Genomic DNA, 42,093 nt, shown 5'->3' with positions numbered 1-42,093 from the left:
TGAATCGATTTTAAGCAACTAGTTTAAACGGCTCACTTTCATCCGGCGCACATGGCTCAATTTGACCGGCGCATCCACACATTAATTTCAATCTTATTTTTATTGGGAATAACCACGCTTTTTTCTCAAGAATTCAACTCAAAATTACATAATCCGCAACCCGGACTTCCGGAGATGGAATTGGTAATTCTTCCTTATGGAATGGATTATCCAGTAAAATTAGGCACTGTTAAGCCCGATGGAGGCCTGCACTTTCAAATGCCGGATAGTAAGGTCGATTTCTTACCTAAGGAACAATTAGAATGGACTTTTGGAGATTTAGATTTTGCGTTTGAGTTTAGTTGTAGCAATCAAGATCATTTTGGTAACAACCCTAATGTGAAAGCGGTGAAAGGAGGTTATATTGGCCTATGGCACAAAGGGCGGTGGGCCGGAACAATTTTTCCACTCTCTGATGAAAACTTGTTGCCATGGCGAGAAGATTCCTCCTATATGGAACCCATAAAAGCTTCATTTTACGAAATTGTTTATGTAACCGAAGACGTTACCATTTCAACTACGTGCAATACCGTTTGGAACCTTAGTAACGAAGATATAAATGCGACCTATAGTTTTGACTTAAGTCTAAAAACGGGTTATAATTTAGTTGCATATCACATTCAGGAAATACACAAAACGGACCCCAATGAAACGGCTTCCAAACCAAGTAAAGTTTTGATTACTAATGTCAATGCTGATTTTGACCGTATTAAATGGGTCGTAAAGTATTTTTAATCCATATCTCATATGTCTCAAGCACAGGCCAGTTCCATAACGGTTACAAAAATAACTAAACCCTTGGCCAAAGGTTGTGGTTGTTTTACCGTGGTTTTTCTAGTTCTTTTTGTGTGGGGCATATGGAGCACCATTACCAGCTATAACAGCCTTGTTGAACTTGAAGCCAAGGTCATTGATTTTGTACAACAGGAAACGGTCTTTTTAGATGCCAGATATACCGAAGTTCTGAGACCGGTAGTTTCCTATGAATATAAAGAAAGGGTGTATACAGACACCATTCACTATACCTTTGACAATGCCGAAACGCTGGAGATAGATACGTTGGTAACCATACTCATAAACCCCGATCAACCGGAATTTACTGTTGAAAATGGCAGCAGCACGCTCCGGTTTTATTTTGTGTTCTTAGGCTTAGCCGCACTCTCTTTTTTGGGGTATAAAGTAATCCGTCGAGCGTCGCTAAAATATGCAGGTGACACCGCTCCCCCTTTGGGTCGTAGCCAAAGGCAAGCCCCATTAAACATGATCCCAAATAAAGAAGAAACTACTACAAAGCATGCTACGCCACCAACAAAGGCATTCAGTACTTCATCGAAAGAAAAAATACAACATGCACCGCTATGGTTGTCTATGGCCATTGGCATAGGATTGGTTTTAGGTGGCTTGGGGATGGGCTATTACAAATATTCCGGAGCCCAAACCGCTAAAATTTTAAATAAAAAGGGCGTTCAAATTAAAGGAATTGTTGCCGAGGTAGATCGAAGTAGTTCTTCTGAAAAAACGAATAGACGAGATTTTTATACCATAAACTACCATTGGGAAACAGTACCCTACACGTATAAAACCTCAAGTAAATTTGCCCGTTATGGTATTAATGAAGAGCTCGTAATGCTTGTAAATCCAGATAATCCCTCAGAGGCCATGCTATTGAGTAGTGAAGATATACATAGAGGCAGTTATTTATTTGCGCTTTTTTTGATGGTAATGGGCGTGCTCATATGCTACTACCAATACAAACAATATTTAGTGCCAAAGAGCCTATGAAAATAAACATAAAAATAAGGCGGATGCCAAACCGAAACCCAAGGTGCACGCACGCGTATGTATTAAAATTTATACGATGTGCGCAAATGATTTTTGACGAGGTCCATCGGACCTTTTGAAAAACAATACATTTTAACTGATGACTATAGTGCATAAAGACAGATTGTCTTTTAAATGCCCTTTTAAAATACCCCTAACATGATGAAATAACGTAGGTCTCGTTCCTTTAAAAGGAAATAAAATTACCATAGACTTTTAGCAGTAACGTCATTATCAACATAAGGATCGTAGTACTTAATACAATGTTTAACTTTAATCTAATTCTCATGAAAAAACTGATTACCATTGCCGTAACCCTACTCTGTGTATTGTCCTGCAAAGACAATCCTGTAGTGAAAAAAGCCAAGGAGGTAAAACAAGCAGCCACCAATAGCAACAAGCTAATAAACGAAGCGGCCAAGATGCAAGACGACATCAAAGACCTAACGGAAACCACGCCGCTTACCAACGATGAACTAAAAGCATGGCTACCGAATGATGTACATGGAATGAAACGCACTGCTTTTAAGACCGGAGCCATGGGGATGATGAATATTGCCTCCGTGGAAGCCTCATACGCTACAGAGGACAAGGAAAAGACCGTAAAAATCGAAGTTATCGATGGCGCTGGAGAAATGGGTGCTTATGCCACTGCCAGCCTCAGACTCATTTTTTCCCAAGATTTTGAAGAAGAATCTGAAGATAAGCTGCGCAAGACCGTCACCAAAAATGGCACCAAAGCCATTGAGGAATACAACAAGCGTCGCAATAAGTCTGTGATACAGCTTTTTCAGGATAAGCGATTTTATATTAAAGCCACGGGAGAAGGCATGGAAATTGACGAGCTTTGGAAGCTGGTAGATGATATGAATATTAAAGACTTAGGTTAAGCGTACGAAATTCTTCTGTATTGCTTGTGGTCTATATGGAGCTCAATTTGTTCTTGTCGTATTATAATTTTGCAGTATAATAAAATAAGTGGTAATATTGCAACCGCAATTTGGCAATTCTTAGTTCGGGATACTCCAAAAAAAGAAAAGCCGAACGGTCCTATAGCTCAGTTGGTTAGAGCACCTGACTCATAATCAGGTGGTCCCTGGTTCGAGCCCAGGTGGGACCACAGAAAACCCTCGTTTTACGGGGGTTTTCGTATGTTTAGGGGTTACGTTTTGGGGTAACATTTTTCAAAACTTTGTGTAGCCTTCATTCCAAATTCCTGCAAAAAGAAGTTCACTGGCTCATCCTCTTTATAACGAATCTGGTGAAATTTACCGAATGGAATAGTTTTCAATTTTGAGTTTCCGAGGAAACGCTAATTATCCGTTTTTTAGGATTGGTTCAGCTCCAATTCTTCTGAGAATTTGGTTTTGAGTTCTTTACGTTGTAGGCTGTCTAATTCTTTAAAAAACACGCTATCTCTTTGCATTTCAAGATAATCTTCATAAGAAATCGCTTCTAAATCGGCCGATTTTCTTCCTAATGAAATATTGGGTTCTTCGCTGGTGCCGGTTACTTTTATGGGTATGCCAATAATCCCGAAAGGTGGTAAACCTACGCGCATTTTTAAATTCAAATCGCCGTCTAAATTTGTTTCGCCTTCAGTACGCAGTCTGAAGCCTTTCGATCTCATTCGAAATCTTTCAATGGTTAAAATGTTATCTTTTATGGTAGTAGGAATAATGACTTCTTTTAAATCAGGCGATTCAAATGCATCGGTTTGGGTTGATTTAGAAACAGTTCCCAGTAATTTATATCCTTTGATGGTAGCGTTTTTAATATTTAAAGTTCCTGAACCTTCCAACGATGGAAAAATAGGTTTCATTTCACCATCTAAAACACCTGATAGCTGGTATTCTAATTTAGCAACACCTTCGGTGTAGGCGGCTGCCGACACCACTTCTCTAAACAAAGGCAATTCGTTATAAGCTCGATTAATATCAAAATCGTCAACTGCCAGATTTAAGTCGAATATAGCTTTGTTTTTATCAATGGCTTTGTAATTACCCGATATCGTTGCTGTAGCATCAATAAGTTCTAAATTGGCTTGCTGAAGGATTAACGTTTCGTCTTTTAGTAATACTCTTGATGATACGTTGTAAACATTAATAGAATCGTAGCGTACATGAGCTGCATTTAGTTGGGTGTCTAAATTAACACGCTTTGGAAGTTTTAAAACACCATATTGTTCAACCGAATTGGTATCAACATAAATAGGATTATATTGATCACTTTCTTTAAATGAAAAACTGGGTACAAACTCGTTTAAATTAAAAAAATTAGAACTAATGCTAACCTTTCCTGCCAAATGTTCCTTGCTGTAAAACATATACGAAAGTAGGTTATTAAAATTTCCGTTTAGCAACAAATCTGAAGCCCCATAGCTGGTTTTAAAGTTGTTGAAAGATGTATTATTATTGTAAAATAAAAGTATGCCATCTTCAATTATAAAATCCTTTGGGTAATTATTTACTCTGGTATTGATGTTTTTAAACTTAAGGCTGCCACTGTGAGAAAGCAGGTTATAATTACCGGCTGAGAAATCGCTCTGCTTTCCTTTAAGACTTAAATCTGCAATGATTAATCCGTCGAGGTTGTTCACCGAAGCTCCCAAAAGTTTGTAAAATTTGTTCAAATTAAAAGTGCCGTTGGCAACTATATTATAATCAACATCTTCAAAGTTGCTAAAGCTGGCGTTAGCTGTAAAAGGCTCGTTTTCAAATAAAAAATTCAAATTTTCAACAATTAAACTCGCATCCCTAAAAGTACTGGCGGCACTATGAAGTTTTACATCGGCATTTAAATTAGTGATAGGATTGGGATAGTACGGCGATTGTATAAGACCATTTTCTATTTTAAAATAGGCTTCGGTTTTTGGAAATTCTAATTTATCCGGATTGTAATAACCGTTAGAGGTAATGGCTACATCAACATTGCCATCCATCACCAAATTCTCAATTCCCAAAGCGTTCGAAATACTTTTTAAATTTATTACACCCTTTATGTCAGCGTTTACCAATTTTTCTTTGCCGTTATTTTTTTCAAAATAGGTGCCTTGCAAATAATCTTCATCGACTTTAAAATAGAAGTTTTCTATATCGTAATCGGCCATCGATAAATTAAGTTGTGGCATAAAAAACGATCCTTCTATAAAGATGTCTTCAATATATTCACTAGTATACGTGCAGTCTATTGCTCCGTTTTCCAATTTTAATTTCATAGAGAAATCAGGATATAAATTGTTGAGTTTACTTTTTCTACCTTTTAATGCCATTTCGGCACTTGCGCTTCCTTTTACCTTGGTTTGCTGCATCCATAGATCATATTTCGGCGGAAAGGCACTCAGTACGTTTTCAATTTTCGTATTGTTAAAATCGGCAAAAAAATCAAAATCATAACCATCGGATAATAGCGTAAATTCACCTTCAAAGTTTAATGGCAATTTATTGATTTGTATCTTATTATTGTCAAATTTAAACGAAAGCTCATCTGTGTTATAGCGTGTTTTTACTTTTGCATTTAATTTCTTTTTAAAAAAATATCTCGTTCCATCGTATTGGAATTCAAAGTTTTGTGCTTTAATGGTGGTGTTGAGATTGACATTGGCAGTGAGTAAACTTCCATCTCCTTCAAAATTAAAATCACTAGCGCTAAAATTTACTTTTGATGATAAATCATTAAAAAATAGCTTGCTGTTTTTGATTTCAAATTGATCGATTTCTAGAAATAGTTGTTTATTGGCCTTGGCAATAGTTTCGGTTTCGGTTTCATAGATTTGGTAATTGCTATTTCCTATTTGATCAATCATTAAGTTGATATTAGCCTGATTGGCCACAATACCCTTTATTTTAACCTGATTTGAGAAAATGAGTTTTAAAACATTTATTTTAAAATAGATTTCTTTGGCGTAGAACAGGGTATCGTTTTCAAAGGATGCAGAGGCATCAAGCGTAGATTCGTAAAACGAAAATGTTAACAACGGAAAATGTTTAAAAAAAGACAGTTCTGAAGACGAAAAGTCGAAGTTAGTGGTGAGTGATTGATTGGCCTGATTCCTGATGATGGTGCTAATATCATCAGTAAAAATTTTAGGTACTAGCCACAAAAAAAGTAATCCAATGACAGCAACACCGGCAAAAAGTTTACCGGTTATTCTGAGCCATTTTCTAAAGTTCCAATTTTTTAAACCTTGCATTTTTTCTTGGTAACGAACTATAAAAATAAATAAGAAGAATGAGAACTATAAGACTTCAGGTTACTATTTTAAGAATTTTAGGTTATTTCTACGCTAAAAAAATACAAGCTTAATAGGTTTGGAAGCCCAAATTAAATCCATCAAAGTGTGTTTTGTCTAGTGGTTTTTCTACTTTTTTCCCTATCCGATTGTATGTCTTGTATTTTTAACTCTCCGAAACGTCTCATAATTCGTATTTCTTAAAGACCAATCTAAAATGCGCATTTCTAAGGTTTCTTTAAATGGAACTTTCAGATAGGTGAATTTTTTAAAAAATAAATTCAGCTTTGACAACTTTAAAGTGGCACCCCTAACTTTAATTCTTGAGTATGCTTGCCATCACCAAATCTTGTATTACAATATACGATCATTCTACCACCAAATTAGATGATTAAATACGGACTTAAAAAAGTGAAGTCGCATACGCATAAATTTATTATATTTGATCTGACCCCCATGGAATCAATACTTTAGCCTAAAAATTCATCTTCGTATCAAAACTGATATGTTCATGTAACTTAAAAAAACCAATAACCAAAAACAAAATAATCATGGCTTTTAATTACGGGAAACAAACCTTGGATATCAAAAATCCATTCAAAACAGAGGGACTCTTAGACGTCGTTTTCGGCACCTTGGTTGTACTCCTGGGTATCATTTTAGTCTTCCGCGTACGAATAAGTATTGCCTCCGGAGCTCAGCTATTGGCATGGCTAGAATTAATCGTTTCTGTCGTGTTTTTAGCCGTGGGCATCAGAGCCATCATTGTTGGAAGCGTACGACTTTTTAGGTTTCTTGTAGGCAGAGATGTACCCGCAAACATTTCGCCCTTCCCCTACAATCAGGAAACTATAGAAAAAGTCCTTATGCGCAGAACAAATCCAACATTTATTGAAAAAAATGATTTTGTTTCTCGGCTTTTAATAAGTGTTTTTCATAAATCCTTATTTCTGCCCATCGGCTTCAGAAATTTAATGGAAAGCGTAGCCTCCCTCCTTCTGAGTTTTCTTTTGTTTTTTGCGGTGTATTCGCTTACCATTTTCTCTACATCTATAGGACTTATACACCTAACCGATAAAACAGCCATTATAAGCTTGTTTGGCCTTTTCTTTGTACTAAAACAATTCGTTGTCTGGTTTACCTATAGACCCAATACAAAACGAATATCCCTAATAGCTCCTTCCGTGTACAGCTATAAAAATATCATTATAAACATTCTTTTGGCCATCTTAGCCCCGGTATTTTTAGAAGTTTTGGCGCGAAATGGCGCTGCTATTCCGTCCCTTGAAATAAATTTTGCAGCACCAATTGCCCTCTTGTTCGTGTGCTCACTAAGCTTAGTACTTATATCCTATTTTTTATCCTTAAAGCGTTTGGAAGTGTTACATCCGGAAACTGCGGTTAGCGAATATAAAGAGCATATTCAAGTATCGGTGCATCCCAAAGATATTTTTAGGTGTTTTGAGATTGAGATGGCCAATAAAAGGTATATGGAACTGCCCAATAGAGTGTATAAGGAAATAAAACCCATATTAGAGCTCGAAGGAAGCCAGAACAAAGGTAGTTTCCATGGGAGCACCATACAGGAGACCCAACCCATTCCGCGGGAAACCAATTTGCCGGATAGTGCTAAAAAAGAACGCTTTTATGTAGCCCTTACAGGCAGGGTATTTCTGCTTTTTGGTTTTATCCTCTTATTTCTATCCCTTGGCAGCTTACCGAATGAAATTACCGTAAGCGCCTTATTTACCACCTTCTATTACCCTGCGCTCATTGTATTTTTTGCATATTACCTCATTAGAATTGCGCATTTGTTTTATTCCGAAATTCTGTTCTCATCATTTTTGGTTCATTTTTTTTCTGACGGTACGTACACGGATTCAAAAGTTTCCTCGGGGATGTCGGTATACGACAGTAATAGAAGCGAAAATACCGTAGTGAATACCAGTGCTACTCCTTGGATTCTGGTCAGCGAAATTGTAACCTCTACTTTTGCCGATTCATCGACCAAAAATCTTGAAGGAAATAGGTTTATTATTGAAATGTACAAAGCGGATGATTTCTTGGGCGATCTAGTGAACGGATTTACCTCGTACCTCGGTGATCGACAATTAATTGTTGGGTTCAACACTAAAACCGATATTGAAAATTCATTGAATTTTCACAAGCTCAATGAAATGACCCGATCTAAAAATCCCCTAAAAGATCGTATTGAGGAACATACCCGACGAGAAGATCTGGAGGAGTAAGACGCCTATCCGACTTTTTTTTACCCTTTAGTATTCATGCTTTTCAGAGGTCATTTTGTTGTGGTTTTCACCTTAGCCCTTAGTTAGCGTTTACCAACCCTGATTTGGTTGGTACTACATCCTTGAGAAGACAAAGATTTAGGTATTTTAATCTAAAGATTTCCCGACCCTTGGGTCGGGGTTACCTATTTATCGCTCCTTTGGAGCGATCGGAACTGTCTTTTTGCAGTTCCGGGTGAGGTAAAATACAAAATTTCGATTTTTGACTCAAAGGCCAAAATGAAACTTGCGAAACCCGTGCTGAGCGCAGTAGAAGTATACCCCTAAGGCTTGCCTCGGGGATAGTCAGTTTCAAGAAATTTTTTATTCGCAAATGTGGTGAACCCTAGTTATACGTAGTCAGTATTTCCCAAACTAATATCCATAATATGGCTGTGAAATACACCCAATTTGTTTGTATATTAGAGTAATTATTAGGTTATGGCATTAGTTTCTGTTTCAGAGTTTACAGATAGGGCAAAGCACGCCTTTACCCGGTTTCCGGTTACCATAGTTTGGGCAACACTGGGTAGTTTGTACTGCATTTACAAAATTGAAGGCGATTCAGTACATTTTTTTGAAAAAGAAGCCGCGGTGCTGCTTACCTTGGTTTTAGGCATCAGTTGGCTTATGGCAAGTCAGTTTTTTATAGAACAACGGGCTTCCCAAAAATATTGGAAATGGGCTAAGGGTATTGTTTTGGTTCTTTTAGTAGCCTTTTACCTGCACTTACCCGATTTTGAGAAATATCCCGTTAATCCAGAATTTATCTTTCGCTTTTTTATATTGCTGATCGCCGGGCACCTTTTTGTGTTCTTTGCCCCTTTTGTAGTTACTTGGAACAAAAACGCATACTGGAACTATCTTAAAAACCTAGGATATGCCCTACTGCGCAGCGCTTTCTTCTCTGGCGTACTTTTTCTTGGATTAGTTTTGGCCTTACAAGCTATAAAAGCCCTGTTTACGATAAGGATACCCGACCACTCGTTTGGACAGCTCTTTGTATTTTGCTTGGGCATTGTACATACGTGGATATATCTTTCAGATTTTCCAAAAAATAGAGGTTCACAGAACGTCATTCATTATAACAAAGCTTTGGAGATCTTTGTTACGTATATATTGATTCCCTTGATTCTTCTTTACCTTATCATTCTTTATGCCTACAGTATCAAGATTGTTTTTTACTGGGAATTGCCCCAAGGGTGGGTCTCCTATTTGGTTACCGTGTTGGCCTTACTGGGATTTAGTGTACAGGTTATGATTCATCCTGTGGAAAAGGATTTAAAATCATGGCTTATAAACCGATTTCACCCTTGGTTTTATATCTTTCTACTGCCTCTCATTGTGTTGCTTTTCGTGGCTATTTTTAGGCGTATTTTAGACTACGGTATCACCGAAAACAGATATATAGTGCTCCTAATGGCTATATGGATATTAGGGATAACCCTGTATCTGCTTTTAAACAAGACCAAAAAACTTAAAATTCTGCCCTATACTCTTTTCGTCCTAATCCTAGTAGCCTCCTTTGGATTTTGGGGCGTTTTTGAGGTGTCTAAGAAAAGTCAGTTACGGCAATTCAAAAAAGTGTTTGAACATGTTACCGCTAACGGAAACCTGGCTTCTGAAGCGCAGTACGCACAACTAGAGTCTATTTTGTCGTACTTACATGAAAGAGAATCCTTGGCTGCGCTTGATGAAATGATGGGTATTCCCTTGTCTAAAAAAAACAACGATACGCTCATGACTGATACCACTAAACGGAATTATGTAGATACTAGGCGTATTCTGGATGCTTTAAAAATCACTTTAGATCCTAATGAGGCTACAACAATACAGAACACCGTGAAATATTTCAGCTATTATAATGATCATCAAACTAAAGACTATAACATAGAAGGATATACCCATCTAGTGCCTATCAACCTTACCAACAATACAGACCTCAAACAAAAGATTGGTCGCTTTATAAGTGCTTTGGATTTGCAAAAACAAAGCGTGATACTTTCTACGAATCGTACTGAAAAGGTTCTGGAAATTGATTTTCAAGATAAGTTGCGTACACTGCTTTCTTACGGCAATTATCCGGAAAAAGTACCTCCCAGCGAAATGATACTTTATGCACATAATGACTCGCTTGCTCTGAAATTAATTTTAACCCAGCTTTCTTTTTATTCAACGCAGGACAGCATCAATTTGACAAATATTGAAGGCCTTTTGCTCCTAAAACAATAACGCTATGCTTCGAAAAATTAGCTTGGAACATATTTTGTTTTTAGATATCGAAACCGTTCCGGAACATGAAACTTTCAACGAGCTTGATGCTTCAAAAAAAGAACTTTGGGAACATAAATCGCGCTACCAGCGCAAGGAGGAGTTTACCGCCGAAGAATTCTATGACAGGGCAGGTATTTGGGCAGAATTTGGGAAGATTGTGTGTATTTCCGTAGGTTATTTTCATTTTAAAGGAAACGATCGCACGTTTAGAGTAACCTCCTTCCATGGCGATGAAACCGCGCTTTTAAAAGCATTTAAAACCCTTCTAGAAACGCACTTTCAGGAACCAAAATATGTCTTGTGTGCCCATAACGGAAAAGAATTCGACTTTCCTTATATTGCCCGAAGAATGATTATAAATTGTATTGGACTTCCCAGCAAACTCGATCTTTTTGGAAAAAAACCTTGGGAAATTCCACATCTGGACACCATGGAACTTTGGAAATTTGGTGATTATAAACACTACACCTCGCTTAAATTACTTGCGCACATTCTTGGCATTCCATCCCCCAAAGAGGATATAGACGGCAGTATGGTACGAACGGTTTATTACGATGAAAAAGATCTGGATCGCATCATTCTCTACTGTGAGCGCGATGTGGTTACCATTGCCCAGGTCTTCTTGCGCTTGCGGAACGACGAATTATTGGAAGCGCACGAGATTCTCAGTGTTTAGCTCTTGTAAAATTTAGTCGTCCTCAGGCCTTCTACATCCTGAATAACTAACATATAAAGTCCTGATGATAAATGATTTACGTTTATTCCGGAATCGTGTACATCGCCTTGCTGTAGCAGTACTCCGGACATAGATAAAATGCGGTAGGAAGCCATCTCAGAACGTTTTCCTTGTACTACAATATACGCCATTGCCGGATTGGGAAATATCGAAATTCCGATTTTTTCAGGAGCTGTCAACGTTTCATAGGATTCTTGTAATTCTAAAACGGTAGTGGCTCCTGTAAAACTAAACTCAAAAACGGCACTAAATTCTGAAACTTTATTTTCTGTGCAGATCGTGCGCACCCTAATTTTGTACTCATTTTGGTGACTAAGACCGTCTAGGATACTTTTATTTTCCGACGTAAGTTTGCTTTTCCAGGTATCCGAAGAAGCCTCGGAATAGTGTACTTCATAAACTGCATCTGTAATAGCATCCCATGTAAATTGCACCGAATGCTCATCCGCTTCAACAAGCTGAATGCCTGTGGGAGCCACAAGTGCACAATCCGTCACCGCAATTCCAGAAACGATAAGAGAAAAATTCTGGCTGCCATTTTTAAGTTTTCCTTTGTGACTTATTCGAATGTGATATTCGCCATGAGCGCTTTCAATCTGTATTTTTTCATAAGGATCTACCTTGTTATCTCCCTTTGTAGCAGGTTGATCCGCATTCATCGCACTTAATTTCCATGGATAAAAAGTGGTCCCATCTTTCGATATTCTAATGTCTAAGTCGTTGACCAAAGCTGGTGTACTCTCGTTGAGTATTCCTGTGTTTACATTATCCGAAGCAGGATCGGTCCACGATATAGATGCTAGCAACGACACATTCTCTAGCGCTTTTACTGTAAAATCAAAAGTATCACCCTCTAAAAGTGTTACCTCTTGGATAAACGTACTATAATCCTTATCTGTAATCAGTTGCGCAGCAGTCATGGCATTCATAACCCCCCATCCCAATTGGTAATCGGGCCCGGGCAAGCCCACATCGTCGGCTGTGTGCAGTGCCAATCCCTTAACGGTAGCTGCCCGCATGTACGTGCCATACAATTGCTCATAATACTGCTGTAAAAGCAAAAGAGTTCCAGTGATGCCCGGCGTAGCCATTGAAGTGCCAAATGAAGTGTCATAGGCCGAATTATCTTTGGCAGTTGTTGTATATATACTACCACCGGCACCGGCAAGATCCGGTTTTATGCGTCCATCATCTGCCGGGCCAAAACTACTATATCCGGCAACATTAGCCTGCGTTAAACGCCCATTGTTATCTATTTTGGTGTCTGCTGCGGCTACAGTAATGCCGTTCTTGGTTAATGCAAAACCCAACATCAGATCAAATCCATTTGCAGGCGCACCAAACATAGGTGTACTGTTATGACCCATTTTTTGTGCATTACCGGAAGCAGTAACCATGAGATAATACGGCGCATGGTACATAATTTGATCCCATTCTTGGGTTACTTTAATGTAGGATCCAAAATACCAATCGGGTACCCTATCGGTTTGTATGCCATACGAGTGATTCGAGACTAAAAGTCCGTTCGCTGCTGCCTCCGCTACTTCTATTTTGTCTCGAGTCCAGTCATGGCTTACCGCTTTCGCATTAAAGGCAACCCCTTTGGCCTTGGCCTTAATCCCTTTAGAAATTAGGGTGCCCATCACCATGGTAGCATGCGCATTGGTGGTGCCAGTAGCATCACCCAAAACAACTCTAGAATCAAATTCTTGATGGGTAGTTAGGGCGGTGCCTCCATCCCAAATACCCACGTTCATGCCTGTACCATCAATATCCAAATTCAATAATCCGTTACTGTACAGGGTATTGGCTCGCGATACTCTGGTAGCATAATCGCTGAATGTAGTGTAGTACAAAGGTGTGCCGTCTGCACCAATATCTTGTAGCTCCACATAGCCGCCTTGCGGGAGTTCTTCGGAAATTTTCCATCCTTTAGCGGTTGCGGTTTGCAAAAGCTGTTGCCGCTGCACCAAAAAATCTTTCTTTAAATCCGCCGTAACCGCTGGTAATTTAGAAGCACGATAGTGTTCTTTTATTTTCTGTTGCTGCATCTCGTTTTGACCAAAAGAAAAGGCACATCCTAAGAGAAAAAGTAGGCTGAAAGCATTGGCACGAAACCCTTCTCGAGGAACATTTATGTAGTCCATGACAATCATCTAAGTAAGATTTGGACTACAAATATATAAACAAACAAATTAATATCGACAAAACCACCCATTTAATCGATGAAATACACAATTCTGAGCTATTCTAGATATATAAACCTCCATTTTGAGGACGCCGTTGCTACTTACGGATGATATTTCAATTGAATGTACACCGGAAAATGATCGCTATAGCCACCCAAATAGGTATTCCCGGCATAGGTTCGAAACGGATTGCCTTTTACTTTTCCCTCCCATTCGGTTAAAAAATGAGGATCAAAAATATTTGCATGGGCAAAGGAATGGGTTTGTTTTTCGAAATTAAAAAAACTGTGAGAAAGAATAATCTGATCGAACAAATTCCAATTCGCTTTATAGTTTAGCGTCCCCCGCATTGGAGAAACTAACTTATCCATCGGATTGTACAATGTCTGCAATTCTAATAGAGATTGCATGCTGGCCGAGTGTGGGTCGTCGTTAAAATCGCCCATAATGAGGTAATTGGGATTTTCGTACTGGGTCTCTATGCGCTGTGCAAAGGTTTTAATGGTTTCAGAAGCCTTTATTCGTTTAAATTCCGTGAATTCGGCACCTTCGCGTCGGGAAGGCCAATGGTTTACAAAAACATGTACCTCCTCTCCATTTAATTTTCCATGGACATATAGAATATCTCGGGTACGGTCTGGCTCTCCATTGGTATTATGAACCACAAGGGGAATAGGCTCGGCATGTAGTACGTCAAAATATTTCTTTTGATAGACCAAGGCAGTATCTATGCCTCGTTCATCGGGAGAGTCAAAATGAACCAAATCATAATCCCATCTTCGTAAATAAGAAGTAGCTAAAACATCCCTAACCACGCTATCGTTCTCTACCTCTACCATACCTAGTAGTGTGGGTGGTTGTTGCGCATTTTTAAGGCCAATTTCCGAGATGGTCTTGGAGACTTTATGTACCTTGTTTTTATAGCGTTTGCCGTTCCATTTTTTTTGTCCCAAAGGCGTAAAATCGTCGTCTAGGGTATTAGGATCATTTTCTAAATCGAACAAATTTTCTACATTGTAAAAAGCTACAGTATGGATTTCGCTGTTCGTAGTTGCCTCTGTCATAGAAATAGAATTAATACAGGGATATGACCTAAAATTACAAAAAAACCCTGAGTACTATTTAGTAGCTTTGCACTATAACTAAAAGTATGTTAGAAAAGAAAACGATTGACTATGAAAGGGCCGTGCTCATAGGTGTAATTCACCGTGAGCAAGACGAGGAAAAAGTAACCGAATATTTAGATGAGTTAGAATTCTTAACTTATACGGCAGGAGGAGAAGTTACCAAACGCTTTATACAGCGCATAGATCTTCCTAACCCTAAAACCTATATTGGCAGTGGTAAAATGGAAGAGGTAGCGGACTACGTATCCAAAAATGACATCGGTTCGGTCATTTTTGATGATGAACTAACTCCTGCCCAACAACGCAATATAGAAAAACAACTCCGTTGTAAGATTCTGGATAGAACCAGTCTTATTTTGGACATCTTTGCACAACGCGCCCAAACCAGCTATGCCCGTACGCAAGTAGAATTGGCACAGTACGAATATTTACTTCCCAGACTAACGGGTTTATGGACGCATTTGGAACGACAAAAAGGAGGTATTGGCATGCGTGGTCCGGGAGAAACTGAAATAGAAACTGATAGACGTATTGTCCGAGATCGCATTTCTCTTTTAAAGAAAAAGTTACTGAAAATAGACAAACAAATGGAAACCCAACGGGGCAATCGCGGGGCTCTAGTACGCGTAGCCTTGGTAGGGTATACCAATGTGGGAAAGTCTACATTGATGAATGTAATTAGTAAAAGTGCTGTTTTTGCCGAAGATAAGCTATTTGCTACCTTAGACACCACGGTGCGCAAAGTAGTCATTGGCAATCTTCCGTTTCTTTTAAGTGACACTGTAGGATTTATACGAAAATTACCCACGCAGCTGGTTGAGAGTTTTAAAAGCACTTTAGATGAGGTTCGCGAAGCCGACCTCCTGTTGCATATCGTAGACATTTCGCATCCGCAGTTTGAGGCGCACATACATTCTGTGAACCAAATTTTAAGCGAAATCGATAGTGCCGACAAAAAAACCATAATGGTTTTCAACAAAATAGACCGTTACCGACATAATCCTATTGCAGAAGATGATCTCGTCACCGAAAAAACATCATCTCATTTTACGCTTGCCGAATGGCAAAAAACCTGGATGCAACGTATGGGCGATAGGGCGTTATTTATTTCTGCCCTTAACAAAGAAAATTTAGATACCTTTAGAAAAAGGGTGTATACCGAAGTCCGCGATATTCATGTAACTCGATTTCCGTATAATAATTTCTTGTATCCTGAACATTTAGACGAATATTAATCCTTTTATTTAGATTTCATCGTGCCGTTCATCGGAGAAAAAATACCGTTAAATTTTTCACCACATTTTAGCGCCTGTTCACAACAAATATTTAGCATCTAATGAAAGACGCTGTATCTTTACATTGTAATTAAGTGATAGTGTTTATCCCCAAGTTGAACATTACATTACCAAAAAGTGCTCTGATTACCCAAATCGGAAAACTGTGATACCAAAACTTACTTAACTAAAAAAAAAGCCCTTCATAGCGAAGGGCTTTTTTTATGCGTTTACCATCCCAATAAAAAATTTCTTGAAACTGACTATCCCCGAGGCAAGCCACAGGGGTATTTCGCCAGTTTCATTTTGGCCTTTGGGCCAAAATCCGAAATTTTGTATTTTACCTCACCCGGAACTTCAAAAAGGCAGTTCCGACCTCTCCAAAGGAGAGGGAAATAGGAAACCCCCACCCAGGTGTCGGGGAATCTTTAGATTAAAAGGCATAGCTTAAACCAATCGTGTAATAGGATTGTAGGTCATTATCTACATTGTCAAAGGTAGCACCGGTATTCCCTAAGGTATTTATATTATAATTTAATGCTTCTTGTTTATTGCTACGTAGGCCAAAATCGAACCCCACCCCAATTTTTTTCCAAAGCGTATAGGCAAAAGAGTTGGTCCAAGTCCAGTTACTTAAGTCCGACGTTTCATAACTCTGAAATAATGATAAATTACTCTTAAAGTTAATAGCGCCTATTTTACGTGTGTAGTCTGCTACGATCTTGGCACCTAGTGAGGATTCAAAAATAGTATCTTCCTCGCTGAAAACGAAGTTATAGTTCAGGGGGTGTATTACTACGATAAGGTCTGTAATGGGTGTCCATGTCATTCCCACCCCAATGTCTAAATAGCCCGGATCATTAAAATTACTCAATACCGTAGTGCGGTACTCTGCTAGCGTAGAAACAGCCCAATTTTTAGATATATTGCGGCCGTAAAGCGACGAAATATTAAAAACATCTGTAGCTTCCCGAAATCCATCATCATCATTGGGGTCGTCCTTATCATCCAGCTTAACCCAAGAAAAATTGGTATTTAGGGCATTTCTCCAGAAAAATTTCTCCTCTTTAAGATTGGCATAGGCGTTTACCGTAAACCCAATATTGCCCGAGGAATTGTTTGGAAAACCTTGCGCAAACCAATTATTGAATCGGGAAAAATTACCCCCAATGGTTCCAAAAGCCCCAATTTTCCATCCCGGTAAGGCGTCAATCTGACTTTGTAAGGCATTAACCCTAGCCTGAATAGCAGCAATAGAATCTTTTTTTGGTGCTTGTGCAGCCTTTAGCTCTTCCAGGGTTTGGGAAAAAGCCATGCCATTACCGACCATAAAGGCCAGTATAATAATCATCTTTTTCATAGGGTATCGTGTTTATAGTAAGCAGCAAAAATAAGAATTACTGCCAAAAACACTAGAAGTTCACTTCCTTTTTTTGAACAAGGGTACGGAAGAGCAAGCCTCGCCGTACATTACACTTTTGGCTATGGGCTGTATTTTGGCAGTGAGCCATACATAGGCGTTCTCAGGGATCGGCCTTTTACTACACCCTTTAATAATGACCGGTTTATCCCTAAACATTTCTAGATCAATGGAATGAATCACTTCTTGAAAAATACAGGTCTCTAACAATTCCAAATCGCCAATGACCACATGGGAAGCAAACGGCTGAAGTTTGGTAGCTACTAACATATACGCCCATCCCGGTATAATGGCCTCTGTACTGCACGTTAATGCCACAAAAGTACGGTCATATTGCGCCCAAGAATGCCCGTGTAAGGCGGCTCTAAATTCTTTTTCTCTTAATATGATGCCCTCATGCAGCCACATACTAATATCGAGTAGAATACGCTGCCCTACGGGATAATAATCTTCCAAATCGATGGTTAGTAGCGCGCTTTGTGCTACTCGGTTTGTTATTTCTTCGGATTTCTCAGACATGCTATCTCCGTTTTTGGAATATTACAAAAGTCCCAATTCCAGTTTGGCCTCTTCACTCATTAGGTCTTGTGTCCAAGGCGGATCAAAAGTAATCTCTACTTCTACATCTTTTAACACATCGATAGATTTTATTTTTTCTTCAACCTCTACAGGAAGAGTCTCGGCTACCGGACAGTTTGGCGAAGTTAAGGTCATTAAAATTTTAACTTCGTTATCCTCATTAACCAATACATCATAAATAAGTCCTAACTCGTAGATGTCTACGGGAATTTCCGGGTCATAAATGGTCTTTAGCACCTGAACTATTTTTTCGCCCAATTCTTGGGTATCTATTGTTGTATCGCTCATTTTTTCTAATTTAATTTCGATTCGCAAATTACTCCAAAGGGCTGCGTTAGTTTAATTGAGTTTGATACGCTACTGCATACAGCTTTAACTGCTTTATCATGCTGACAAGCCCGTTAGCCCTTGTGGGCGACAAATGTTCTTTTAACCCAATGTCATCGATAAAATGAGTATCGGCTTCAATGATATCTTTGGGTTTTTGATTGCTAAATGCCCGTATTAAAATAGCGATGATTCCTTTGGTTATTATCGCGTCACTATCGGCCGTAAACATTAGCTTACCCTCCTTCATTTCGGCATGCACCCAAACCTTGCTTTGGCATCCTTTAATGATATTATCCTCGGTTTTGTACTTTTCATCTATCAGGGGTAAGGATTTCCCCAATTCTATCATATATTCATAGCGTTGCATCCAATCTTCAAATAAGGAAAACTCGTCTACTATTTCTTCTTGTATTGCTTTAATGTCCATACTTCATTTTAAACGATCTACTTCAAAAAAAATCTATATTTAGGATAAAAAACGTACGCTTTAGGTAAGCATGGCCTTTGCGCGCTTTACCCCTGCTACCAATGCATCTACCTCCTCTTTGGTATTATAAAAACTAAAACTGGCTCTTACCGTTCCGGGAATTTTGAAAAAATCCATCACGGGCTGTGCGCAATGATGCCCTGTTCGTACGGCAATTCCCAATTTGTCTAAAATAGAGCCTATGTCGTACGGATGTATCCCATCAATATTAAAAGAAATTACCGCTGTTTTTTCTTTGGCAGTACCGTAAATTTTTACACCCTCAATGGCCAAAAGTTGTGCTGTGGCATAGGTTAACAATTCATGCTCGTACTTCGCTATGGCTTTAAAACCAATGGCATTCATATAATCTAGCGCTGCACCAAAAGCAATACCACCGCAAATATTAGGTGTTCCTGCTTCAAATTTATGAGGTAAATCGGCGTAGGTTGTTTTTTCAAACGTCACCTCCGAAATCATTTCTCCTCCTCCTTGGTAGGGTGGCAACTTTTGCAATAGGCTTTTCTTACCATATAATATTCCTACACCGGTAGGGCCACACATTTTATGAGCCGATACCGTATAGAAGTCTACCTTCAATTTTTGAACATCGGCCACTAAATGTGGTGCGGCCTGTGCCCCATCAACCAATACAACAGCACCTACACTGTGGGCTTTTTCTATAATTTCTGCTATAGGATTTACCGTGCCCAAAGCATTAGACACATGATTGCAAAATACGAGTTTTGTGTGTTTAGTAAGTAGTTTTTGATACGCTTCCATTTGGAGTTCGCCGGCTAAACTCATAGGGATTACTTTTAAAACAGCGCCCGTACGTTCGCACAACATTTGCCATGGCACAATATTAGAATGATGTTCCATAGCCGACACTAAGACCTCATCACCGGGCTTAAGAAATGCGGCAAAACCATTTGCGACCAAATTGATACTATGGGTGGTTCCTGATGTGAAGATAATTTCTTCGGGGTAAGCGGCATTAAAATGCTGCTGAATCTTTAAGCGCGCTTGTTCGTATTTATCGGTCGCTTCTTGCGACAGCGTATGAACACCTCTATGAATGTTGGCGTTGTAATTGGAATAATAATCTACAATAGTACCTATAACCTGTTTCGGTGTTTGTGCGGTAGCTGCATTATCTAAATACACCAAAGGATAGCCGTTTACCTTTCTATGAAGAATAGGAAAATCCTCTCGTATAGTGTGTATATCCAATCCTGTTTGTATCATAGGACTTTGGTAATTCTTGTTCGCATTCAGTTACAGATCAAACCCTAAGCGTACTCCTAATTTTTGAGCAATCAATTTATTTATTCTGGATTTCAGTTCGGGAATACGAACGCTTTCTAATACATTATTAGCAAAGGCATACATAAGCAAGGCTCGTGCTTCCTTTTTGGGAATTCCTCTGGATTGAAGATAAAAAAGCGCTTCTTCATCCAATTGCCCAATGGTGCAGCCATGGGAGCATTTTACATCATCAGCAAAAATCTCTAGCTGTGGTTTGGTGTTAATAGTAGCCTTGTCGCTAACGAGAATATTGTTGTTTTGCTGAAACGCATTGGTTTTTTGTGCCAGACGATCTACAATGATTTTTCCGTTAAAAACTCCGGTAGCACTATCGCTGTAAATGCCTTTATAATCCTGATGGCTTTCGCAATTAGGCTCTATATGATGCACTAAAGTGTGATGGTCTACATGCTGCTTCCCTCCAAGAATGGTAACCCCTTTCATAATAGAATTGACATGTTCTCCATTTTGATAAAAATTAAGGTTATTCCGAACCAATTTCCCGCCAAAGGAAAACGTATGCACGTTTACCGTACTATCTTCTTTTTGATTAATGTAGGTGTTGTCTATTAAGGATGCGGCACTAGTGTCATTCTGGATCTTATAATAATCCACATGCGCATTTTTGGCAGCAAACAACTCGGTTACACAATTGGTAAACACCTCATTGGTTGTTAAGCTCTGATGCCGTTCTATAATTTGTAATTCGGCATTTTCCTCGGCCACAATCAGGTTTCTAGGTTGTAGGAGTAACGAAGCCTCATTACCCGTAGAAAAATGCATGATTTCTATGGGTTTTCTGGGAATTTTGCTCTTGGGTATGTAGATATACGCACCCTCTTTGCTAAAAGCGGTATTTAGATTGGTAAGCGACTCTGCCTTAGACGCTATGCTGTTAAAATATACATCGATCACCTGCTTGTACATCGGCTTTGTCAACGCAGCACTAAGCAGGCAAATATCTACCCCATCATGTGTAGTTTCGGAGAGGAACGAACTGTAAATTCCATCTACAAAAACGATTTTATAGGTATCTATATCATGAATAAAATACCGTTTTACGTCTTTGTATTCCAGCGTATTTTCCTGTTTCGGAAAAATACTAAAGTTCGATTTCGCCAAACTGTTCAAAGAAGTGTATTTCCAGTCTTCTTCTTTTTTGCTGGGAAATCCTTTGGTCTCAAAAACCCTTATAGCCTCGCTACGAATATCGTGTACCGGATGATCCACATCTACCTCATTTTCAAAGGCTAAGAAAGAGGATACTAATTTGTCTTTTAAATCCATTATTTGTTTCTTGTTTGGCAAACTGAAGTTTGCAGTTTCAAGTTTCTATTTTTACTGTTCCTTAAACTTTATTCTTTTGAATTCCTTCTTATTCAAATACAAAATAAAATTTGCTATTCGATTACTCAATTGTTCCTATTCCGAGATAAGCCGATCCGCTTCTTCTGAAATATAACCAATATCATACATCCTGTAAAGTTGTGTTCTAGTTTCACCTGCCGAGCCTTTTGCGACTGAAAGAAATTGTCTAAACTCCAAATTACCACCTCTTTCAAATCCCTATGCTATATGATCCGGTAATCTGATCCTTCAATTTATAACCTCCCTTTAATTAGGTTACTTTAACGATCTGAATAATTTCACAAGACAATCTTCTAGCCTCCTTCCAAATATCCAGATCCTCAAACTTTAAAATAGTAGCCATAACCAGAACCTAAATAAACCTGAAACTAGGCTACTGTCTCCTCCTTCAACCAATCATACCCCTTTTCTTCTAATTCTAATGCGAGCTCTTTTGTGCCAGATTTTACAATTTTTCCATTGTGAATAACATGTACAAAATCGGGTACAATATAATCGAGCAATCGCTGGTAATGGGTTATTACGATAACGGCATTGTCTTTGCTTTTTAGTTTGTTTACACCATTGGCCACTACCCGCAGGGCATCAATATCCAAGCCGGAATCGGTTTCATCCAATATCGCCAGTTTGGGTGCGAGCATCGCCATTTGAAAAATCTCATTCCGCTTTTTTTCTCCACCCGAAAATCCTTCGTTTAACGATCGCGACAAAAATTTTCGATCTATCTCCAGCAATTCTGCTTTTTCACGAATCATTTTTAACATTTCATTGGCCGGCATATCTTCTAAGCCATTGGCCTTTCGGGATTCATTTAAGGCTGTTTTCATAAAGTTGGTCACCGAAACTCCGGGGATTTCCACAGGATATTGAAAGGATAGAAAAATTCCTTTATGAGCCCGCTCTTCAGGAGAAGCCTCTTCTAAATCTTCGTCATTTAAGAAAATCTTCCCTTGGGTAACTTCAAATTCTTCTTTTCCGGCAATAATGGACGCTAGGGTGCTTTTGCCCGAACCGTTTGGCCCCATGATGGCATGTATTTCACCGGCCTTTACTTCCAGATTTATGCCTCGTAATATTTCCTTATCGTCTATACTTGCGTGTAAATTTTCAATTTTCAGCATCTTCTATAAAATTCTAGGTTATTGTAAAAAGTTTGTTGCGGTCGGCATGCTCTCAAAATCCTTCTTTTCATGTTGCAAAATTACCCACGCTCCCTTTTCTTCGGCAAAGGCTTCAAAGGCCTCCATGCTGCTTTGGGTCTGAGCTACATCAAAATTAAATATGGGGACACGTCTGTATATTCTGTTTTCATTAAAATGGTACATATCACCAGAAAGGAGTACCGAACCACTTTCATTCAATTCTAAGTATAAAGCTTGATGGCCGGGCGTATGGCCGGGCAAGGACTTTATGATTACAGTGCCATCCCCGAAAACATCAAAATCGCCATTCAATTTTTTTATGTTTTGTAATTCTTTGATGGCATTATAGCCATCTGCATTTGTTTTTTGAGATGCTTCGCTGGTGATAAAATCATATTCGGCCTCCTGCACCAACCAGGTTGCTTCTTTAAAAGCGTTCGCCGTGCCCGTATGATCAAAATGGGTGTGCGAAAGGGCTACATAAAGAAAATCGTTAACCGTCATACCCAAGGCACTGAGTTGATTTGCCAAGGAATCTTTTCGAGATACCGTAAAGGCACCATCGGGTGTTGTAAAAGGCTCCGGCAAACCTACTAATCCATCGGGCAAACCCGTATCCCAAACCAAATTTCCTTTGGGATGGCTAACTACGTAAAACGCATTGGCAAACTCTTTTGATTGCCCCTGATACGTGGTGTCCTGTGAAAATAACTGTAGGTTGTTTACCACTATGGTGCCTCCATCTAAGGTATACAGCTTTACTACGGGTTTCGATGGTTTTTCTGATTCAACTATACGATCTTCCTTTTTTACCTCTTTACAGGCAAACAGGAGCGGAATTATTAAAAATACGATTCGTTTCATGTAGTATTGTTTATTTGTTTTCGGCGGTTCTGTTTGTGCCTAGCGCAGCACCGGAATGAACCAACTCTAGGCTTTTAAGTATCCTAATGCACTTTGTCCACGGGCATTTCATGTACGTTGTATTTCTTGCTTTATGTCCTTGGTTATCCTACAGAGCCTTCAAGACTTATCTCTAATAATTTTTGAGCCTCTACGGCAAATTCCATGGGCAATTTGTTTAATACTTCCTTGCTAAAACCATTCACAATTAAGGCAATCGCCTTTTCTGTAGGTATCCCTCTTTGGTTGCAATAGAAAATTTGATCTTCACCTATCTTGCTGGTGGTGGCTTCGTGTTCTATTTGAGCCGATTTATTTTTTACTTCGATGTAGGGAAACGTATGCGCCCCACAGTCGTTGCCCATTAATAACGAATCGCATTGGGAGAAATTCCGGGCATTTTCGGCCCTGCTGCTTACCTGCACCAAACCCCGATAACTATTTTGCGATTTGCCTGCCGATATTCCTTTGGAAATAATGGTGCTCTTCGTGTTTTTACCCAAATGGATCATTTTGGTTCCTGTATCGGCCTGCTGAAAATTATTGGTCACCGCAATAGAATAAAACTCACCTATAGAATTATCGCCCTTTAAAATACAGGATGGATACTTCCAGGTAACCGCCGATCCGGTTTCTACCTGAGTCCAAGAAATTTTAGCGTTTTTCTCGCACAAACCTCTTTTTGTAACAAAGTTGTACACCCCGCCTTTTCCTTCTTTGTTTCCCGGAAACCAATTTTGTACGGTAGAGTATTTTATTTCTGCATGATCCAAAGCTATCAATTCTACCACAGCAGCATGCAACTGGTTTTCATCTCTGGAAGGTGCGGTACAGCCTTCCAGGTAACTTACGTAACTTCCTTCATCGGCAATCACCAAAGTGCGTTCAAATTGCCCGGTACCGGCTTGATTGATTCTAAAATACGTGGACAACTCCATGGGACAGCGCACTCCTTTAGGAATATAACAGAACGATCCGTCTGAAAATACAGCCGAATTTAACGCTGCATAAAAATTATCCTTCTGTGGCACGACCGAACCAATATACTTTTGCACCAATTCCGAATGTTCCTTAATCGCCTCAGAAATAGAACAAAATATAATACCCTTTTCGGCCAATGTCTTTTTAAAAGTCATAGCTACAGATACCGAGTCCATGACAATATCTACGGCAACACCGGCCAGTTTTTTTTGTTCGTCTAAGGAAATACCCAATTTTTTGAAGGTCTCCAACAATTCCGGATCTACCTCATCCAAACTATCGTACTTGGGTTTACTGTTGGGTGCAGAATAGTAGGATATGGCTTGGAAATCGGGTTTTTGATAGCGCACATTAGCCCATTCGGGCTCGGTCATTTCCTTCCAAATTTTAAAAGATTCTAAGCGCCAAAGTGTCATCCACTCCGGTTCTTCTTTCTTTTTAGAAATGGCGATAACAATTTCCTCATTTAGCCCATTGGGAAAAGTGTCAGACGCAATATCGGTGTAGAAACCGTATTCATATTCCTTGGTTTCCAGCTCTTTCTTAAGTTCTTCTTCTGTATATGCCATAAGCCCCTTACTCCCCAAAGGGGAAATTTTTATTCGTTAAACTTAAATGCTCCATCACAATAATCCGCTTCATCTATTATGATATTTGTTTTATGCAATCTTCTGATATTCTATTCCCCCTTTGGGGGTTAGGGGGCTTTTTAAAGCGAAAAACTCTCCCCACACCCGCAGGTTCGCTGCGCATTAGGATTATTGAACACAAATCCCTTCCCATTGAGTCCGCCGGAATATTCCAAGACGGTACCTACTAAATACAGGAAGCTTTTTTTGTCTACTATAATCCGTACCGCATTGTCCTCAAACACCTTATCTGTTTCGGCTATTTTATTATCAAATTTCAATTCATAAGATAAGCCGCTACATCCGCCACTCTTTACACCTACACGTACAAAATCCTTAGAGGCATCGTAACCCTCGTCCGTCATTAGGTCTATGACCCTTTTCTTCGCTGTTTCGGAAACTTGAATCATATTTAATTGGATTTATTCTAAATAAAGAACAAATATACTATATCTACGCTGGTTTACCATAATTCCTAACATTAATATAACAAATGCGGATATAAACTTTTTCTATACCTATTTATACCGCTATTTTTGTATCCTTTTTATGTCTTTCTCTTTACTTTTGCCCTATGTTAGAAGATAAAAATACAGAACGTACCGCTCTAGAACGCTTAGGTGAATTTGGATTGATAGCGCATCTTACCAAAGGGTTTGCCTTACAGCAAAAATCATCAGTAAAAGGCATTGGGGACGATGCGGCGGTTTTAGATTTTAAAGATAAAAAAACGCTGATTTCTACCGATTTACTAATTGAGGGCGTACATTTTGACCTCAGTTATATGCCCTTGAAACACTTGGGGTACAAAGCCGTTATGGTAAACTTATCCGATATTTATGCCATGAACGCCACTGCTACACAGATCACGGTCTCCATTGCCGTTTCCAACCGCTTTCCTTTGGAGGCGCTTGAAGAATTTTACAGTGGGGTGGCTTTGGCCACCAAAGCCTATAATGTGGATCTTGTTGGTGGCGATACCACTTCTTCAAAAACCGGAATGCTCATTAGTATCACTGCCCTAGGTGAAGCAAATGCAGAGGACATTAGCTACCGAAGCGGCGCAAAACCCAATGATCTTTTAGTGGTTACAGGCGATTTGGGAGGTGCCTATTTGGGGCTGCAAGTACTGGAGCGCGAAAAAGAAGTGTTTAAAGTTAACCCAAATAATCAACCGGATCTTACGCCCTATTCCTACATAGTAGAACGGCAATTGAAGCCGGAAGCTCGTAAAGATATTGTAGAACTGTTGGCTGCACTGGAGGTGCATCCCACGGCAATGATTGATATTAGTGACGGACTTTCTTCGGAAATATTGCATCTATGTAAAAGCAGCAACGTAGGCTGTAACTTGTTTGAAGATAAAATTCCGCTAGATCCTACGGTAATGAGTGCGTGTGAGGAATTTCAAATAGACAGTACTTTGATAGCGTTGAGCGGAGGCGAAGATTATGAACTTTTGTTCACTATTGACCAAAAAGAATTCCCGAAAATCAAGGGCAATCCTAACTTAACTGTCGTGGGGCACATGACAGCCGAGAACGAAGGTGCACATTTAATTTCCAGGAATAACTCTAAAATTCCACTTACCGCTCAGGGGTGGAATTCGTTTGCCAAGCATAATTAGGCCACCTGCTGGGTGGTTCTGTGTCTTTTTTGATATAAATCCTCCAGTGTATTATTGATATCGCGTCTTTCTGGAGTTAACAAGGATAAGTTACCGCTTACATCGGTAGTAACCTGCTTGTGGCAGTGAATACATTGATATTCTTTAATGTGAAAGGTCACTCTTTTAGAAACGGCATAATGATGCCCAAAAATACTACAGCAAAAGGAACTTAGTTTGCCGCCGCAGGTAGAAAATAAGTGTTTCATAAGGTAGGTTTTTTAAAAGCGCATGGTAGGGTTTGGGGAACCTTAGTAATGCATAAATTAATGTTGTTGTAAAATTGAAAATCAGTGTCGTAATCAACTTTAGATAAAGAACGTTGTTCACCCATTTTTTATTGAGCAAGTGCACATTATTTTTTATTTTTTTTGTTAAAATGCACTTTTTTCGATGAAAAGCACTTTTTAGTCTCTTTTTCGTCTATTTTAACCTTGTTTTTTTGACATACATTTCCTTAAAGTTTTGGTATATGCACAAAACCCGTGAAACCCTCATTGCCAGTTTCGCCTTATTTTCCCTGTTTTTTGGAGCCGGAAACCTAATCTTGCCGCCTCTACTGGGTTTTAAGTCGGGCGACCAATGGTGGCTTGTTACCCTGGGTTTTTGTATTTCTGCCGTATTTTTTGCCATACTGGGCGTTTTGGCACACGCAAAATTACAAGGCACTATGTTTGATTTTGCCAAAAAGGTATCGCCTACCTTCAGTTTGGTGTATTCGCTTTTGGTATATGCCATCTCTATAAGCCTGCCATCGCCAAGAACTGCCTCTGTAACCCATGAAATGGCGATTGCTCCATTTTTTGGAACGTCTTCGTTGCTAACAAGTATTGTCTATTTTGGATTGGTCTTTGTTTTTGTAATGAACCGATCTAAAATACTAGACATCCTTGGTAAATTTCTTACTCCGGCGATTGTACTCATTTTGGTCATGATCATTGGTATTACCCTTTTTTCTTCGGATTTTGTTTTTGGTGCTACGGAAATAGCACATCCGTTTAGCTATGCCATTTTAGAGGGTTACCAGACTTTTGATGCTATTGGTGCGGTTGTGGTAGGTGGCGTCATCATTATCTCTATCAATTTAAAAAATGAAAACGCCTCTTATACCGAAAAAAGAAACCTCATGAAACGCATGGCATGGTTCTCGGGATTGGGTCTATTTCTCATTTATACCGGATTAATTCTTACCGGTGCCTTACTGCATAACGATTTTGATTCGGATATCTCTAGAACGGCCTTATTAACCGGAATTAGCACGCAAACTTTGGGAAATACCGCCAATCTCCTGTTGAGTATTCTAGTGGCTTTGGCCTGCTTTACCACCGCTGTTGGCATTGTTACCGGTACGGCCGACTTTATACAATCTAGATTTGGCAATGCCCCTCTGGCCTATACCCTTACAGGTGCCCTAGGCTGCGCCTTAGGCGTCCTTATGGGTCAGTTTCAGGTAGCGTATATTATTGCAGTAGCGCTACCAGCCTTAATGTTTATTTACCCAATTACACTAGTACTTATCCTTTTAAATGTACTTCCCGATCGCTGGGCTTCTCCGTTTGTCTTTAAAATAGTAGTGGCCACGACTGCGCTCTTTAGTGTGCCCGACTTTTTAAAGAGCCTTAACCTAAACGCAAGTACTTCATTAGTAACGTGGCTGCCCTTGCAAGAATATCATATGGGGTGGGTGCTGCCGGCCATCGTCGCTTTTGTAGTGTGTAATGTAATGATCACGCTCCGTAAGCCCCAAAACCAAGATATTTAATTTTCTAAAGATTATGTTTTCTTATTTTTTTTGAATTTAAACTCCCCTCAACAATCCCCGGACAACGATCAACCAATAACCGACAACTAACGAAGTCGAAAGTTCTTGGTTTCCGGTTTCAGGCTTTTTGACTACTCCAAAGCAGAACAAGATCACTCCATGACATCATAACCTCATCTGCGATGTTTCTGTTTTCAGCAAATTTGGGCTTGCCCTTTTCCTCCCAACCTTCATAGCTTAGAAAGGGTAAAAGCACAAAAAAGTGGGTTCATTTTCATTGAAAATAAAATGTATACCTGATCGAAAATTAAATATATTTACAAGCATATTTTCGTCCTCTTAAAACCTAAAACCCATGACAAAATCTTTATTTATTTTCGCTCTAATAGCGGGATGCGTGTTCCAATCGGTTGCCCATGAACCTGTCATTGACAGCCTTGCTAACGGTAAAATTATTTTTATAAGATCTACCGGTTTTATGGGTTCGTCCGCGGCCTTTAAAACATTTATTGACGAAGTATTTGTCTGTAGACTCAATAATAAAAGGTATTCGGTCATTGAAGTAACATCTGGGGTGCATAGTGCTTCGGTTCAATTTGGTGGCACAAAATCAAAAGAAAGGGCAGAAAAATTTGAAGTAACGGTACAGCCCGGAGAAACAAAATACATTCAAATCGTATTTGAGAATGGCGTATTAATCAATAATGTGTATTGCGAGGAGGTGACTGAAAACACCGCATTGCAAAAAATGAAATCCTTAAAAGAAGATACCAAGTGCCAATAAATTGAGCGCATAGGCTATAGCGCCTTTTGAGCTTGAACTGGCACCTGCCCCTTAATCTACGGAACAAAGTGAAGTTTTCCATAACGTGGAGCGCATTATTCGCGAGCTACAATGATAAAGCACCTGGGCAGAGGGATAACAATTCCCCCTTTGGGGTCTAGTGGGCTTTCATCAACTCCTCAATCTCTTCCGCTTCAATCGGAATATTGCCCATCAAATTAAAGGGTTCGCCGGAAGGCTGAATTACCACATCATCCTCTAAGCGGATTCCCATTTTTTCTGCCGGAATGTAAATCCCCGGCTCTACCGTAAAAACCATATTGGCTTTCATGGGCGTTTTTAGTTCCCCGTAATCATGCGTATCTAAACCAATATGATGGCTGGTGCCGTGCATAAAGTATTTTTTATAAGCCGGTTGATTTTTATCTTCGTTTTGCACATCGGCTTTGTCTAATAAGCCCAGTTTAAGTAATTCTGAAGTCATAATTTTACCCACTTCCTTATGATACTCGGCCCAAAGTACACCCGGTACCAACATTTTGGTGGCCTCATTTTTTACCCGAAGCACTGCATTATACACCTCTTTTTGGCGTTTTGTAAATTTTCCGTTGACGGGAATGGTCCGGGTAAGATCGCTGGAATAATTGGCGTATTCTGCCGCCACATCTAGCAAAAGCAAATCCCCTTCTTTGCATTGTTGGTTGTTAACGACATAATGCAACACATTGGCATTGTTTCCCGAAGCTATAATAGGAGTGTAGGCAAAACCTTTAGAGCGATTTCTAATAAATTCATGCAGCAGTTCGGCTTCAATTTCATATTCCCAAACGCCGGGTTTTACAAAGCCCAACAACCGCCGAAATCCCTTTTCAGTGATATCGCAGGCCGTTTGCATTAAGGCGAGTTCTTCCGGCTCTTTTACACCTCTCAATTTTTGGAGAATAGGATTGCTTTTGGCTACTTTATGAGCCGGAAATTTTAGTTTGCAATTTAAAATAAACCGGTCTTCTCGGGTCTGTGTTTCCGACGCCTGCCTATAATGTTCGTTAGTATTAAAGTAAATAGTATCGACCTCGGTCATGAGATCAAAAAAAATCTTTTCATACTGAGATAACCAATAAACGGTTTCAATTCCCGAAACGGTCGTGGCCCATTCTTTCGTTAACTTTTCCCCTTCCCACACCGCAATATGATCATTCGTTTCTCTCACAAAAAGAATTTCGCGATGTTTTTTGTCAATCGCATCCGGAAAAAGTACCAATATCGTTTCTTCTTGATCGGCTCCACTTAAATAAAAAATATCCCGATGCTGATTAAAAGGCATGGTGCTGTCTGCACTAATAGGATAAATATCGTTAGAATTGAAAACGGCCAAGCTACCGGGCTTCATATGTGCCATAAACTTGGTTCGATTTTTTATAAAGAGATTCGAATTAATCGGAAGGTATTTCATAAGCATAAGAATTTGCTCAAAAATAGAAATTTAAGCTGGGCTACCATAAAAATGACCAGAAATAGCAGCCTATTGGCATCCATTCGGGAGATGCGCGTATTATCTTACTGTTAAATTGGGGTTAAACCTCGTTATTGAACTAAGTAACGCTGCTTTTCGTCGACAAAAAAACAACCTAAAGCATAGTATTCATCAAACAACCGCAACAAATGATACCTAATTTTTTATTTGTATCTGCCGAAAACGACGCCTTAGCCAATTGCAAGGCCGGTGGTATGGGCGACGTGGTACGGGATGTGCCTATACACATTGCACTAAACAGTCACTCTGTGTCTACTGTAGTGCCATCTTACGGAAGACTGCACAAAACGGCACAATTTCTAGAAAAATTTACGGTTAGCTTCAGAGGAACATCCTACCTTATGGAACTCTACAAGGGGACACCTAAAGAGCCAAACACAAGGGTGTCGCACTATGTACTGCACCATGCCGACCTCACCGAAGGTAACATTGCGCACATCTATCAGCACGATGAAAATGAACCCTTTTATACCGATGCCAACAAATTTTCCCTGTTTTGTGTAAGTGTTGCGCAGTTGATACAGCAAGGTTTTTTTGGAAAATTAGATGTCATACACCTTCACGATTGGCATACGGCACTACTGCTTTTTTTAAAGGAGTTTCATCCGGCATATGCAAAACTAAAAGAAAGTAGGTTTGCCTATACCATTCATAATTTGGCAATACAGGGCATACGTCCATTGGAGGGAAATTATTCCTCATTACAAGCGTGGTTTCCCGAAGTTTCATTTGATCCCGAATGGGTGCAAGACCCAAGATATCGCGATTGCGTAAACCTTATGGGTTTAGGCATACGTTATGCTGATGCAGTGCATACCGTATCGCCTTCGTACAAACAAGATATTCTTCTGCCCAGCGAACAACCTTATTTTATTGGTGGGGAAGGTCTGGAAGCCTTACTGCAAAAGGCCGACCGAGAAGATCGCCTTTTTGGTATTCTGAATGGTATAGATTATACCCACTTAAATTATGATGAAAAGCCCAATTTTTATGAACATAGCTTGAAGGCAATTTATGGATGGCTCAGTGAAGAAGGTAAAAAATATAAGGCTGATTTTTTGATTCATACCGGCAAAAAACTGTCCGGATACCTATTGGAAAAACCGAAATTCCTTATGGCCAGCGTGGCGCGCCTCACGGAACAAAAGTTTTATTTTTTTAAACAATATCCGGCAATTTTTGATCAATTACTTGCCGCATTAGCGAAGGCAAACGGCGTGTATGTGCTTTTAGGTACCGGAGATCCGGCTTATGAAACCTTTTTTAGGGAGGCGAGTTACGCCCACAACAATTTTGTGTTTATCAATGGCCAATCTGAAGCTGTAGTAAAAAGCATCTACGCCGCAGCCCATCTATACCTTATGCCGAGTCTTTTTGAGCCTTGTGGTATTTGTCAAATGTTGGCCATGCGTAACGGCAATCCCTGTCTGGTACATAATACGGGTGGCCTAAAAGACACCGTGGGCCATGGTATTAACGGTTTTACCTTTGATGGGAAGACCAGTTACCAAAAAGCCATCAATTTGGTTAAAACGCTTCAAGAGGCCATTGACATGTATTTTAATCAACCCGAAGAATGGCAAGAAATTAAAGAAAACGCCAAATCATCTCGGTTTGGCTGGGAAAGCTCGGTTAACGATTACTACCGCTTGCTGTATCACATTCCGGTGGCCTGCGCCATAGATCACACCAATAGCGGATCTCATCCAGTAAAGGCAACCCATTTTAACAAAAAAGAAGCATTAACGCACCTCGCTTTGAAATAAGCGGGCACTATTATAATAACACTAACTAATTTTTGAAATTTTGACGAATTACGATCTTATAATCATTGGCACCGGTGCCGGCGGCGGCACATTGGCCGCTAAATTAGCCCCCACCGGAAAAAAAATCCTAATCCTAGAACGCGGCGATTACATCCCAAAGGAAAAGGAAAATTGGGATACCGAAGAAGTCTTTATCAAAGCACGCTACAAAGCCAAAGAAACATGGCTCGATAAAAATGACAAGGGATTTCACCCCGGTATTCATTATTGCGTAGGCGGCAATACCAAAATGTATGGTGCTGCGTTACTACGACTTCGGGAAAGAGACTTTCAAGAAATACAACACCATGGAGGAGTTTCGCCCGCATGGCCCATTGCCTACGACGATTTAAAACCGTATTACCTGGAAGCCGAAAAAATGTATCATGTGCATGGCCTAAGAGGATCCGATCCTACTGAACCGGAAGATCCTATGCCGTACCCACTAGCTCCTCTTCCCCACGAACCACGGATTCAGGAGTTGTATGACGACATCCAAAAATTGGGACTTCACCCTTTCCCACTGCCCATTGGAGTAAAAAATCCGGAAAAAGGCGATGCTCCTTTGGTACTCGATCGTTTTGACGGATTTCCTGATCCCACCGAATCCAAAGGGGATTCTCATGTAATGGGCATCAAAGAAGCATTGAAATATTCCAATGTCACTTTGCACACTCATGCGCTTGTGGAAAAATTAAACACAGATGCTTCCGGAAAAAAAATCAGAGAGGTCGTTGTTGAGTTGAATGGTAAAAAAGAAGTTTTCAGTGCCGGCCTTGTCATCGTGGCCTGTGGTGCTATCAATTCGGCCGCGTTGCTGTTAAAATCAGCCAACGAGAAACATCCAAACGGTTTGGGAAACAGTTCGGATATGGTAGGGCGAAACTATATGGCGCATAACAATTCGGCCTTATTAGCCATCTCCAAAAAGCCGAATTTAACAAAGTTTGGAAAAACATTTGCTGTAAACGATTACTATTTTGGTTCGGATGATTTTGATTTTCCATTGGGACACATACAAATGCTCGGAAAATCGGATCCGGTAATGTACAAGGAAGACGCCCCTGCTATCGCACCCGGATTTTCATTGGAACTCATGGCCAACCATGCCCTCGATTTTTGGATGACCTCCGAAGATTTACCCGATCCTGAAAACCGGGTAATGCTAACCAAAGACGGACAGATTAAATTACAGTACACCGAAAACAATCTGGAAGGACATAAGCGGCTTCAGAAAAAATTGAAATGGATGGTGGAGCACGCAGGCTGCGAATCGCATCTTTTTCCCAGTCATCTCTATTTGGGCAAAAAAATCCCTTTGGCAGGCACAGCGCACCAATGCGGTACCGTCCGGTTTGGTACTGATCCTAAAACATCCGCTTTGGATATTTGGTGCCGATCGCACGAGGTAGACAACCTTTTTGTGGTCGATGGAAGTTTTTTTCCGTCGAGTTCTGCCGTAAATCCGGGTTTAACCATTATTGCGATGGCACTGCGGGTGGGAGATTATATCAATCAAACGTTTTTTGCTAAATCGATATCACAATAATGCATAAATCAACATCGTTTTTATCGCTTTTTGTTTCGATATATTTATTTTTTACCGCTTTAAACGCTTTCTCACAAACTGCCAAGCGTGTTAGTGAAATTACGGTTACCGTAAGCAATATCGATAAAATTCAGCATTTTTACACCCAAGTTTTGCCCTTTAAGGTAGTAGATACATTTTCTATGGATGCCAAAACCTCGGCCTTATTATACAGCCTTCCAAGAAAACAGGCTCGTGTAAAAATGCTTCGCTTGGGCTTAGGAGAACAAACATTTATCCTGCAAGAATTCCCCAATGTGGTGCAGCAAAACCCAATTCCGGCAGATTCTAAAAGCAATGATTTGTGGTTTCAACATATTGCTATTGTGGTTTCGGATATGGAAAAGGCATATAGCAGGCTACGAGAAAATCGGGTGCCTCACGTTTCTACAGCACCGCAAACATTACCGGATTATATACCGGCCGCAGCAGGTATCAAAGCATTTTATTTTAGAGATCCGGATGGCCACAATGTAGAACTCATCTACTTTCCGCCTGGTAAAGGAAATCCAAAATGGCAGGAGGTGCAAACAAATCTTTTTTTAGGTATAGACCATACCGCCATTGGAATATCGGATACCCCTAAACAACAAAGGTTTTATGAATCGCTAGGATTAAAACTGGCCGGAAAAAGTGAGAATTACGGTTCCGAACAAGAACATCTTAACCAAGTTTTTGGTGCGCGCTTAGAAATTTCAGGCTTGGTGGCACAGCAAGGTATGGGAATTGAATTTTTGGAGTATGTAGCACCTCCCGGCGGTAGAAAATATCCTAACAACAGTACGGCAACCGATCTTTGGCATTGGCACTCCTCAATTGAAGTTGCCGATTTAGATTCCCTTTATCAACAATTAAAAAATCAGGATATCGAAATCATATCAAAAGAAATCGTACATCTTAAAGGCTCCAAATTCAATGCATCCCGTGGTCTAATGATACGAGATGTGGATGGCCATGCAATTTTGCTTTTTGAAAAATAATAAATTTAAAACTTTACATATGGTACAAAAACCCAACAAACGACTTTTAGGCCAAACGGCCATTATTACAGGTGCTAATTCCGGAATTGGCGCAGCCATTGCCAAAGGACTAGGTATGGAAGGAGCTAACATCATCATCAATTACATTTCTAATCCTGAGGCGGCGGAAGAATTGGCACATTCTATTTGCGATGATGATCTCTGTGGGCGCGCCATCCCTTTTAAAGCAGATGTAAGTAAGGAAGATCAGGTTCAGGCCATGTTCCAAACTGCCATTAAAGAGTTTGGCACCGTAGACATTGTAGTGCCCAATGCCGGAATTCAGGTAGATTATCCTTTGCATGAAATGCCCTTATCGGCATGGCAAAAAGTAATGGACGTAAACCTTACCGGCCATTTTCTATGTGCTCGAGAGGCGCTAAAGGAATTTATGCGCCGTGGCCTTCGACCTGAAGTTTCCAAAGCCTTAGGGAAACTTATTCATATTAGTTCGGTGCATGAGGTTATTCCATGGGCAGGTCATGCAAATTATGCCGCATCCAAAGGTGCCATCGTAATGCTCATGCAAAGTATAGCGCAAGAGTATGCTCCCCTAAAAGTCCGCGCCAACAGCATTGCGCCCGGTGCTATACGAACTCCTATAAACAAAGAAGCTTGGGATACGCCCGAAGCTTTAGAAAAACTCAATCAACTTATTCCGTATAAGCGCATTGGCGAACCCGATGATATTGGTTCTGCCGCCGTTTGGCTGGCTTCTGACGAGTCCGATTACATCAACGGATCTACCATATTTATCGATGGTGCAATGACCTGCTATCCCGGATTTACTACCAACGGCTAAGCCTTCCTTTGGAACAAAACAAGGGTTTTCCATACGGTTTGTGTACATTGTACCTAACCAAATGATCGCTAAAAAACAAAAAAATGAATAAAGAACAAGAACGACTTAACACGCATTACAAAGGTGAAAAGAATTGGCTAAAATGGGGGCCATACCTTAGTGAGCGCCAATGGGGAACAGTACGCGAAGATTACAGCGAACATGGAGAAGCTTGGGACTATTTTCCCCATGATCATGCGCGTAGTCGTGTATATCGCTGGGGCGAAGACGGTATTGCCGGGATTACAGACAGTCTAAATAGGCTTAATTTTGCTGTTGCCCTCTGGAACGGCAAAGACCCTATTATAAAAGAACGTTTGTTTGGACTCACAGGTCCCGAAGGAAACCATGCCGAAGATGTTAAAGAACTGTACTATTACCTGGACAGCACGCCCACACATACGTACATGAAACATTTGTACAAATACCCACAGTCGGCTTTTCCGTACGAACAATTGGTGCATACCAACAGACATCGCTCAAAGCATGAAACAGAGTTTGAAATTCTGGACACCGGTGTTTTCGACAATCAAAAATACTTTGATGTCTTTACCGAATACGCCAAAGCCGATGAAGAAGATATCCTCATTAAAATCAGCGTACACAACCGAAGCGATACTGATGCTCCTATTTCTGTTTTACCCAATTTATGGTTTACCAATTTGTGGAGTTTTGGTCTACAGAAAACAAAACCAATTTTGGAACTGGAAAGCACAAAAAAAGATTTTTCTGAAGTTAAAGCATACCACTCTAAACTGGGCACGTATTTTTTCTATTTTGAAAGTCCAAATCGTATCCTTTTTGCTGAAAATGAAACCAATACAGAGCGGTTATTTGGGCAGCCCAACGGTACAGATCGCCCTAAAGATGCCATAAATGACGCTGTAGTTTCCGGCGATTATTCCAAATTTGAAGGAATAACGCAAGGCACTAAGTTTTCGCCACTCTACGAAACCATTGTTCCGGCAGGTAAATCGGTAGTTTTTAAATTTAGACTGACAAAAACCAAGGCCAAAACCAATCCGTTAAAAACGTCTTTTGACAACATTTTTAAAGAACGTTTGCAGGATGCTGATGCGTTTTATACCGAATTCTCCAATCCGGAAACGCACCCCGATTTGGCAAACATTCAACGGCAAGCCTTTGCCGGCATGTTGTGGTCCAAACAATATTATTATATCGATATTCCGCAATGGCTCAACGGCGATCCCGGGCAAATGCCCCCACCGGAAAGTAGAAAAACAGGCCGAAATTCGGATTGGAAAACACTGAACAACCAAGACATTATTTCGATGCCCGACAAATGGGAATACCCTTGGTATGCGGCATGGGATTTAGCCTTTCACTGCGTGCCATTAGCTATGGTTGATGCCAATTTTGCTAAAGAACAATTGGTATTATTCTTAAGAGAATGGTATATGAAGCCCAACGGACAACTCCCCGCCTACGAATGGGCTTTTGGGGATGTAAACCCACCCGTTCATGCTTGGGGCTGCCTAGAAGTATATCGGATTGACAAGGAAAAAACGGGTAAAGGCGATGTTAATTTTCTAAAGAAAGTTTTTCAAAAGCTCCTTATCAATTTTACATGGTGGGTTAACCGAAAAGATCATATGGATAATAATATTTTTGAAGGTGGCTTTTTAGGATTGGATAACATAGGAGTCTTCGACCGAAGTTCTGCTATTCCGGGTGGCGGTTATTTAGAACAAGCCGATGGCACCAGTTGGATGGCCATGTATAGCCTAAACATGCTTGATATGGCTCTTGAAATTGCCCAAGAAGACCCCGTTGGTTTTGAAGATGTCGCTACCAAATTTCTAGAACACTTTGTGTATATCGCCGAAGCCCTAAACCAACGTTCCGAAGATTGGACGGGTTCGTGGGATGAGGAAGACGGTTTTTTCTATGATGTTCTTGGACTTCCCAATGGGCAATATATTCCTCTCAAGGTACGCTCTCTGGTAGGGTTAAGTACTCTTTTTGCCACCTTGGTTGTGGATAAAGAGCGACTAGAGAACCTTCCCGATTTTAAAAGGCGCTTACTATGGTTTAAAAAATACCAACGAAAGAATGCCAAACATCTGGTAATGGATACGTTTAATGAGGATGGCGATATGCTGCTCTCCCTTGTACCCAAAGATCGATTAGAAAGGGTCTTAAAAAGCCTGCTTTCTCAGGAAGAATTTTTCTCCCCTTATGGTATTAGGTCGGTATCTAAAAAACACGAAACACCCTATGTGGTTCATATAGAAGGACAAGATTTTGGTCTGCAGTACGAGCCGGCAGAATCTACCACGAGTCTTTTTGGTGGCAACTCTAACTGGCGCGGGCCTATTTGGATGCCCATGAATTTCTTGCTTATTGAATCTTTAAAAGAATTGGATAAATTTTATAACGGTGAAATGCATGTATCTTGCCCAACCGATCAAGGCAATTTGTGCCGGTTGGGTGGTGTTGCCGATGATATCTCAGAAAACTTAATCAAAATTTTTGAGCAGGATGCACAAGGTCAGCGTCCAGCGAATGCCTTACACGATATCTACGAAAAAGATCCGCATTTTAAGGAATTAGTCCTCTTTTATGAATATTTTCATGGCGACAATGGGCGCGGGGTCGGTGCTTCGCATCAAACAGGATGGACCGGTCTGGTGGCGCAATTAATTCACCGGAAACTAAAACATGAAAAACGATGATCCATTTTGTGAACCCCAACTTTGATTTGCTTTCCGATAAAGAATGGATCGTTACCAACGGCATAGGAGGCTATGCTTCAGGCACCTTATCCGGGGCCCATACCAGACGCTATCACGGTTTGTTGGTGGCATCACTAAATCCGCCTACACATAGAGTTGTATTGGTATCTAAAGTAGAAGAAACTATTACCGTGAACCAAGAGGTTTTTGAGCTTTCGTCCAATCAATTTGAACATGCCATAAATCCAAACGGCTATCAGTACCTCAGCAGTTTTGATCGCTTTCCTTTACCCACGTCCATATACCAAGGTGCCGATTTTAAACTGTCAAAAACCATTTTTATGGTATATGGCGAAAATACCACCGTTGTTGAATACAAGAATACCGGTGAAGCAGCCCTTTCTCTTAAAATAGATGTATTCCTAAATCATCGGGATTATCACAGCAATTTGCGAGAAAACGAACACACCAATTTCTTTACCGATACGCAGGAAGGATTTCTTAAGACTTACGCCTATTACGGTGCGCATCCACTCTATCTGTCTCATGGAGGTGCTTTTGTAAGTCAACCCAACTGGTATAAAAATTATGTGTACAAAAAAGAACAAGATCGCGGATTAGAAGACAGGGAAGATACTTTCAACATAGGCCATGTAGAAATACACCTGAAACCGGGACAGGTTACACATCTTATTTTTTCAACTGACGCGGCGGCCATGGAAAGCAATGGTTCCGCTTTAAAAAAAACTGCTACAGACCGATGCCACTCACTTCGACAAACGAATGATACTTTTTTAAACGATTTGTTGGTGTCTGGCGATCAGTTTATTGTGACGCGAAAATCTACCGAAAGTCATTCCATTATCGCCGGTTATCACTGGTTTACCGATTGGGGACGCGACTCCATGATTGCCATGCGGGGTTTATGCATAGACACCGGCAAACAAGATGTGTGCAAATCGATCTTAAGAACCTTTCTACATTATTTAGACCAAGGCATGTTGCCCAACCGTTTCCCTGATGCTCCGGAAGATGAGGTGGAATACAATACTATCGATGCCACCCTATGGCTGTTTGTGGTATTGTATGAATATTATCAAGCGTTTGAAGATGAAGAATTTATTAAAAATGCCTTTGACAAACTCACCGATATTATCCGATTTCATAAAACTGGAACCCGTTATAATATACACGAAACTCCGGAAGGATTTATCTATGGCGGGGAAGGTATTGCGCAACTCACTTGGATGGATGCCCGTATTGGCGATTATGTTGTTACCCCCAGACACGGTTGTCCTGTAGAAATACAGGCGCTTTGGTATAACGCCCTAAAAACCTATCAATATTTTCAATTACATCTGGCTCTGAACAACGAATATATTGATGCAGTAACCGATAGCATTAGCAAATTAGAACAGCATTTTGTGCCTTTCTTTTTTAATGACAAGGGCTATTTGAACGATGTAGTGCTACCCATGACCTCTGTGGACGATGCCCTGCGATGCAATCAAATTTATACCGTGAGTTTGCCTTTTTCAATACTGAATAACCATCAACAACAACAAATTCTGGAGGTTGTGACCACAAATTTACTGACGCCCTTTGGTTTGCGTACCTTAGCCTCTCAACATCCCGATTTTAAAGATACGTATGGCGGCGATGTATGGTCCCGTGATTTGGCCTATCATCAAGGCACAGTGTGGCCCTTTTTACTGGGTGAATATGCAGCGGCCTACCTAAAAATCCATGGTAAAACAATGAAAAGTAACGCTCATTTAGAATCCCTTATAGCACCGCTTAAACATCACTTCTACAATGCCAATTGCATTGGCGGAGTATCTGAGGTTTTTGATGGATTGCAACCTAATCATGGGAAAGGAACCATTCATCAAGCTTGGTCTGTTTCGGCACTCATACGCATCATGTTCACGATTCAAAAATCACAGCTGTGAACCTATCAAAAATTAAAAAAATAATCGCCATCTATTTGGGCGGTTATATGACCGGCGTGGCATTGGTGCTTTTCCCGGCAGCGGGAAGTATTTTTACGAGTACGCTTCATCATGGATTCTCGAGCAGTCAGTTTGGCAGTATTTTTACTCCTCAAATTATCTTGGCTATTATTTCGTCTTTGATGGCCTCCAAGTTGGCCTCCCAGATTGGAATGAAAAAGGTTTTGCTTTACGGCCTATTTGCCTTAGTGCTCTCTACGGGTTTGCTCACTGCAAGTCATTGGTTAGAAAATCATGCCACTGCGGTATATGTTTGTATACTTATGGCCACCGGCTTCTTGGGGGTGGGTTTCGGATTTAGTCTTACCGCACTAAATCCTTTTGCCTTTCAATTGTTTGCGGGCAAAGAAACCTCCGCCATTACGGCGCTCCATTTTTTCTTGGGAATTGGAACCGCTACCTCACCGCTGCTCATTAGCTATTTTACAGGCCTAGACATGTGGTGGGGGGCATCTTTGGTAACTACGGTTATTTTATTGCTCTTATTGTTTTTTACATGGACTCTTCCTCTGAAACTAACTGCGGAAGTTTTAGAAAAAGAAGTTTCCACAGATGTAGGTAAATTTAACATTCCGCCTAGATTGTGGTGGTATATCATTGCTGTATTTTTTTATGGTGCCTGCGAGGCCACCTTTGGCAGTTGGGGTGCTGTATTTTTAGAAAAGCAGGGCGGTCTTTCCATAGCAAAAGCATCCTTAGGATTATCGCTGTTTTGGGGGTCAGTAGCCGTAGGCCGAATCTTGTTTGCCCTAATGGCACTGAAATTTAAGACCAATTGGCTATACGTAAGTGCACCTTTTGTATTAGGATTGCTTTTTTACCTCTTGCCGCAACTAAATTCTGAGATGTGGTATCTCTGTGCCATGGCGGTGGGCGGTTTGGTCATTTCGTTTATGCTGCCAAAATCGTTTAGTAATGCTACGGCTGATTTTCCTAAAAATGCAGCTTTAGTTTCCGGATTTCTAGTGGCTGCATTGCAATTGGGTACCGGTTTTAGTGCCAACCTCATCGGTTTCTTTAATGCAGAGTACAGTTTAGGAGTGCTGTTTCAGTTTTCTACCGTCTACGCCCTACTTTTTGGTGCATTGCTCGTCTATATTGCCTTGAGCGGCACAGCGTACCGGAAGTAAGAATTTGTTTTTGAAGCCTACTATGGTGCACATTTATTTTAAAATTGACGTCCTCATAGTCCGCAACTAAATACAAAATTTCTTGAAACTGACTATCCCCGAGGCAAGCCATAGGGGTATTTCGCCAGTTTCATTTTGGCCTTTGGGCCAA

Annotated in this window: 33 protein-coding genes and 1 tRNA gene; 18 read left to right on the top strand and 16 right to left on the bottom strand. The window is 40.2% G+C overall.

Features of this window, described 5'->3' with window-relative positions:
* Nucleotides 1-51: 51 nt before the first annotated feature.
* From U1E44_RS15540 to U1E44_RS15525, 4 genes are all read left to right on the top strand, one after another.
* On the top strand, nucleotides 52-774 hold the full coding sequence (locus tag U1E44_RS15540) for a hypothetical protein (RefSeq protein WP_322932030.1): 723 nt from the start codon (nucleotides 52-54) through the stop codon (nucleotides 772-774).
* Nucleotides 775-786: 12 nt separating this feature from the next.
* Nucleotides 787-1,821 carry a DUF3592 domain-containing protein gene (locus U1E44_RS15535; RefSeq protein ID WP_322932029.1) on the top strand — a complete coding sequence of 345 codons (1,035 nt, stop codon included), beginning with the start codon at nucleotides 787-789 and terminating at the stop codon, nucleotides 1,819-1,821.
* Nucleotides 1,822-2,147: 326 nt separating this feature from the next.
* Nucleotides 2,148-2,750 carry a hypothetical protein gene (locus U1E44_RS15530; RefSeq protein ID WP_322932028.1) on the top strand — a complete coding sequence of 201 codons (603 nt, stop codon included), beginning with the start codon at nucleotides 2,148-2,150 and terminating at the stop codon, nucleotides 2,748-2,750.
* Between the two features lie 156 nt (nucleotides 2,751-2,906).
* A tRNA-Ile gene (locus tag U1E44_RS15525) sits at nucleotides 2,907-2,980 on the top strand.
* Between the two features lie 207 nt (nucleotides 2,981-3,187).
* On the opposite strand, the gene U1E44_RS15520 is transcribed toward U1E44_RS15525, so the two are convergent.
* The gene (locus tag U1E44_RS15520; protein WP_322932027.1) at nucleotides 3,188-6,052 is read right to left on the bottom strand and encodes an AsmA-like C-terminal region-containing protein; all 2,865 of its coding nucleotides are present in this window, start codon (nucleotides 6,050-6,052) and stop codon (nucleotides 3,188-3,190) included.
* Nucleotides 6,053-6,642: 590 nt separating this feature from the next.
* Here U1E44_RS15520 and U1E44_RS15515 point away from each other — a divergent pair.
* From U1E44_RS15515 to U1E44_RS15505, 3 genes are all read left to right on the top strand, one after another.
* Nucleotides 6,643-8,340 carry a hypothetical protein gene (locus U1E44_RS15515; protein ID WP_322932026.1) on the top strand — a complete coding sequence of 566 codons (1,698 nt, stop codon included), beginning with the start codon at nucleotides 6,643-6,645 and terminating at the stop codon, nucleotides 8,338-8,340.
* Between the two features lie 480 nt (nucleotides 8,341-8,820).
* A complete protein-coding gene (locus U1E44_RS15510; RefSeq protein WP_322932025.1) occupies nucleotides 8,821-10,611 on the top strand; it encodes a DUF4153 domain-containing protein in 1,791 nt (596 codons plus the stop codon).
* Nucleotides 10,612-10,615: 4 nt separating this feature from the next.
* Complete coding sequence (locus U1E44_RS15505; RefSeq protein ID WP_322932024.1) at nucleotides 10,616-11,329, top strand: 3'-5' exonuclease; 714 nt, start codon at nucleotides 10,616-10,618, stop codon at nucleotides 11,327-11,329.
* Here U1E44_RS15505 and U1E44_RS15500 read toward each other — a convergent pair.
* Together U1E44_RS15500 and U1E44_RS15495 are read right to left on the bottom strand one after the other, a co-directional pair.
* Nucleotides 11,326-13,536 (bottom strand): S8 family serine peptidase, encoded by a 2,211-nt coding sequence (locus tag U1E44_RS15500; RefSeq protein WP_322932023.1) that lies wholly within the window; start codon nucleotides 13,534-13,536, stop codon nucleotides 11,326-11,328. The genes U1E44_RS15505 and U1E44_RS15500 overlap by 4 nt on opposite strands.
* Before the next feature lie 143 nt (nucleotides 13,537-13,679).
* On the bottom strand, nucleotides 13,680-14,642 hold the full coding sequence (locus U1E44_RS15495; protein ID WP_322932022.1) for an endonuclease/exonuclease/phosphatase family protein: 963 nt from the start codon (nucleotides 14,640-14,642) through the stop codon (nucleotides 13,680-13,682).
* An 86-nt stretch (nucleotides 14,643-14,728) separates the two neighbouring features.
* On the opposite strand from U1E44_RS15495, the gene hflX reads away from it, so the two are divergent.
* Complete coding sequence (hflX, locus tag U1E44_RS15490) at nucleotides 14,729-15,940, top strand: GTPase HflX (protein WP_322932021.1); 1,212 nt, start codon at nucleotides 14,729-14,731, stop codon at nucleotides 15,938-15,940.
* A 472-nt stretch (nucleotides 15,941-16,412) separates the two neighbouring features.
* Here the strand turns inward: hflX and U1E44_RS15485 are convergent, their stop codons facing one another.
* The 11 genes from U1E44_RS15485 to U1E44_RS15440 form a co-directional block, all read right to left on the bottom strand.
* Entirely contained in the window at nucleotides 16,413-17,339 is a 927-nt protein-coding gene (locus U1E44_RS15485; protein ID WP_322932020.1) for a DUF3078 domain-containing protein, read from the bottom strand.
* Nucleotides 17,340-17,399: 60 nt separating this feature from the next.
* Nucleotides 17,400-17,918: a DUF2480 family protein gene (locus U1E44_RS15480; RefSeq protein WP_322932019.1), complete on the bottom strand. Its 519-nt coding sequence runs from the start codon at nucleotides 17,916-17,918 to the stop codon at nucleotides 17,400-17,402.
* A gap of 21 nt (nucleotides 17,919-17,939) precedes the next feature.
* Nucleotides 17,940-18,266: an SUF system Fe-S cluster assembly protein gene (locus U1E44_RS15475; RefSeq protein ID WP_322932018.1), complete on the bottom strand. Its 327-nt coding sequence runs from the start codon at nucleotides 18,264-18,266 to the stop codon at nucleotides 17,940-17,942.
* 46 nt (nucleotides 18,267-18,312) lie between these two features.
* Nucleotides 18,313-18,735, bottom strand: coding sequence for a SufE family protein (locus tag U1E44_RS15470; protein ID WP_322932017.1), 423 nt, complete (start codon nucleotides 18,733-18,735; stop codon nucleotides 18,313-18,315).
* 60 nt (nucleotides 18,736-18,795) lie between these two features.
* The gene (locus U1E44_RS15465) at nucleotides 18,796-20,022 is read right to left on the bottom strand and encodes an aminotransferase class V-fold PLP-dependent enzyme (protein ID WP_322932016.1); all 1,227 of its coding nucleotides are present in this window, start codon (nucleotides 20,020-20,022) and stop codon (nucleotides 18,796-18,798) included.
* A 30-nt stretch (nucleotides 20,023-20,052) separates the two neighbouring features.
* The gene (sufD, locus tag U1E44_RS15460) at nucleotides 20,053-21,369 is read right to left on the bottom strand and encodes a Fe-S cluster assembly protein SufD (protein WP_322932015.1); all 1,317 of its coding nucleotides are present in this window, start codon (nucleotides 21,367-21,369) and stop codon (nucleotides 20,053-20,055) included.
* 135 nt (nucleotides 21,370-21,504) lie between these two features.
* On the bottom strand, nucleotides 21,505-21,627 hold the full coding sequence (locus U1E44_RS16815; protein WP_323673917.1) for a four helix bundle protein: 123 nt from the start codon (nucleotides 21,625-21,627) through the stop codon (nucleotides 21,505-21,507).
* A gap of 191 nt (nucleotides 21,628-21,818) precedes the next feature.
* Complete coding sequence (sufC, locus tag U1E44_RS15455; protein WP_322932014.1) at nucleotides 21,819-22,571, bottom strand: Fe-S cluster assembly ATPase SufC; 753 nt, start codon at nucleotides 22,569-22,571, stop codon at nucleotides 21,819-21,821.
* An 18-nt stretch (nucleotides 22,572-22,589) separates the two neighbouring features.
* Nucleotides 22,590-23,456, bottom strand: coding sequence for an N-acyl homoserine lactonase family protein (locus tag U1E44_RS15450; protein WP_322932013.1), 867 nt, complete (start codon nucleotides 23,454-23,456; stop codon nucleotides 22,590-22,592).
* A gap of 143 nt (nucleotides 23,457-23,599) precedes the next feature.
* Nucleotides 23,600-25,045, bottom strand: coding sequence for a Fe-S cluster assembly protein SufB (sufB, locus tag U1E44_RS15445; RefSeq protein ID WP_322932012.1), 1,446 nt, complete (start codon nucleotides 25,043-25,045; stop codon nucleotides 23,600-23,602).
* A gap of 140 nt (nucleotides 25,046-25,185) precedes the next feature.
* The gene (locus tag U1E44_RS15440; protein ID WP_322932011.1) at nucleotides 25,186-25,515 is read right to left on the bottom strand and encodes a HesB/IscA family protein; all 330 of its coding nucleotides are present in this window, start codon (nucleotides 25,513-25,515) and stop codon (nucleotides 25,186-25,188) included.
* 164 nt (nucleotides 25,516-25,679) lie between these two features.
* Between U1E44_RS15440 and thiL the strand changes: the two genes are divergently transcribed.
* Entirely contained in the window at nucleotides 25,680-26,732 is a 1,053-nt protein-coding gene (thiL, locus tag U1E44_RS15435) for a thiamine-phosphate kinase (protein WP_322932010.1), read from the top strand.
* On the opposite strand, the gene U1E44_RS15430 is transcribed toward thiL, so the two are convergent.
* Nucleotides 26,729-26,980 carry a hypothetical protein gene (locus tag U1E44_RS15430; protein ID WP_322932009.1) on the bottom strand — a complete coding sequence of 84 codons (252 nt, stop codon included), beginning with the start codon at nucleotides 26,978-26,980 and terminating at the stop codon, nucleotides 26,729-26,731. The genes thiL and U1E44_RS15430 overlap by 4 nt on opposite strands.
* A 263-nt stretch (nucleotides 26,981-27,243) precedes the next feature.
* Here U1E44_RS15430 and U1E44_RS15425 point away from each other — a divergent pair, with 263 nt between their 5' ends.
* Together U1E44_RS15425 and U1E44_RS15420 are read left to right on the top strand one after the other, a co-directional pair.
* A complete protein-coding gene (locus U1E44_RS15425) occupies nucleotides 27,244-28,533 on the top strand; it encodes a branched-chain amino acid transport system II carrier protein (protein WP_322932008.1) in 1,290 nt (429 codons plus the stop codon).
* 355 nt (nucleotides 28,534-28,888) lie between these two features.
* Nucleotides 28,889-29,317, top strand: a complete 429-nt coding sequence (locus tag U1E44_RS15420) for a hypothetical protein (RefSeq protein WP_322932007.1) — start codon at nucleotides 28,889-28,891, stop codon at nucleotides 29,315-29,317.
* A gap of 157 nt (nucleotides 29,318-29,474) precedes the next feature.
* Here the strand turns inward: U1E44_RS15420 and U1E44_RS15415 are convergent, their stop codons facing one another.
* Entirely contained in the window at nucleotides 29,475-30,770 is a 1,296-nt protein-coding gene (locus U1E44_RS15415; protein WP_322932006.1) for an aminopeptidase P family protein, read from the bottom strand.
* Nucleotides 30,771-30,979: 209 nt separating this feature from the next.
* Between U1E44_RS15415 and U1E44_RS15410 the strand changes: the two genes are divergently transcribed.
* The 7 genes from U1E44_RS15410 (at nucleotide 30,980) to U1E44_RS15380 (ending at nucleotide 41,942) form a co-directional block, all read left to right on the top strand.
* Nucleotides 30,980-32,617 (top strand): glycogen synthase, encoded by a 1,638-nt coding sequence (locus tag U1E44_RS15410; RefSeq protein WP_322932005.1) that lies wholly within the window; start codon nucleotides 30,980-30,982, stop codon nucleotides 32,615-32,617.
* A gap of 40 nt (nucleotides 32,618-32,657) precedes the next feature.
* A complete protein-coding gene (locus U1E44_RS15405; RefSeq protein ID WP_322932004.1) occupies nucleotides 32,658-34,205 on the top strand; it encodes a GMC family oxidoreductase in 1,548 nt (515 codons plus the stop codon).
* The gene (locus U1E44_RS15400) at nucleotides 34,205-35,224 is read left to right on the top strand and encodes a VOC family protein (RefSeq protein ID WP_322932003.1); all 1,020 of its coding nucleotides are present in this window, start codon (nucleotides 34,205-34,207) and stop codon (nucleotides 35,222-35,224) included. Before U1E44_RS15405 ends, U1E44_RS15400 begins: the two co-directional genes overlap by 1 nt.
* Nucleotides 35,225-35,243: 19 nt before the next feature.
* Entirely contained in the window at nucleotides 35,244-36,065 is an 822-nt protein-coding gene (locus U1E44_RS15395; RefSeq protein WP_322932002.1) for an SDR family oxidoreductase, read from the top strand.
* An 83-nt stretch (nucleotides 36,066-36,148) separates the two neighbouring features.
* The gene (locus tag U1E44_RS15390) at nucleotides 36,149-38,800 is read left to right on the top strand and encodes an MGH1-like glycoside hydrolase domain-containing protein (protein WP_322932001.1); all 2,652 of its coding nucleotides are present in this window, start codon (nucleotides 36,149-36,151) and stop codon (nucleotides 38,798-38,800) included.
* A complete protein-coding gene (locus U1E44_RS15385) occupies nucleotides 38,797-40,752 on the top strand; it encodes an amylo-alpha-1,6-glucosidase (protein ID WP_322932000.1) in 1,956 nt (651 codons plus the stop codon). The genes U1E44_RS15390 and U1E44_RS15385 overlap by 4 nt, the downstream gene beginning before the upstream one ends.
* Nucleotides 40,749-41,942, top strand: coding sequence for an MFS transporter (locus tag U1E44_RS15380; RefSeq protein WP_322931999.1), 1,194 nt, complete (start codon nucleotides 40,749-40,751; stop codon nucleotides 41,940-41,942). The genes U1E44_RS15385 and U1E44_RS15380 overlap by 4 nt, the downstream gene beginning before the upstream one ends.
* Nucleotides 41,943-42,093 lie beyond the last annotated feature (151 nt).

The organism is Aurantibrevibacter litoralis (assembly GCF_034651555.1).
Taxonomy (GTDB): domain Bacteria; phylum Bacteroidota; class Bacteroidia; order Flavobacteriales; family Flavobacteriaceae; genus Aurantibrevibacter; species Aurantibrevibacter litoralis.
This window is presented reverse-complemented; position numbering and strand designations above follow the sequence as displayed.

What these genes read in the sequence shown, in the direction of transcription:
- U1E44_RS15520 (WP_322932027.1), bottom strand. Translation starts at nt 6,052, where the DNA reads ATGCAAGGTTTAAAAAATTGGAACTTTAGAAAATGGCTCAGAATAACC.
- sufC (WP_322932014.1), bottom strand. Translation starts at nt 22,571, where the DNA reads ATGCTGAAAATTGAAAATTTACACGCAAGTATAGACGATAAGGAAATA.
- U1E44_RS15535 (WP_322932029.1), top strand. Translation starts at nt 787, where the DNA reads ATGTCTCAAGCACAGGCCAGTTCCATAACGGTTACAAAAATAACTAAA.
- sufB (WP_322932012.1), bottom strand. Translation starts at nt 25,045, where the DNA reads ATGGCATATACAGAAGAAGAACTTAAGAAAGAGCTGGAAACCAAGGAA.
- U1E44_RS15480 (WP_322932019.1), bottom strand. Translation starts at nt 17,918, where the DNA reads ATGTCTGAGAAATCCGAAGAAATAACAAACCGAGTAGCACAAAGCGCG.
- U1E44_RS15395 (WP_322932002.1), top strand. Translation starts at nt 35,244, where the DNA reads ATGGTACAAAAACCCAACAAACGACTTTTAGGCCAAACGGCCATTATT.
- U1E44_RS15465 (WP_322932016.1), bottom strand. Translation starts at nt 20,022, where the DNA reads ATGATACAAACAGGATTGGATATACACACTATACGAGAGGATTTTCCT.
- U1E44_RS15540 (WP_322932030.1), top strand. Translation starts at nt 52, where the DNA reads ATGGCTCAATTTGACCGGCGCATCCACACATTAATTTCAATCTTATTT.
- thiL (WP_322932010.1), top strand. Translation starts at nt 25,680, where the DNA reads ATGTTAGAAGATAAAAATACAGAACGTACCGCTCTAGAACGCTTAGGT.
- U1E44_RS15390 (WP_322932001.1), top strand. Translation starts at nt 36,149, where the DNA reads ATGAATAAAGAACAAGAACGACTTAACACGCATTACAAAGGTGAAAAG.
- U1E44_RS15495 (WP_322932022.1), bottom strand. Translation starts at nt 14,642, where the DNA reads ATGACAGAGGCAACTACGAACAGCGAAATCCATACTGTAGCTTTTTAC.
- U1E44_RS15500 (WP_322932023.1), bottom strand. Translation starts at nt 13,536, where the DNA reads ATGGACTACATAAATGTTCCTCGAGAAGGGTTTCGTGCCAATGCTTTC.
- U1E44_RS15430 (WP_322932009.1), bottom strand. Translation starts at nt 26,980, where the DNA reads ATGAAACACTTATTTTCTACCTGCGGCGGCAAACTAAGTTCCTTTTGC.
- U1E44_RS15485 (WP_322932020.1), bottom strand. Translation starts at nt 17,339, where the DNA reads ATGAAAAAGATGATTATTATACTGGCCTTTATGGTCGGTAATGGCATG.
- U1E44_RS15515 (WP_322932026.1), top strand. Translation starts at nt 6,643, where the DNA reads ATGGCTTTTAATTACGGGAAACAAACCTTGGATATCAAAAATCCATTC.
- U1E44_RS15530 (WP_322932028.1), top strand. Translation starts at nt 2,148, where the DNA reads ATGAAAAAACTGATTACCATTGCCGTAACCCTACTCTGTGTATTGTCC.
- hflX (WP_322932021.1), top strand. Translation starts at nt 14,729, where the DNA reads ATGTTAGAAAAGAAAACGATTGACTATGAAAGGGCCGTGCTCATAGGT.
- sufD (WP_322932015.1), bottom strand. Translation starts at nt 21,369, where the DNA reads ATGGATTTAAAAGACAAATTAGTATCCTCTTTCTTAGCCTTTGAAAAT.
- U1E44_RS15400 (WP_322932003.1), top strand. Translation starts at nt 34,205, where the DNA reads ATGCATAAATCAACATCGTTTTTATCGCTTTTTGTTTCGATATATTTA.
- U1E44_RS15410 (WP_322932005.1), top strand. Translation starts at nt 30,980, where the DNA reads ATGATACCTAATTTTTTATTTGTATCTGCCGAAAACGACGCCTTAGCC.
- U1E44_RS15385 (WP_322932000.1), top strand. Translation starts at nt 38,797, where the DNA reads ATGATCCATTTTGTGAACCCCAACTTTGATTTGCTTTCCGATAAAGAA.
- U1E44_RS15505 (WP_322932024.1), top strand. Translation starts at nt 10,616, where the DNA reads ATGCTTCGAAAAATTAGCTTGGAACATATTTTGTTTTTAGATATCGAA.
- U1E44_RS15440 (WP_322932011.1), bottom strand. Translation starts at nt 25,515, where the DNA reads ATGATTCAAGTTTCCGAAACAGCGAAGAAAAGGGTCATAGACCTAATG.
- U1E44_RS15450 (WP_322932013.1), bottom strand. Translation starts at nt 23,456, where the DNA reads ATGAAACGAATCGTATTTTTAATAATTCCGCTCCTGTTTGCCTGTAAA.
- U1E44_RS15415 (WP_322932006.1), bottom strand. Translation starts at nt 30,770, where the DNA reads ATGAAATACCTTCCGATTAATTCGAATCTCTTTATAAAAAATCGAACC.
- U1E44_RS15470 (WP_322932017.1), bottom strand. Translation starts at nt 18,735, where the DNA reads ATGGACATTAAAGCAATACAAGAAGAAATAGTAGACGAGTTTTCCTTA.
- U1E44_RS15475 (WP_322932018.1), bottom strand. Translation starts at nt 18,266, where the DNA reads ATGAGCGATACAACAATAGATACCCAAGAATTGGGCGAAAAAATAGTT.
- U1E44_RS15420 (WP_322932007.1), top strand. Translation starts at nt 28,889, where the DNA reads ATGACAAAATCTTTATTTATTTTCGCTCTAATAGCGGGATGCGTGTTC.
- U1E44_RS15425 (WP_322932008.1), top strand. Translation starts at nt 27,244, where the DNA reads ATGCACAAAACCCGTGAAACCCTCATTGCCAGTTTCGCCTTATTTTCC.
- U1E44_RS15510 (WP_322932025.1), top strand. Translation starts at nt 8,821, where the DNA reads ATGGCATTAGTTTCTGTTTCAGAGTTTACAGATAGGGCAAAGCACGCC.